This is a genomic window from Agromyces arachidis (genome assembly GCF_052805135.1).
The window spans coordinates 111,390-161,530 of the sequence record NZ_JBRBDK010000007.1 but is presented as its reverse complement, the minus strand read 5'-3'; the positions used below and the strand labels follow the sequence as shown (position 1 = coordinate 161,530).

Below are 50,141 nucleotides of genomic sequence, written 5' to 3'. Positions count from 1 at the left end.
ACCCGCTCGTCTCGATCGCGCCTACTTCGGCTGCATGCGGATCGCGCCGTCGAGGCGGATCGTCTCGCCGTTCAGCATGGGGTTGGCGACGATCGAGCGCACCAGCGCCGCGTACTCGGCCGGGTGCCCGAGCCGGGACGGGTGCGGCACCTGCTGCTCGAGCGACGTGCGTACGTCGTCGGGCATCCCGGCCATCATCGGCGTCTCGAAGATGCCCGGGGCGATCGTGACGACCCGGATGAGCAGCTTGGACAGGTCGCGCGCGACCGGCAGCGTCATCCCCGCGACCCCGGCCTTCGCCGCCGCGTAGGCCGCCTGGCCGACCTGCCCGTCGAAGGCGGCCACGGAGGCCGTGTTCACGATCACGCCGCGCTCGAGCGTCGCCGGGCCGCCCGGGACGCCCGATGCGACGGGCTCGTTGCCGGCGATGGCCGCCGCCGCGAGGCGCAGCACGTTGAACGTGCCGACCAGGTTGACCCGGATGGTGCGCTCGAACGCGTCGAGCGGCGCCGGGCCGTCGCGACCCACCGTGCGGTTCGCGGTGACGATGCCGGCGCAGTTGACGGCGACACGGAGCGGCGCGAGCGCGGATGCCGCGGCGACCGCCTCGGCGACCTGCGCCTCGTCGGCGACGTCGGCCGCGACGAACCGGGCGTGCTCGCCGAGCTCGGCCGCAGCCTGCTCGCCGCGCGGGCCGGGCAGGTCGACGATGACCACGTGCGCGCCGCCGTCGATGAGGGCCTGCGCCGTCGCACGCCCGAGTCCGGACGCGCCGCCGGTGACGATCGCGGATGCTCCGCTGAGTTCCATGTCGTTCCTTCCTTCCGTGCCGCGCGAAGACGCGGCACGCCGTGGTGGTCGGCGAGGCGACGCGGTGGCGCGTCGTCTCGCGTGAGTCGGCCGGTCAGACCCGTTCGATGATCGTCGCGTTGGCCATGCCGCCGCCCTCGCACATCGTCTGGAGCCCGTAGCGTCCGCCCGTCGCCTCGAGGTGGTTCACGAGGGTCGTGAGCAGGCGCGTGCCGCTGGAGCCGAGCGCGTGCCCGAGCGCGATCGCGCCGCCGCGCGGGTTGAGCTTCGCGGCGTCGGCCCCGGTCTCGGCGAGCCAGGCGAGCGGAACGGAGGCGAACGCCTCGTTCACCTCGTAGGCGTCGATGTCGTCGTGGCCGAGGCCTGCGCGCTCGAGCACCTTCGCGGTGGCGGGGATGACGCCCGTCAGCATCGTGATCGGGTCGCTGCCCACCACGGAGAACGCCCGGAAGCGCGCCCGCGGCTCGAGGCCGAGCTGTTCGGCGGCCTCGGCGCTCATGATCAGCGCGGCCGAGGCGCCGTCGGTCAGCGGCGAGGAGTTGCCGGCGGTGATCCGCCAGTCGAGGTCCGGGAAGCGCTCGGCCAGCCGGTCGGTCCGGAATGCCGGGTCCAGCCCGGCCAGCGACTCGACCGTGGTCGCCGGCCGCACCGTCTCGTCGGCGAGCGAGTCGACGCCCGGCACCGGTACCACCTCGGTCGCGAAGGCGCCCGACTCCCCGGCCTCGGCGGCGAAGCGGTGCGAGCGGGCCGCGAACTCGTCGAGCCGCTCGCGCGAGAGGTCCCAGCGGTCGGCGATCAGCTCCGCCGACACGCCCTGGTTCACCAGGCCGTCCGGGTACCGGGCGTGCACGCGCGACCCGTACGGGTCGGCGCCCGCGGCGCTCGAGCCGAGCGGCACCCGGCTCATCGACTCGACCCCGCAGGCGATCACGACGTCGGCCTGGCCGGCCATCACGGCCTGAGCCGCGAAGGTCGCCGCCTGCTGGCTCGACCCGCACTGCCGGTCGATCGTCGTGCCGGGCACGGTCTCGGGGAAGCCCGCCGCGAGCACGGCGTTGCGGACCGCGTTGTACGACTGCTCGCCGACCTGGCTGACGCAACCGCCGATCACGTCGTCGACGAGACCGGGATCGAGGTCGTTCCGGTCGACGAGCGCGGTGAGCACCCCCGCGAGCAGGTCGACCGGGTGGATCGCGCTCAGCATGCCTCCGGGCTTGCCGCGCCCAACGGGAGTTCGGATGACGTCGACGATGACGGCTTCACGGGTCATGCCGACCAGCCTAGTTTCCGGGGCCGGGACGCCGCCGCCGCGGCGTCCGCTCAGCCGACCTCGGCGACCTCGGGCACGGCTGCCGCGACGACCTGCTCCACGCGCACCGGCTGGCGCTCGGGGAGCACCACCGGGTGGGTGCCGGCCATCGCCTCGATGACCCGGACCACCTGGCAGGAGTAGCCGTACTCGTTGTCGTACCAGACGTAGAGCACGACGTCGGTGCCGTCGGCGATGGTCGCCAGCCCGTCGACGATGCCCGCCCGGTGCGAGCCGACGAAGTCGGTGGAGACGACCTCGGCCGACTCGATGTAGTCGACCTGCTGGCGCAGCGGCGAGGTCAGCGACACCTGGCGGAGGAAGGCGTTCAGCGTCGCCTTGTCGGTCGGGCGCTCGAGCTGCAGGTTCAGGATGGCGAGGCTCACGTCGGGGGTGGGAACGCGGATCGCGGACCCGGTGAGCTTGCCCTCGAGCGCCGGCAGCGCCTTCGAGACGGCCTTGGCGGCGCCCGTCTCGGTGATCACCATGTTGAGCACGGCGGAGCGACCGCGACGGTCGCCCTTGTGGAAGTTGTCGATGAGGTTCTGGTCGTTCGTGAACGAGTGCACCGTCTCGACGTGGCCGCGCACGATGCCGTAGGCCTCGTCGACGGCCGCGAGCACGGGCGTGATCGCGTTCGTGGTGCACGAGGCCGCTGAGAGGATGCGGTCGTCGTCGCCGATGACGTCGTGGTTGATGCCGTGCACGATGTTCTTGATGGCGCCCTTGCCCGGTGCCGTGAGCAGCACGCGGGCGACGCCGGTCGACTCGAGGTGGCGGCTGAGGCCCGCCTCGTCGCGCCAGCGACCGGTGTTGTCGACGACGATCGCGTCGGAGATGCCGTAGGCGGTGTAGTCGATCGTGCCGGGGTCGTCGGAGTAGATCACCTGGATGAGCGTGCCGTTCGCGAGGATGGTGTTCGCCTCCTCGTCGACCGTGATCGTGCCCTGGAAGGGGCCGTGCACCGAGTCGCGGCGCAGCAGGCTCGCCCGCTTCTGCAGGTCGTTCTCGGCGCCCTTGCGCACCACGATCGCGCGCAGGCGCAGGTTCTGCCCGCCGCCGGCGTGGGCGATGAGGATGCGGGCGAGCAGGCGGCCGATGCGCCCGAAGCCGTAGAGCACCACGTCGGTGCCGGATGCCGCGGGCTCGCCGGCGTCGACGAGCACCGGCGCGAGCTCGGCGCGGAGGAAGTCGACGAGGTCGGTGCCGGGCGCGGCCGCGTGGAACCGCGAAACCAGGCGCGCGACGTCGATCGATGCGGGTCCGGGGCCGATCTCGGCGAGTGCCTCGAGCACCCGCATGGTGTCGTCGAGGTCGAGCTCGACGTCGCCCGCCTGCCGGGCGAACCGGTGCGCCTTCAGCAGCTCGACGGCGGACCGGTTGATGAGGCGACGGCCGTGGATCGAGGTCACGACCCCGTGGCGGCGGTAGAGCCCGCCGATGAGCGGGATCATCCGCTCGGCCAGCTCCTCTCGGGAGATCCATTCCTCGCGGCGGGCGTCGAACTCGTGGCTCACGGTTGTCCTCTCGGCCGCGAGGCTGGGGCGTCGTCGGCCATCGTGCGGGCCGAACGCCTTGGTGGCAGCGTCGACCACGGGGTTTCCGAAGGGGATGCCTCGATGATAGCGGCCGGCCGACGGCGGGCCGGTGTACGCGGCGGCGGACCGCCCTGTGCGCGGGCGCCGTCGCGGCGACCGCCGAGCGGAGGCCGTGGTCAGGCGGCGACGTCGTCCACGAAGGCGATGTCGTACTCGGCGATGCGCTGCGGAACGCCGTCGAAGGCGGCGGCGCGCGCGGTGGAGGCGAGGTACGCCTGTTCCAGGGCGCGAAAGGCCTCGACATCTCCCGGGGCGCTCACCGCCCAGACGAAACGGTTCTGCTCTCGGATGCCGTAGGCGAACTCGATCGCGAAGCCGAGCTCGGCGCGCACCCGCGGCATCCACTCGTTCCACCAGGAGAGGAAGGCATCGTACTCCCCGTCGACGAGGAGGTACCGGCGGAGCTGGATGGTCGTCACCCGAGCCATTCTGCCCGCTCGGATCGGCGTGTGACGACGCGACGGGACTGGGCCGCGACCGTGCTGCGCGCCATCTGCACCGTCCCACTCGTGATGCTCGTATACGATTTCGCATATTAAATCGCACATGCCGTCGTGTAGCATCGCGACCAGGAGCTCGACGACGAAGTGGAGAGACATGCTCGACGCAGCACGCATCGCGGAGATCGCCGACGAACTCGCCGCCGCCGACCGCGACCGCACCACCGTCCCGCTGCTGACCGCCCGGACCCCGGGCATGACGGTCGAGGACGCCTACGCGGTGCAGCGCGTGTGGACCGAGCGCGCGGTCGAGCGCGGAAGACGGGTCGTCGGACGCAAGATCGGGCTGACCTCCAAGGTGATGCAGGTCGCCACGGGCATCAGCGAGCCCGACTACGGCGTCATCCTCGACGACATGGTGCACGAGTCCGGCGCCGTGATCGAGCATTCGCGCTTCTCGAACGTGCGCGTCGAGGTCGAGCTCGCGTTCGTCCTCGCGAAACCGCTGCGAGGTCCCGGCACCACCATCTTCGACGTGCTCGACGCGACCGCCTACGTCGTGCCCGCGCTCGAGATCCTCAACTCGCACATCGAGCTGCAGGGCCGCACCATCGTCGACACGATCTCCGACAACGCGGCGATGGGCGCGATGGTCGTCGGCGGCACGCCGGTCAGGGTCGACGCAGTCGACCTGCGTTGGGTTTCCGCGCTGCTCTACCGGAACGAGACGATCGAGGAGTCGGGCGTCGCCGGCGCCGTGCTCGGCCACCCGGCGATGGGCGTCGCCTGGCTCGCCGACAAGCTCGCGCAGCACGGCCAGTCGCTCGAGGCCGGCGAGATCGTGCTCGCCGGATCGTTCACGCGGCCGATGTGGGTCGAACGCGGCGATACCGTCCACGCCGAGTACGGACCCCTGGGGGCGATCACGTGCCGATTCGCATGAACCTCCCCGAGACGTTCGCCGCCCGCCTCGCCCGCGCCGACCGCCCGCTGGTGGGGCTCTGGGCCTGCTCGGGCAGTCCGGTCATGGCCGAGATCCTCGCCGGCAGCGGCGTGGACTGGGTGCTCGTCGACGCCGAGCACTCGCCCAACGGGCTCGAGTCGATCCTCGCGCAGCTCTACGCCGTGTCCGCCTACCCGGTCGCACCGGTCGTGCGGGTGCCCATCGGCGACACCGTCGTGATCAAGCAGGTGCTCGACCTGGGTGCGCAGAACCTGCTCGTGCCCATGGTCGACACCGCCGAGCACGCGGAGGAACTCGTCCGCGCCATCCGCTACCCGGCGTCCGGTGTACGGGGCGTCGGCGCCTCGCTCGCCCGCTCGTCGCGCTGGAACCGCGTTCCGGGCTACCTGGCGGACGCCTCGTCCACCATCAGCCTCACCGTGCAGGTCGAGTCGGCGGCCGCCGTCGCCGCGGTCGACGAGATCGTCGCCGTCGACGGGGTCGACGCGATCTTCGTGGGACCGGCCGATCTTGCCGCGTCGATGGGGCGGCTCGGCCAGCCGTCGCACCCGGAGGTGGTCGAGGCCGTGCTCACCGCCCTGCGGTCCGCCCGGGCTGCGGGCAAGCCCGCCGGGGTCAACGCGTTCGTTCCGGAGGAGGCCGAGCGGTACCTCGAGGCGGGCGCCGCGTTCGTCGCCGTCGGCGCCGACGTGTCGATCACCGCCCGGGCGTCGGAGGCGCTCGCAGACCGCTTCATCGGCGGACGGGCCGGAGGATCCGAGGCCGGCGACGCGCCGCGCCCCTCGTACTGAGCGGTTGTCGCACGCCGGCTCGATCGTATACGATTTCAGATACACAGAGACGAGGACGTTCATGACGATCGCCATCCCCACCCCCGGCAAGGTCATCGCCGTGCACCTCAACTACCCCTCGCGCGCCGCGCAGCGCGGCCGCACGCCGGCCGTGCCGAGCTACTTCCTCAAGCCGTCGAGCTCCCTCGCGGCATCCGGCGACGGACTCGAGCGACCGGCCGGAACCGAGCTGCTCGCCTTCGAGGGCGAGATCGCCCTCGTCATCGGCGAGCCGGCGCGCCGGGTCTCCCCCGCCGACGGCTGGCGGCACGTGGCCTCCGTCACCGCCGCGAACGACTTCGGCGTCTACGACCTGCGGGCCGCCGACAAGGGCTCGAACGTGCGCTCCAAGGGCGGCGACGGCTTCACCCCCATCGGCCCCGCGCTCATCCCCGCCGCCGACGTCGCACCCGACGGCCTGCGCGTGCGCACCTGGGTCAACGGCGAACTCGTGCAGGAGGACACGAGCGACACCCTGCTCTTCCCGTTCGGCCGGCTCGTCGCCGACCTGTCGCAACTCATGACCCTCGAGACCGGCGACGTCATCCTGACGGGCACGCCCGCGGGCTCGTCGGTGGTCGTGCCCGGCGACGTCGTCGAGGTCGAGGTCGATGCCCCGGACGCCGCGGGCTCGCCCACCTCGGGCCGGCTGGTCACCGGCATCACTGCGGGCACGACGCCGTTCGGCGACTTCGGCGCGAAGCCGGCCGTCGACGACCACCAGCGCATCGAGGCCTGGGGCTCGGAGGCCGAGCACGCCGCCGCCGTCGCCGCGGGGCGCGCGACACCGCTCGAGGCCGGCAACCGGGCCGAGCCCGCGGATGGCGCCGGCGCCGGGTTCGAGCTCACCGACGAACTCCGCGACCGGCTCTCGACCGTCGCCGTGGCGACCCTGTCGGTCGCGCTCCGCAAGCGCGGCTACCACGACGTGTTCATCGAGGGCGTGTTCGCGAACCACCCGAGCGACCGCATCGTCGGCCGGGCGCGCACGCTGCGGTTCATCCCCGCGCGGCCCGACCTGTTCGCCGCGCACGGCGGCGGGTACAACGCCCAGAAGCGCGCGTTCGACACGGTCGGCGCGGGCGAGGTGCTCGTCGTCGACGCCCGCGGCGAGCGCGGGACCGGCACCGTCGGCGACGTGCTGGCCCTGCGCGCGAAGGTGCGCGGCGCCGCCGGCATCGTGACCGACGGCGGCGTGCGCGACTTCGACGCGGTCGCCGGGATCGGCATCCCGGTGTTCTCACAGGGCCCGCACCCGAGCGTGCTCGGCCGCCGGCACGTGCCGTGGGAGACCGACGTGACGATCGCCTGCGGCGGCGCCGCGGTGCAGCCGGGCGACGTGATCGTCGGCGACGGCGACGGCGTGATCGTGATCCCGCCGCACCTCGTCGCCGAGGTCGCCGCCGAGGCCGCCGAGCAGGATGCCGCCGACGCGTGGGTCGCGGAGCGGGTCGCCGAGGGCGAACCCGTCGACGGCCTGTTCCCGATGGACGCGGAGTGGCGCGCGCGGTACGAGCGCGCGCGGACCGAGGGCGGCCCACGATGAGCGCCGAGAGCAAGGCCCAGCGCGCCTACCGGTTCGTCCGCGAGCGCATCGACGACGGCCGGTACGTGCCCGGCTACCGCCTGGTGCTCGGCCAGATCGCGCGCGAACTCGACGTGTCCGTCGTGCCGGTCCGGGAGGCGATCCGCCTGCTGGAGGCGGAGGGCCTCGTGACGTACGAGCGGAACGTCGGCGCCCAGGTCGCGCTGGTGAAAGAGACCGAGTACCTGCACACCATGCAGACCCTCGCCCTCGTCGAGGGGTACGCCACCGGAATGTCGGCGCCGAGCGCATCGCCGGACCAGCTGCGCCGGGCGCGCGAGGTGAACGAGCGGATGCGACGCACCCTCGACGACTTCGACCCGCACCGGTTCACCGAGCTCAACCGCGAGTTCCACTCGATCCTGTTCGAGACCTGCCCCAACCCGCACGTGCTCGACCTCGTGCACCGCGGGTGGAATCGCATGAAGGTGCTCCGCGACTCCTCGTTCAGCTTCGTGCCCGGCCGGGCCCGCGAGTCCGTCGAGGAGCACGAGCGCATCGTCGAGCTCATCGAGCAGGGCGCCGACCCGCTCGACGTCGAGCTCGCCGCCCGCCGTCACCGCACGGCGACGCTCGACGCGGTGCTCGCCTACCAGTCCGAGCACAAGACCCCGGCGACGGATGCCGCATCCGCGCCGGCCACGACCCCACCCGCACCCGAGCCCGGCGCCGGCGCCCCGGCATCCGCTTCGACCCTGGAGGCCACCGCATGACCCACCACGTCCCCGAGGGGCTGCCCGAGCGCATCCGCCACTACATCGACGGCGAGTTCGTCGACTCCGTCGGCGGCGAGACCTTCGACGTGCTCGACCCCGTGTCCAACGAGGTGTACGTCCAAGCAGCGGCGGGCCGGCAGGCCGACATCGACCTCGCCGTCGCCGCCGCGCGGCGCGCCTTCACCGAAGGCCCGTGGCCGCGGATGCTGCCGCGCGAGCGCTCGCGCGTGCTGCACCGCATCGCCGACCTCGTCGAGTCGCGCGACGCGCGCCTGGCCGAGCTCGAGACGTTCGACACGGGCCTGCCGATCACGCAGGCGCTCGGCCAGGCGCGCCGCGCGGCCGAGAACTTCCGCTTCTTCGCCGACCTGATCGTCGCGCAGGCCGACGACACCTACAAGGTGCCCGGGCGCCAGGTGAACTACGTCAACCGCAAGCCGATCGGCGTCGCCGGCCTCATCACGCCGTGGAACACGCCGTTCATGCTCGAGTCGTGGAAGCTCGCGCCCGCGATCGCCACCGGCAACACCGTCGTGCTGAAGCCCGCCGAGTTCACGCCGCTGTCCGCGTCGCTGTGGGCCGAGATCTTCGAGGAGGCCGGGCTGCCGCAGGGCGTCTTCAACCTCGTGAACGGGCTCGGCGAGGAGGCGGGCGACGCGCTCGTGAAGCATCCCGACGTGCCGCTCATCTCGTTCACGGGCGAGAGCCGCACCGGGCAGATCATCTTCGGCAACGCCGCGCCCTTCCTGAAGGGCCTGTCGATGGAGCTCGGCGGCAAGAGCCCGGCCGTGGTCTTCGCCGACGCCGACCTCGACGCGGCGGTCGACGCGACCATCTTCGGCGTGTTCTCGCTGAACGGCGAGCGCTGCACGGCCGGCAGCCGCATCCTCGTCGAGCGGTCGGTGTACGACGCGTTCGTCGAGAAGTACGCGGCGCAGGCCAAGCGCGTCGTCGTCGGCGACCCGCACGACCCGAAGACCGAGGTCGGCGCGCTCGTGCACCCCGAGCACTATGACAAGGTGATGTCCTACGTCGAGATCGGCAAGGGCGAGGGTCGCCTCGTCGCCGGCGGCGGCCGGCCCGAGGGCTTCCCGACCGGCAACTACGTCGCCCCGACGGTCTTCGCGGACGTCGCGAAGGACGCCCGGATCTTCCAGGAGGAGATCTTCGGGCCGGTCGTCGCGATCACGCCGTTCGACACCGACGAGGAGGCGCTCGAACTCGCCAACGGCGTGAAGTACGGCCTCGCCGCCTACATCTGGACCAACGACCTCAAGCGCGCGCACAACTTCTCGCAGGCGGTCGAGGCCGGCATGGTGTGGCTCAACTCCAACAACGTCCGCGACCTGCGCACGCCCTTCGGCGGCGTGAAGGCCTCGGGCCTCGGCCACGAGGGCGGCTACCGCTCGATCGACTTCTACACCGACCAGCAGGCGGTGCACATCACCCTCGGGCCCGTGCACAACCCGACGTTCGGCAAGCAGGAGCACCACGAGGAGACCGACCTCGACGACCCGGATCCCCGCTGACGACATCCCGCCGACCGCGACATCCCGCCGACCCATCTCACGCAAGGACGCTGACATGACCCACCGCACCCAGCCATCGCACCGTGATGGCATGACCCGCACCTCCTCGGGCTTCTTCGTCTCACAGGAGGCGCCGATCCGCTCCGAGAACCCGATCCCGACCCCGTCGGCGCCCGCGCCCGACATCCTGCGCTGCGCCTACATGGAACTGGTCGTCACCGACCTCGAGGCCAGCCGCGACTTCTACGTCGACGTGCTCGGCCTGACGGTGACCGAGGAGGACGATGAGACCGTCTACCTACGGTCGCTCGAGGAATTCATCCACCACAACCTCGTGCTGCGGAAGGGTCCGGTGGCAGCGGTCGCCGCGTTCTCGTACCGCGTTCGCACGCCCGAGGACCTCGACCGGGCCGTGGCCTTCTACTCCGAGCTCGGATGCCGCGTCGAGCGGCGCGCCGAGGGCTGGACGAAGGGCATCGGCGAGTCGGTGCGCGTCGAGGACCCGCTCGGCTTCCCGTACGAGTTCTTCCACGAGGTCGAGCACGTCGAACGCCTCGCCTGGCGCTACGACCTCTACACCCCGGGCGCACTCGTCAGGCTCGACCACTTCAACCAGGTGACCCCGGACGTGCCCCGCGCGGTCGCCTTCATGCAGGACCTCGGCTTCCGCGTGACCGAGGACATCCAGGACGACGAGGGCACCGTCTACGCGGCATGGATGCGGCGGAAGCCGACCGTGCACGACACCGCCATGACCGGCGGCGACGGCCCGCGCATGCACCACGTCGCCTTCTCCACGCACGAGAAGCACAACATCCTCGCCATCTGCGACAAGCTCGGCGCGCTGCGGATGTCGGACCGCATCGAGCGCGGCCCCGGCCGGCACGGTGTCTCGAACGCGTTCTACCTCTACCTGCGCGACCCCGACGGGCACCGCGTCGAGATCTACACGCAGGACTACTACACGGGCGACCCCGACAACCCGGTCGTCACGTGGGACGTGCACGACAACCAGCGCCGCGACTGGTGGGGCAACCCCGTGGTTCCCTCGTGGTACACCGAGGCGTCGCTCGTGCTCGACCTCGACGGGAACCCGAAGGAGGTCGTGGCCCGCACGGACGCCAGCGAGATGGCGGTGACCATCGGCGCCGACGGCTTCTCGTACACGCGCCAGGACGACGGCGCGGACTCGCTGCCGGAGTGGAAGCAGGGCGAGTACAAGCTCGGCAACCAGCTCTGAGCCGGTCGTGCCCCGGCGTCCCGGGGGATCCCCGGGATCGGAGCGCCGCCGTTGCCGACGCCCGAGGATAGCGCATCGCGACTCGCGCCGAAATGGCTAGACAATCTAGATTCATCTGTGGTCTCGTAGTTCATGTGATCGCGGACAAGGGAACGACCGCACCGCTGCGGGCGATCACGCATGGGGGGATGACCCCGGGGGGCCGCGGCCCCCCGGGTCTCCACAGCGCCGTCGGCTACAGTGAGCAGCAATGGACATTCCGGACGGCGTGATCGGCATCGCCGGGGGCCGCGAACTCATCGACTTCGAGCTGCTGCTCGAGCGGATGGTCGCCCGCTTCCCGCAGTTCACGCGCGCCGAGATCCATGCGGTCGCGATGATCGAACACGATGCGATCACGGGCGGCGAACTCTACGCCGTCCCCGCCGAACTCGAGGCGGGCCTGATCGAGGCCCTCGAGTCGGAAGACGGGCCCGCCGAAGCGCCCACGACTGCGGCCTGACCTCGGACCGCCCGCCGATCGCCGACGCGAACGGGCATGACGCCGTTCACCCGGCGACTCGTCCCCCACCGCGCCGCATCCGTGCCGCGCCATCGCCACAGAAAGGCACCACCATGAACATCCTGCTGATCATCGTCGCCATCATCGCCGTCATCCTGCTCTTCACCGGCGGCCTCGTGGAGTCGCTCCAGTTCCTGCTCTGGGTCGGCATCGTCCTGCTCGTGCTCGCCGTCATCGTCTGGCTCGTCAGGATGCTCACCGGCAACAAGAGCGTCTGAACCGTCTGAATCATCCGCAGCGGGCCGTCGCGACGACGCGGCGGCCCGTTCGCGTGCCCGGGCGGGGGCCGGCCCGCTCAGTCGGCCTGCGCCGGCTCCGGAGCGTCCTCGCCGAGCTCGGCGTGGTGTCCGTCGGGCTCGGCGAGTTCGACCGCGCCGATCATGCCGTCGAGGAACCGCGCGACCGCCACGAGTTCGTGCGGCTGGAGGGAATCGGCCACGTCGATCATCGCCCGGTGCATGCGTCCGAGCGTCTGGCGCACCTCGGCGTCGCTGCCGGTCGTGCTGACCACGACGAGCGACCTGCGGTCGGTCGGGTGCGGCCGCCGCGTCAGGTGGCCGCTGCGCTCCAGGCGGTCGATGAGCACGGTCGTCGACGCCGTGGAGATGCCGAGCCGCTTGGCCAGCATGCCGGGCGTCAGCACCTCGCCCTCGCGCTCGGCGCGCAGCACGTACCGGAGGGCGAGGAGGTCGGTCTCGCCCATGCCCATCGAATCGCGCGTGCGTCGCCGCATCTCCTGGTCGGCCGAACGGTAGCGGCGCAGCAGGTTCAGGACGTCGACACTGCCGATCCGCGTGGCATCCGGCTCGTACCAGTAACCGCTCGAGTCGAAGCCGGGGGAAGAACGTGACACCCTGACACCCTAGCCAGAGGATGCCTCAGTCGAGGAATGCCGTGGCCGCGTCCTTGAACACGCGCGCGGTGAGCGTCGACACGTGGTCGCGTCCCGGAACGGTCACCAGGTCGCTCCCCCAGTCCAGTGCGAGCTGCTGCACGCCCACCGGAACGGGATCCTCCTCCCCCGCGACGAACAGCACCGGGATGTTCCCCGGGATCGCCAACGGCGCGCCCGCGACGCCCTCCGTGCACGCGAGCAACGCCTCGCGGTCCGCGCCCGCGCGCACCGCGGGACCCAGCACCTGGGCGATCACGCGGTTCCGCGGGGGCACGTCGTCGACCAGGTACGCGCGGACCTCGTCGAGGTCCCACGTCGCGAACAGCTCGGTCGGCCCGGCTCCTCCGACCACGGCGCGACGGACCCGCTCGGGCGCGAGCTCGCACAGCGCGGAGACCACGCGGTTCCCCATCGAGTAGGCGACGACGTCGACCCGCTCGGCGCCGGCGGAATCGAGGACGGACACGAGGTCGGCGCCGAGCCGATCGGGGGCGTACGCGTCGGCGTCGGTCGGCTTGTCGCTCTCGCCGTGGCCGCGGAGGTCGGTCGTGATCACCGTCCGGCCGGCGTCGCGCAGCGCGCTCACCCAGCCTGTCCCCTCCCAGGTGACGACCGAGTCGGACGCGAAGCCGTGCACGAGGAGGACCGGCGGCCGCTCGGCATCGGCGCGCACCTCGCCGTGCACGCGGTACGCGACCAGCACGCCGTCCGGCGCCTCGGCGTGCAGTGCGGGCGCCGAGGCGCGGGCCGGGCTCATGCGCCGGCCCGGCCGTCGGCCGCGTCGGACGCCGCGCCGGAGCCGACGATCGCGGCACCCGCGTGGCCGAGTTCGGCGAGCGCGGCCTCGGAGGACTCCGGGGCCACGCCGGCGATGAGGTCCTGGAGCACGCGCACGTGCTGGCCGTGCTCGAGCGCATCGAGCGCGGAGGCGCGCACGCAGTAGTCCGTGGCGATCCCGACGACGTCGACGTCGGTGATGCCGTGCTCGGCGAGGACCTCGGTGATCGACGCCCCCGCGTCATCCGTGCCCTCGAAGATCGAGTACGCGGGCACCCCCTGCCCCTTGCGGATGTGCACGTCGACCTCCGAGGTGTCGAGCGCCGGATGGTACTCGGCACCCGGCGTGCCGGCCACGCAGTGGCTCGGCCAGGTGGTCACGTAGTCGGGGTCGGCGCCCGTGGCGAAGTGCCCTCCGTTGTCGGAGTCGGCGTCGTGCCAGTCGCGCGACGCCACGACGAGCGCGTAGTCGTCGCGGTGGCCGGCGAGGTGCTCCGTGATGCCCGCGGCGACCGCGGCACCGCCTTCGACGCCGAGCGCACCGCCCTCGGTGAAGTCGTTCTGCACGTCGATGATGAACAGGGCCCGACTCATGACCGGCTCCTTCGCTCCTCGGGTCTGGTGGCGAATCCGCCGACTCCATTCTGTCGCGTGGGCCGGGGCCGTGCCCGGGCCGTCCGTCACATGGATCCGGCGGTTCGCGGTCGTTCGTCCCGGCGCAGGCCCGCCAGGCGGTCAGTCGTCCGCGAGCTCATCCCCGCACCGGTAGAACCCGGTCGCGAGCGTGTCGATCGCCTGCTTGGCCGCCTCGGTGACGTCGCCGAGCGCGTAGATCGCGAAGGTCAGCGTCGTGCCGTCCTGGGCGCGGATGACGCCGGCGAGCGTGTACCCGGTGGTGATCCAGCCGGTCTTGGCGAGCACCGCGCCGTGCGCGACCGCGTTGTCGCCCGCGAACCGGTCGGCGTACGAGAGCGAGCCCCGTTCCCCGGCGACCGGCAGCCCGTCGAGGATCACGCCGAGGTTCGCCTCGCGCGCGTCGACCTTCGCGAAGAGCCTCGTCAGGTACGCCGGCGGAACGGCGTTGTCGGGCGACAGCCCGGACCCGTCGACGACGCGGATGCCGCCGCGCGCGATCCCGTACGTCGCGAGCGCCTGCCGCAGCGCCGGGTCGATCGCGGCGAAGTCGTCGCCGGTCCCGACCTCGATCGCCACGAGCCGCGCGAGCATCTCGGCGACGGTGTTGTCGGAGACGACGAGGGACTTGTCGATGAGCTGCGCGACGGACGGCGACCACACCCGCCCCAGCTCGGCCGCGCCGGCGGGCGCCGTGCCGCGCTCGATCACGGCGACGCCGCCGAGCTCCGCCGCGAACGCGTCGCCGGCACGGCCCACCGGATCGGCGCCCCGGGCGGACACGTTCGCGTAGGGGTCCGCGCGGTCGCCGTCGACCATGAGCGCGGTGATGTTGGGCATGAACCCGAGCCCGAGCTCCGCGGGGTCCCAGCTCGGGTGCCAGGTCTCCCCGCCGAAGAGCGACGCGTCGAGCACGAGCTTCGTCAGCGGCGGGTTGGACGGATCGGCCGCCCACGCTTCGCGGACCTGGCGCGCGAGCTCGTCGAGGTGGGCGGCACCGGGGTACACCGTCTCGCTGCCGCTCGGCGTGCGCGAGAGCGTGACGTCGCCACCCCCGACGAGCACGACCGACCCGGGCTCGGCGCCGCGCACCACCCGGGTCGCGAACCGGTCGTCGGGAGCGAACACGGCGAGCGCCGCCGCGGCGGTGAGGGCCTTCATGACGCTGGCGGTGCGCGACGCGGTGAGCCCGCCGCGATCGAAGAGGACCTCGCCCGTCCCGGCGTTCATGACCTGCGCCTGCAGGTTCGCGAGCCTCGGGTCCGCGGCGAGCCCCGCGACCGAGCAGGTCCGCACCCGCGCGACGGGCTCGGGGGTCGGCGTCGGGGTGGGCGTCGGCGTCGCGGACGGGGTCGGGGTGGGCGAGGCCGACGGCGAGGCCGTGGGCGTCGCGGCGCCTCCCCACGTCGTCGCGGCGAGGACGACCGTCGTCCCGAGCAGGCCGATCGCGGCGACGGCGGCGACGGCGGTCAGCACGCGGTGCCGGGCGACGATCGCGCGGAGGCTCCGCCCGCGGCCGGCCGGCGCCGCCGGCTCGCCGTCGGACGGTTCCCGGCGCATCGCCGGGCCCGCGGCATCCGTGTCGTCGCTCATCCCGGGCATTGTACGGAGGCCGACCGGACGGTGGCCGAGCACCTCCGGCCCGCGGTGCGCGACTCAGGGAGCGTCGCCGGACGCCTCCGCGGGCCGGGATGGTCCGCACACGTCGGCGATGGCGCGGGCGACCACGCCGGTCAACGTGCGGAGCGACGCGATCGACACCCACTCGAGGTCGGCGTGCGCTCCCCCGCCCGCCGGACCGACGAGCACCACCGGGATGCCCGCCTCGGCGATGAGCCCCGCATCGGTCCACCAGGGATCGCCTCGCACGACGGCCGGCGCGCCGGTGGCCGCTTCGACCGCGCCCAGCACGGCGCGGGCGATGAGCGAGTCGGGTTCGGCCTGCATCGCGGGACGCGCGACGAGCCGCTCGACCCGCGTCGGGCGGCTCGTCGCCAGCGCGCGCTCGAGATCGGCCCCGGGATCGGGGTCGCCGGGCAGGGTACGACGTTCGACCACGAGCACGCACCGATCGGCCACGGTCGCCGCATCGGAGCCGCCCTCGATCGTGGCCACGCGCACGCTCCCCGACCCGAGCAGCGGATGGCCCGGCCGCGCCCGGAGCTCCGCGCCGAGGGCTCGGAGCGCGACGAGCCCGTCGAGCGCCCGATCGATCGCGTCCACCCCGAGCTCCGGCTGGGAGCCGTGCGCGGCGACGCCGTCGTACTCGACCCGGTACCAGGCGAAGCCGCGGTGCGCGAGGGTCACGCCCAGGTCGGTCGGCTCGAGCACGATCGCGCCGTCGGGACGCCCGACCGCGTCGGAGCGCACCTCGCCCTCGATCGCCGCGAGCAGGTCCTCCGTGCCGCGCGAACCGTACTCCTCGTCGGCGGCGAAGGCGAGCAGGAGATCGCCGGCGACCTCATCGGCCGCGGCCGCGGCGATCATCGCCGCCGCGAGTCCGCCGGCCATGTCGTACGCCCCACGGCCGACGATGCGGTCGGCGGCCGTCTCCGCTCCCACGGCGTCGACACCGGCATCGCCCGCGCCGCCGACCGTGTCGAGGTGGCCGGCGAGGAGGAGCGTGCGCCCGCGCCCGCTTCCGCGTCGCCGGGCGAGGACGCTCGGACGCCCGGGGTCTTCCCCGACCAGCCGGACCTCGAAGCCGCGGTCGCCGAGCCAGACCGCGACGAACCGCGCGAGCTCCCGCTCGCCCGCCCCGCCCGCGAGCAGGGACGGGTTGGTCGCGTCGATCGCGACCAGCCGCCGCGTCAGTTCCGCGACCTCGTCGTCGGCCTCCGATCCGGCCATCGCTCCGCCGGGCAGCGCTCAGTCCTCGCCCGGGTAGCGCAGCCCGATCTCGGCCCGGATGCGGTCGAGCGTGCCCATGATCGCGACCGACTCCTCCGTCGGGAGGATGTCGCCGCCATCCAGGCGCCCCTCGGCGACGAGCTGCTCGAGCGCGGCGGCCTGGTAGTGCATGCCGCGGCCGTTCACGTCGGAGGAGTACTCCTCCAGCACGGTGTCGTCGTGCGCCACGACGCGGAAGCTCGTCGGCGAGTACCAGACGCCGTCGATCTCGATCCGAGCCTCGGTGCCCAGGACGAGCGCCCGGTTCGGCCCTCGGGCGTCGCTCGCCGAGAAGGTCGAGGCGATGCGTCCGTCGGCGTAGCCGAACTGCACGGCGACCTGCGCGTCGGCACCCGTCGGCCGGAGGATCGCGGTGGACTGGATCACCGTGGGCTCCCCGAAGAGGTCCCAGGCGAACGACACCGGGTAGATGCCGAGGTCGAGGAGGGCCCCACCGCCGAGCTCGAGGGCGTTGAGACGGTGCGACGGATCGTCGGAGAGCTTCTGCGTGTGGTCGGCGATCATCGAACGGGGCTCGCCGATCGCACCGGACGCGATGACCTCGCGGATGCGTACCATGTGCGGGAGGTACCGGGTCCACATCGCCTCGAGCACCAGCACGCCTCGAGCCCGCGCCGCGTCGGCCACCAGGCGCGCCTCGGGCTCGTTGAGCGTGAACGGCTTCTCGACGAGCACGTGCTTGCCCGCCTCGATCGCCGCGAGCGCCGTGGCGGCGTGCCACGGATGGGGCGTCGCCACGTAGACCACGTCGACCTCCGGGTCGGCCAGGAGGGCGTCGTATCCGCCGTGGGCGGTGCCGATGCCGAACTCGTCCGCGAAGCGCTGCGCCGACTCGGCCGTTCGCGAGCCGACCGCCCGCACGTCGAAGCCGTTCGCGAGCAGGTCCGAGGTGAAGAGGCGGGCGATGCCGCCCGTTGCGAGGATGCCCCAGCGCAGTCGTGCCGTCATGCGCGCCAGCCTAGCGGCGCCCGGTCGCGCGAGATCCCGCGGCTCCGGTGCGGCCCGCTCCGGGTCCACGAGGTGTTCCGGAGAACGCCTTCCGTTCGACACGCCCGGCCGATGCGGCGCGGTGCACGAGGCGGACACTAGCGTTCGCCCATGACTCTCCCTTCGCACCGGAGCCGCATGGCCGGCTCCATCGGCAATGTCGCCGGGGTGCCCCACGATGCCACGCACTCCGCCCGCACGTCTCGACCCGGACCGTCGGGACGCTCACGCGCTCCCGAGGCCGCTTCCCCGGGCGCGCGCCGCCGCCGGATGGCGGTGGCCGCCGCAACGCTGCTGGCCGCCGCCTGCGCCGTCGTCGGCCCGCTCGCCGCCCCGCCCGAGGCCGCCCACGCCACCGTCACGATCGCATCCCCGGCGAAGGCGGGGAAGGGGAACGGGAACGGGAACGGCGGCGGCCCGGCCGCGGAACGCGAGTACGCCGCCCTCGGCGATTCGTTCGCCGCGGGCGTCGGTGCGGGCAGCTACCTCGAGACCCGCTGCTACACGAGCACGAAGAGCTACCCCAAGCTGCTCGACGCCGACCTCGATACGAAGCTCGTCGCCTTCCCGGCCTGCTCGGGCAAGGACACCGTCGACGTCCTCGCGCGCCAGATCGCGGCGGTTCCGGCCACGACCCAGCTCGTCACCGTCACCGTCGGCGGCAACGACGTGGGCTTCGGCGACGTGATGCAGGACTGCTTCGTCCTCCCGAACCTCGCCTGCCCGTCGCGCATCGAGACGGGCTCGCGGATCGCGGCCTCTCCCGAGTTCACCGCGAGCATCGTCGCGGTGGTCGACGGGATCCGGGCGCAGGCACCGGGCGCCCGGGTGGTCGTCACCGGCTACCCCCAGCTGTTCTGGGAGAACAGCTCCGGACTGAACCCGAAGTACATCTGGGCCGACGAGGTCAACGACCAAACCGTCGTGCTGAACGACGTGATCGAGGCGGCGGCGACCTCGGCAGGAGCGGTCTTCGTCGATGTCGAGGACGACTTCGCCGGGCACGGCATCGGAAGCACGGCTCCGTGGATCAACGACTGGAAGTGGGTCACCACCCAGCCCGTGAACGCCTTCCACCCCAACGCCGCAGGCCACTCGGCCTACGCCGCCGCCATCCGTGGAGTGCAGCTCCCGTAGTCGCACCGGACGCGCAACGGGCCCGGACGACCGTCCGGGCCCGTTGCCGTGGTGCTGCTGCGGGCGACCAGACGATCGCGCACCGCGCCTCGGGGAGCGAGCGACCCGTCGACCGGGTCGCTCACCTGCCGGCCGGGACCTCGATCGTCGGCACGACGCGCTCCGAAGCTCCGGCCTCGAGCACGGTCGTCCACGCACCCGCTCCCCCGCGAAGCACGGCGACCGCGGCGGCCGTGAACGCGATGACCCCCAGCAGCAGCGACGTGTAGGTGACCCATGCCGCCGACAGGAAGTTCGGGAGCACGAACTCGGCCACCGTCCAGGCGAGCAGGGCGATGGCGACCCAGCGGGGCGCGACGGCGGAGCGGAGCAGTGCCGCGGCGACGAAGACCACGCCCAGCACGGTGCCGGCGAGCCCCGCGAGGAGGTACGGGATGAAGTCGCCGCCCTGCGTCGTCGCGAACGCGGCCTGTGCGGCGTCGACGTCGCCCGACTCGACGGCGTATCGCGCCATCCCGAGCGTGACGAGGCTCGCCCCGCCGTACGCGGTGTGGCCGAACGCGCCGAGGCCGCTGAACACTCCCCCGATCGTGGCGAGCACGGGCGAGCGATGACTCGCGGCGTGGGCGAGCCCGACGAGGCCGATCGCCCAGAACACCTGCGACCACAGGAAGAGCTGGAGCCCGATCGCGACGGGCGTCGAACCGCCGAGGAGCTCGACGTACTCGGCCGGGTCGTCGGGGAACTCCGGTCGAAGCAGGATCCCCACGACGGCGGTGGCGATCGCGGCGACGAGCGATCCGGCGACGAGCACCCGGCGGACGGACGGCAGTGCGCGGGACGTGGACATGAGCGGACTCCCCTCGATTCGGCCGCGGCGGTTCCGCGGCGACGGCACGACGCTACGAGCGGCGCGGCGTCGGACGCATCCGTCGCGGGTTCCGGCCCACGTCACCGGAAGTCGACCCGGTGATCACCGGAGGGTGATTCCCCCGGCGGCGTGCGGAGCGCTAGCCTGCGGACGTGGACCGCCGCACACGCTGGCATCTCGCCCAGGACGTCGCCGTCGCCGCGATCATCGCGGCGCTCGGGCTCGCCGAGGTCTGGGTGCCGTTCGAATCCGTCCAGGGCTCCGGCTCGCCGGTGCTGAGCACGGCGGCCATCCTCGTGGTCGGCGTGCTCCTCGCGTTGCGCCGGGTCGCGCCGCTCGTGCTCGTCGGCGTCCCGCTCACGTGGGTCGCGTGCTTCATCGCGACCGCCGGCGACACCCAGGTGCTGTTCTTCGGGGGATTCCTCCCCCTCGTCCTCGCCCTCTACACGGGCGCGCGGCACGGCCGGATCCCCGTCTCGGCGGCGGTCTGCGGTTCGGTGTTCGCGTCCGTGATCCTGGCCGACCTCTTCGTGCCCGAGCTGCAGGGCCCGAGCGAGTTGTTCTTCCACTGGGGCGTGCTCGTCACGGTCTTCCTCGTCGGTCTCGGCATGCGGGTCTCCGAACGACGGGCGGTGGATGCCGCGGTGCGTGCGGCCGCCGCCGAGAACGAGGCCCGGGAAGCGGCCATGCGGGCCGCCTCCGAGGAGCGGGCTCGCATCGCCCGCGAACTGCACGACATCCTCGGGCACTCGGTGAGCGTCATGGTGGTGCAGGCCGGAGCCGCGGCCGAGGTCGTCGACGTCGACCCGGCGGCCGCCCGCCGGGCGCTCGAGGCGATCCGGGCGACGGGCAGCGAAGCGCTCGCGGACATGCGCCGCGTCGTCGCGCTGCTCCGCGACGACGGGCTCGAAGCGCTGTCGCCGCAGCCCGGCATCGCCGGCATCCCCGAATTGATCGAGCAGGCGCGAGCGAACGGGCTCGACGTCGAGTTCCGGTCGGACGACACGAGCGACCTGTCCGCCGGCCGCCAGCTCGCCGTGTACCGGGTCGTGCAGGAGTCGCTGACGAACGTGCGCCGCCACGCCGGAGCGGCCGCCGCATCGGTCGCGATCGACCGCGCGACCGACCGCGTCGACATCACGGTGACCGACGACGGCGGCGCCGCGGTCCCGGCCGGCGCCGCGGGACACGGCCTGCTCGGCATGCGCGAGCGGGTCGCGCTGTACGGGGGCACGCTCGAGGCGGGGCCCGGGCCGACCGGATGGCGCGTTCACGCCAGCCTCCCGACGGGAGCGGGATCGTGACCGATGCGGTGCCGACCAGGGTGCTGCTCGTCGACGACCAGGAGCTGGTCCGCGTCGGATTCCGCCTCATCCTCGAACGCGCCGGGCTCGACGTGGTCGGCGAGGCGGGCGACGGTGCCGCCGCGGTCGCCGCGGCCGCCGAGCTCGCCCCCGACGTCGTCCTCATGGACATCCGGATGCCGATCATGGACGGCATCGAGGCGACCCGACGCGTCCTCGAGGCCGACGCCTCCCGGCGGGTGCTCGCCCTCACCACCTTCGACCTCGACGAGATCGTGTTCGCCGCCGTCCGTGCCGGGGCATCCGGATTCCTCCTGAAGGACGTACCGCCCGCCGACCTCGTGCACGCGGTGCGCGTGGTCGCGCGCGGCGAGGCCATGCTCGCCCCGGCGCCGACGGCGCGCCTGCTCGAACGGTTCGCCGACGCCCCCTCCCCCGATGCCGCGCTCCCCCGCGACCTCACCGATCGCGAGGTGGAGATCATCCGCCTCGTCGCCCGCGGCCGATCGAATGCCGAGATCGGGGCGACGCTCTTCCTCAGCGAGTCGACCGTGAAGACCTACGTGTCGCGCCTGCTCGCCAAGCTCGGCGCGCACGACCGCGTGCAGATCGCGATCCTCGCCTACGAATCCGGACTCGTGCGGCCGGGCGAACGGCAGGACTGACGACCGGCACCGTCGACGCCTCGGCCGCACCCACGCCCGAGGTCTGGGCGATGACACCCCTACTGGGAAGTGCGGGACCCGCGCCCCGCCCGCTAGTTTTCGGCCATGTCGGATCATTCACCGCGCCGGAGCCGGATCGCACGCTCGTTCACCGCGACGGTCGTCGCCCTCATCGCCGTCGTCGCCGGCGCCGCATCCCCCGCGCTCGCCGGCCAGCCGGCGCCGATCAACCGGTACGTCGCGCTCGGCGACTCCTACGCCGCGGGGCAGGGCGCGGGCATCCCGCTCGACGACTGCCTCAGGTCCGACGCCGCCTACCCGGTGCTGCTCGACGCGGTGCCGAGGACCAACCTGCTGCGCCAGGCCGCGTGCAGCGGCGCGACGATCGCGGACGTGATGTCGACCCAGTTGCCGCAGGTCAACCGCGGCACGACCCTCGTCACGGTGACCGCCGGCGGGAACGACCTCGGCGCCGGTGCCGTGTTCGCGGCATGCGCCCCAGACCCGTCGTCGCTCGCCTGCGCGACGGCCGTCGGCAAGGCGGAGCAGCTGCTCACGTCCGGCGTCATCGAGCAGGACCTCACGACCTTGCTGCTTGCCATCGCCGAACGCGCTCCAAACGCCCGCATCGTCGTGACCGACTACCCGGTCCCGTTCGTGAGCGGTCTGAGCGCCCTGACGGACACGGTGAACAGCGCGACGGTCGCTCTCGATGCGCAGATCGCCGCCGCGGCGTCCTCTGCGGCCCTGGCCGGAGCGAACGTCGAGTACGCGAGCATGACGTTCGCGTACCTCGGCCATCAGGTCGGCAACCCGGAACCGTGGCTCGGCGCCGACCAGTTCGAGCCGCTGACCTTCCTCCATCCGACGGCGGCCGGCCAGGCCGTCTACCGCGACGCCATCCTCGTGACGCTCGGCTGAGGCGGGCGCGGGCGCGGGCCCGATACCGGTGACATGCGGAAGGCCCGGACGTCGTCCGGGCCTTCCGAGTGGAGCCGCCTGTGGGAATCGAACCCACGACCTATTCATTACGAGTGAATCGCTCTGCCGACTGAGCTAAGGCGGCGTGGCATCCGTTGCATCGGCAGCGGACGGCACGAGAGACCATGTTAGCGGATCATCGGAGGCCTCATGACCACCAGCCTCGCCGCGCGGTGACGGTCGAGCCCGCCCGTCAGCACTCCGGATCGGACTTCGGCACGCTGCCCTCGAGGAAGAAGGATTCCACGGTCGAGTCGATGCACGCGTTGGACTTCCGGTACGCCGTGTGGCCCTCGCCGTCGTAGCTGACGAGGACGCCACTGTCGAGTTGCTCGGCGAGTTCGACCGCCCACTCGTATGGCGTCGCCGGATCGCCCGTGGTGCCGATGACGAGGATCGGCGCTGCGCCTTCGGCGCGGATCGCGGCGCGCTCGGAGTCGCTCGCGTAGGGCCACACCGAGCATCCGATGTCGCCGAAGCCGAAGTAGGGCCCGATGATCGGGGCCGCCTCGGCCAACTCGGCCGCGGCCGCCCGCATCGCGGCCGGGTCGGCGTCGTACGCGTAATCGAGGCAGTTCACCGCGCGGAACGCCTCGGTCGAGTTGTCGAGGTAGGTGCCGTCGGCTTCGCGGCCGTAGTACAGGTCGGCGAACGAGAGCGCGATGTCGGCGTCGCCGAGCATGACCGCCTCGAACATGTCGCTGAGGTATGGCCACGAATCCGGGCTGTACAGCGGGAAGATGATGGCGGTGACGAGGGAATCGGCGCCGAGGAGGCGCCCGTCGCTCGCACGGATCGGGCTGGCTTCGACCGAGGCGAGCAGCCTACCGACCTCGTCGGCCGCCGCGTCGACGGAACCGGAGAACGGGCAGTCCGCTCCGGTCAGGCAGTCGGCGAGGTAGGCGCGCAGCGCCTGCTCGAAGCCGATCGCCTGCGCGCGGGTGACCTCGTCGTTGCCGGCGGACGGGTCGATCGCGCCGTCGAGCACGAGCCGGCCCACGCGATCGGGGTACAGCCCGGCGTACGTCGCACCGAGGAAGGTGCCGTACGAGTACCCGAGGTAGTTGAGCTCGTCGTCGCCGAGCACCGCCCGCAGGAGGTCGAGGTCTCGCGCCGCGCTGACGGTGTCGACGTTGCCGAGCAGCTCGCCCGTGCCCTCGGCGCAGGCCGCCCCGAACTCCTGCCCCGCAGCGCTCACCTCGGCGATCCAGGCGTCGCTGCCCCGCTCGGCCTCTGCGATCCCGAACAGGAAGTCGTCCATCTTCGCGGGGTCGAAGCAGCTGACCGGCGTGGATCGCCCCACGCCGCGCGGATCGAACCCGATGATGTCGAAGGACTCCTGCAGCCGCGGACCGACCGCGTAGTCGATCGACTCGGCGATGAAGTCGTAGCCCGAGCCGCCGGGCCCGCCGGGGTTCACGAGCAGGGAACCGATCGGGTCGCCGCTGCGCGCGGTCTGGCGGACGAGCGCGAGCTCGATCTCGCCGGCCGGGGGGTCGCTCCAATCGAGCGGCGCCTTCGCCGTCGTGCACTGGTACTCCCCGCATCGCTCCCATTCGAGCACCTGGGAGTAGAACGGCTCGAGCTCGGCGGCGACGGACTCCCCCGTAGGCTCCGAGCGATCCGGCTCGGACGGCGGGAAGCCGGGGATCGTGCACCCGGTGAGCGCGAGCAGGCTCACGGCGGCGAGGGCCCCGATCATCGGCCGCGCGCGCCTCATCGCCGCACCGCTCCGGCCGGCTCGGGGCGACGGATCGCCGCGACGAGCATGGCCTCGAGGGCGAGCGCGGGCTGGACGTTGGCGTCGATGCGGATGCGGGCCTCCTGGATGGCGTCGAGCGTGGCGAGGGTGCGGGCGGGGGTGGCGGATGCCGCGGCGCGCGCGATCTCGTCGGCGATCTCGACGTTGACGAGCTCGAGCCCGGCGCCCAGCTGCGTGACGAGGATGTCGCGGAACAGGGAGGCGAGGTCGACGAGGATGCGGTCGATGCCGTCGCGCAGGCTCCGGGTCGCGCGGCGCTTCTGGTCCTCCTCGAGCGCGCGCAGCTGCGAGCGCAGCGCGGCGGGGACGGCCTGCCCGGGGGCGATGCCGAGCGATCGCAGGGTGTGCTCGCGCTCCTCGGCGTCGCGCAGCTCGGCGATGGCCTTCGCGTCGTCGCCGGCGATCTCGAGCAGTCGCGCCGCGGTCATGACGGCGCCGGGCGCGGAACGGACCTGGAGCGCCAGTCGCAGCGTCTCGGCCCGGCGCTCGCGCGCCTCGGTGCTCGTGGCCAGGCGGAGGGCCATGCCGATATGGCTCTGCGCCTCGCGTGCGGCCCGCTCGGCGAGGGCCGGTTCGACGCCGTCGCGGCGGACCAGGAGGTCGGCGACGTCGGCCACGCTCGGCACCTGGAGGCGCACGGAGCGGACGCGGGAGCGGATGGTCGGGATGAGGTCGGCCTCGCTCGGCGCGCACAGGATCCAGACGGTGCGCTCGGGCGGCTCCTCCAGCTCCTTCAACAGCACGTTGGAGGTCTGCTCGGTCATGCGGTCGGCGTCCTCCACCACGATGACCCGGTGGTAGCCGACCGACGGCGCGTAGTGCGATCGCTCGACGATCTTGCGGACGTCGGCGACCTTGATGATGACGCCCTCGGTCGTGAGCACGTGCAGGTCGGGATGGCTGCGAGCCTCGACCTGGATGCGCGTGGCGCGGTCGCCGTCGGGGTCGCCCGAGAGGAGCGCCTCGGCGAACGCGTAGGCGAGGTTGGATCGGCCCGAGCCCGGCGGCCCGGTGATGAGCCACGAGTGGGTCATGTCGGCCGAGTCGCGCGCGTGGCGCGACGCGAGCGCGGCCGCGCGAAGCAGCTGGATCGCGGCATCCTGCCCGGTCAGGTCACTCCACACGGTCACGAGCCCAACGCTACCCCTGCCCGCCGACCAGGACCGCCCTCACAGCAGCGGCTCCACGCTGGCGCGGACGATCGACGCGATCTCGTCGACGCCGAGCTCGGCGTCGACCACCACGATCCGGTCCGGCTCCCGGTCGGCGAGCTCGAGGTAGGCGGCACGGACCCGGTCGTGGAACTCGACCGTCTCGGCCTCGAGTCGGTCGTATCGGGTCCGTGCGCCCTGCAGTCGCGCCATCGAGACCTCGGAGGGCAGGTCGAGCAGCACCGTGAGGTCGGGAAGCAGCCCCTCGGTCGCCCACTCCGAGAGCGAGCGCACCTGGGCGGGGTCGAGCACCCGACCGGCGCCCTGGTAGGCGACCGACGAGTCGAGGTAGCGGTCCTGCACGACGACCTCGCCCCGCTGGAGCGCGGGACGGACGACCGTGGCGACGTGGTGCGCGCGATCGGCGGCGTAGAGCAGCGCCTCGGCGCGCGGAGCGATCTCGACGCGATGGTGCAGGACGATCTCGCGCACCTCGACGCCGAGGTCGGTGCCGCCCGGCTCGCGAGTGCGCACCACGGTGCGGCCGCGCTCGACGAGCCAGCGCTCCAGCAGCTCGGCCTGCGTGCTCTTGCCGGAGCCGTCGCCGCCCTCGAGCGTGATGAAGAGCCCTCGCGTCACGAGGAGGTCTTCTTGGCGCGGGATGCCGCCGGGCGCTTCGCGGCCGACTTCGCGGTGGTGCGCTTCGCCTTCGATGGAGCCGGTCCCTTGTCGCGCTTGATCTGCAGCAGCTCGACGGCGCGCTCGAAGGTGATGTCCTCGACCGATTCGGCACGCGGAATCGTCGCGTTCGTCGTGCCGTCGGTGACGTACGGTCCGAACCGGCCGTCCTTCACCTTGATCGGCTTGCCGCTCACGGGGTCCTCCGCGAACTCCTTGAGGGCGCTCGACGCGCGCCGGGCTCCGTACTTCGGCTGCGCCAGCAGTTCGAGCGCGCCGGGCAGGTCGATCTCGAAGATGGCGTCCTCGCTCGGAAGGGTCCGCGTCTCGGCGCCCTTCTTCAGGTAGGGACCGTACCGGCCGTTCTGCGCCGTGATCTCGTCGCCGGACTCCGGGTCCGCGCCCACCACGCGCGGCAGGTCGAGGAGCTTCAACGCGGTGGCGAGGTCGACCTCCTCGATCTGCATGCTCTTGAACAGCGAGGCCGTGCGAGGCTTCGGCGCGGCGGCCTTCTTCGCCCCGCGCTTCGGCTTCTCCTCGACCACCTCGCCGGTCGCCGGGTCGACGGATGCCGCAGGCGCCTCGGGCTCGGGCTCGACCTCGGTGACGTACGGTCCGAACCGGCCGTCCTTCACCACGACCTGCTTGCCGTTGTCGGGGTTCACGCCGAGCACGCGGTCGCCCTGGACGGGCGCGTCGATGAGCTCCTGCGCCTTCTCGGCGGTCAGCTCGTCGGGGGCGAGGTCGTCGGGAAGGTTCACCCGCCGCGGAGCGGCATCCGTCGCGTCGTCCGCAGCGGCCGTCTCGAGGTACGGGCCGTACTTGCCGATCCGGAGCGTGATGTGGGGTGCGATCTCGACGGAGTTGATCTCGCGGGCGTCGATGTCGCCGAGGTTGTCGACGACCTGGCGGAGGCCGCGGTGGCGGTCGCTGCCGAAGTAGAACTCGTTCAGCCAGTCGACGCGGTCGGCCTCGCCGGACGCGATGCGGTCGAGGTCGTCCTCCATCTCGGCGGTGAAGTCGTACTCGACCAGGTCGCCGAAGTGCTCCTCGAGCAGTCGGACCACCGAGAAGGCGACCCAGCTCGGGACGAGGGCCTGTCCGCGCTGCGTGACGTAGCCCCGGTCGAGGATGGTCGAGATGATCGACGCGAACGTCGACGGCCGGCCGATCCCGAGCTCCTCGAGTCGCTTGACGAGGCTCGCCTCGGTGTAGCGGGGCGGCGGGCTGGTCTCGTGGCCCTTGGCCTCGAGCTCGGCCAGCCCCACGACCTGCCCTTCCTTCAGCGGCGGGAGCTTGGCCTCGCCGGGGGTCTCCTCGGCGTTGCGCTCCTCGTCGCGGCTCTCCTCGTAGGCGGCGAGGAACCCGCGGAAGGTGATCACCGTGCCGCTCGCCGTGAACTCGGCGGTCGTGCCGCCGATCGCCGCGGTCGGGTCGGCGGGAGCCGCGGCATCCGCCCGGGTCGGCCCGACCTCGATCGTCACGGTCGCGGTCTGGCCCTTGGCGTCGGCCATCTGCGAGGCGACCGTGCGCTTCCAGATGAGGTCGTAGAGCTTGAACTCGCTGCCTCGCAGCGCGCTCTGCAGCTCGGACGGCGTGCGGAAGACCTCGCCCGAGGGGCGGATGGCCTCGTGCGCCTCCTGCGCGTTCTTCGACTTGCCGGCGTAGGCGCGCGGCTTCTCCGGGACGCTGTCGGCCCCGTAGAGCTTGGTGGCCTGGGTGCGCGCCGCGGTGATCGCCTGCTGCGAGAGCGACACCGAGTCGGTGCGCATATAGGTGATGTAGCCGTTCTCGTAGAGCGACTGGGCGACCCGCATGGTGTCGCGCGCCGAGAGGCGCAGCTTGCGCGCGGCCTCCTGCTGCAGCGTCGACGTCGTGAACGGCGCCGCGGGCCGTCGCGAGTACGGCTTGGATTCGACCTTGGCGACGCGGCGCTCGACGCGGTCGTCGCGGAGCGCCTCGGCGAGCGCGTGCGCGGTCGGCTCGTCGAGCACCACCGCCTTGCCCTTCAGGCGGCCGGCGTCGTCGAAGTCGCGACCGGTGGCGACCCGCTCGCCGGCGAGGCGCACGAGCTTCGCCTCGAACCCGGCGTCGTCGCTCGTGAACCGGCCGACGAGGTCCCAGTAGCCGGCGGCGACGAAGGCGAGGCGCTCGCGCTCCCGGTCGACGACGAGGCGCGTCGCCGCCGACTGGACCCGCCCTGCGGACAGGCCCGGCCCCACCTTGCGCCACAGCACGGGCGAGACCTCGTAGCCGTAGAGCCGGTCGAGGATGCGGCGCGTCTCCTGCGCGTCGACGAGCGAGGTGTCGAGTTCGCGGGTGTGGTCCTTGGCCTTCTGGATCGCGTCCTTCGTGATCTCATGGAAGACCATGCGGCGCACGGGCACCTTGGGCTTCAGCTCCTGGAGCAGGTGCCACGCGATGGCCTCGCCCTCGCGATCCTCATCGGTCGCGAGCAGGAGTTCGTCGGCATCCTTCAACGCCCGCTTCAGCTCGGCGACCGTCTTCTTCTTCGAATCGGACACGACGTAGTACGGCTCGAAGCCGTTCTCGACGTCGACGGAGAACTTGCCGAGCGAGCCCTTCTTGAGCTCGGGCGGGAGGTTCTTGGGCTCGACGAGGTCGCGGATGTGACCGACGGAGGACAGGACCTCGTAGCCCTCGCCCAGGTACTGGGCGATGGACTTCATCTTCGTCGGCGACTCCACGATCACGAGCTTCTTCGCGCCTGCCACCGGACTCCTCTTGCTTGAAAATCGAGAACGAGATGCGCACGATGTCGCCGCGCCCCCGAGCGGTGTGCACTTGGCCGGCGGCATCGCGCCGACAGGCACACCATACACATTCCGGCCGTGAGCGCACCCACCGCCTCCACCGCCGGGGACGGGACGCAAGACCCTTGCGTGCGTGGAGGACAGGAGGACAATGGCGGCATGGACACGTCATCCGGCACCTACACCGCGAAGCTGATCGACGGGCCCCTCGAGGGGAGGACGGTGTCGACCGGCTTCCTCGATTCCGGCGACCCGCAGCCCCGCCTCGAGCTCCACGCCGACGCCGGCAAGCGGTACGTGTACTCGCGCGGCGCCGGACTGGAGTTCGACGCACCCGGCGACGACCGGCCCACCGCCGTGGAGTACCGCTTCATCGAGACCGTCTTCGACTGATCCCCGCGGGTCGGGGCGGCGCGCTCGTCACCTGCCGCCCCGGCTCCGGTTCAATCGGCGGCGTCGAGGTCAGCGTGCGACGGTGAAGTTGAAGATCGAGTCGTCGAAGTGGTTGTAGCCCTCGTAGTCGATGAGGTCGTACAGGTCGGCGCGATGCTGCATCTCGGGCAGCAGGCGCGTGAGCGCACCGGCATCCGCCAGCTCGTCGAGGCCCCGTCCGGCGGCCCCCATCGCGATGCGCAGGAGCGACACCGGCCAGATGACGAGGTTCATGCCGACGTCGGCGAGCTGCTGCGCGGTGAACAGCTCGCTCTTGCCGAACTCGGTCATGTTCGCCAGCAGCGGCACGTCGACCGCCGCGCGCATCGCCGCGAACTCCTCGAGCGATCGCATCGCCTCGGGGAAGATCGCGTCGGCGCCCGCGTCGACGAGCGCCTTCGCGCGGTCGACCGCCGCGTCGAGGCCGTCGACCGCCGCGATGTCGGTGCGCGCCATGATCAGGAGGTTCGGGTCGCGACGGGCGTCGACCGCGGCGCGGATGCGCTGGAGCGCCGTGTGCTCGTCGACGACCTGCTTGCCGTCGAGGTGGCCGCACCGCTTGGGGTTGACCTGGTCCTCGATGTGCAGGCCCGCGAGGCCGGCGTCCTCCATCTCCTGCACGGTGCGGGCGACGTTCATGGGCTCGCCGAAGCCGGTGTCGGCGTCGACGATCGCGGGCAGCTCCGTCATCCGCGCGATCTGCTTCGCGCGCCCGGCGACCTCGGTCAGGGTCGTCAGGCCGATGTCGGGCAGGCCGAGGTCGGCCGAGAGCACGGCGCCCGAGATGTACACGCCCTCGAAGCCCTTGCGCTCGATGAGGCGGGCCGAGAGCGGGTTGAACGCGCCGGGGAAGCGGAGCAGCTCGCCGCTCGCGAGGCGCTCGCGGAATGCGGCGCGCTTGTCGGCCGGCGTGGTCTGTGCGTAGAGCATGGGTCCTCCTGGACGATGCGGCGGGCCGGTCGGCCCGGACGGGTTCCTACGTCTCGCTCGCCGAGGTGGCGAGCGCGTTCGCGAGGCTGAGGTGCAGGTGCACGTGGGTGGCGTGGACGGCGAGTTCGGCATCGCCGGCGAGGATCGCCTCGACGATGAGCCGATGCTCCTCGGCGGCCGCGCGCAGGCGGTCGGGGTTGTGGCGTGCGAGCCGGCGGATGCGGGCGGAGTGGAGCTGCACGCTCCGCAGCGCGGCGGCGAGGAAGGGGTTCTCGACCGCGGCCTCGATCGCGTCGTCGAGCTCGTCGACGATCGCGAAGTACCCGGCGAGCCCCGCCTCGCCCTGCGCGAGCAGCGCCGGCGCCTCGGTGAGGCGCTCGAGCAGGCGGCGGAACGGCTCGTCCTCGCGGCGCCGTGCCGCGAGGCCGGCGGCCTTCGCCTCGAGCGCCTCGCGCAACTCGTACAGCGCGACGATGTCGTCGTGCGAGACGGCGGTGACGACGGTGCCCCGCCCGCTCGACTCCACCAGGCCGTCGGCGACGAGTCGGCGCAGCGCCTCGCGCACGGGCGTCCGGCTCACGCCGAGCCGGGTGGACTGCTCCACCTCCTGGAGCACCGTGCCGGGCGACAGCGCTCCGTCGAGGATCTCCGACCGGAGGGAGCGGTAGGCCCGTTCACCGGCTCGCATGCCTGCCCTCCTCGCTCACTCGTCGGCTTGTTGTATACACGGATGCGACGGAGCCGTGACGCCCCGCCGTCGAGCGACGTGTTCTGGGGCCATCTGAGCACCCCTTCACCATCCAGTGTATACACAGCGGTCAGCGGGACGAACGGCCCCACGGCGCCGCGCGGCCGGGCCTAGCCTCGGCCCATGGACACGACGACGCCGTCGATGACCGCCCCGCCGACGATCACGAAGGACCTCTCGGCGCTTCGCACGCGACCCAACCTGGTCGACTACGACGCGACGCGCGCCGGCTTCGACTGGGACGACGCTCGGCGGGCACTCGCCGGGCTGCCCGGCGGAGGCGTCAACATCGCCTACGAGGCCGTCGGCCGCCACGCCGCCGGGCCGCACGCCGGGCGCGAGGCCCTGCGGTTCGTACGCGCCGACGGCTCGACCCGGTCGTACAGCTTCGCCGACCTCGCCGAACGCGCCGATCGGTTCGCCGCCGTGCTGCGCGGACTCGGCGTGCGCCACGGCGAGCGCGTGTACTCGCTGCTGGGCCGGACGCCCGAGCTCTACGCCGCGGTGCTCGGCACGCTCATGCACGGCGCCGTGTTCTGCCCGCTCTTCTCGGCATTCGGCCCCGAGCCCGTGCAGCAGCGACTGCGCATCGGGAGCGGGCGCGTGCTCGTGACCACTCGCACGCTCTACCGCCGCAAGGTCGCCCAGCTCCGCGACGAGCTCCCCGACCTCGCTCACGTGCTGCTCATCGACGGCGACGCCGGCGACGACGAGCCCGGCACCCTCGACCTCGCGGACCTGCTCGCCGCCGCCGCGCCGTACGGCGAGACGGCGCCGACCGGGCCGGAGGACATGGCCCTGCTCCACTTCACCAGCGGCACCACGGGCCGTCCGAAGGGCGCCGTCCACGTCCACGATGCGGTGACCGCGCACTACGCGACCGGGCGGTTCGCGCTCGACCTGCACCCCGACGACGTGTACTGGTGCACCGCCGACCCCGGCTGGGTCACCGGGATGTCGTACGGCATCATCGCCCCCCTGGTGCACGGGGTGACCAGCATCGTCGACGAGGAGGAGATGGACGCGGAACGCTGGTACCGCATCCTCGAGGAGCAGCGGGTCACCGTCTGGTACACGGCGCCGACCGCGCTGCGGATGCTCATGAAGGCCGGCGCGGAGCGCGCCGCCGCCCACGACCTCTCCGCACTCCGGTTCGTGGCGAGCGTCGGCGAGCCGCTCAATCCCGAAGTGGTCGTCTGGGGACAGGAGGCGCTCGGCCTGCCGGTGCACGACAACTGGTGGCAGACGGAGACCGGCGGCATCATGATCTCGAACTACCCGGCGATGGACATCCGCCCCGGCTCGATGGGGCGCCCGCTCCCCGGGATCGAGGCCGCCATCGTCGCCCGCGACGACCAGGGCGACCCCGTCGTGCGCGACGGCGAGGCGGTGCTCGTCACCGACCCGGATGCCACGGGCGAGCTGGCGCTCCGCCCCGGGTGGCCCTCGATGTTCCGTGGCTACCTCGACGAGGAGGAGCGCTACCTGAAGTGCTTCGCGGGCGGGTGGTACCTCACCGGCGACCTCGCGCGGCGCGACGCCGACGGGTACTTCTGGTTCGTCGGCCGCCGCGACGACGTCATCAAGTCCTCCGGCCACCTGATCGGGCCGTTCGAGGTGGAGAGCACCCTCCTCGAGCACGACGCGGTCGCCGAGGCCGCCGTGATCGGCGTGCCCGACCCCGTGGCCGGCGAGGTCGTCAAGGCGTTCGTCGAGCTGAAGCCCGGCCACGAGCCATCCGACGCCCTGCGCCGGGAGCTGATCGGCTTCGCGCGGAAGCGACTCGGCGCCGCCGTCGCCCCGCGCCTGCTCGACTTCACCGCCGCGCTGCCCAAGACCCGGAGCGGCAAGATCCTGCGGCGGTTGCTGAAGGCGCGCGAGCTCGGCCTGCCGGAAGGCGACACGTCGACGCTGGAGGTCGGCCGATGACCCCGGAGGAGCGCGCTCACGTGATCGAGGCCGACCCGGAGCGCGCCGTCGGCCTGCTGCGGGACATGCTGCGCGTGCGCCGGCTCGAGGAGCGCTGCGTCGAGCAGTACAGCGCGACGCGGATCCGCGGCTTCCTGCACGTCTACATCGGCGAGGAGGCCGTCGCGGCCGGGGTGATGTCGGCGCTCGGCCCGGAGGACGCCGTCGTCGCGACCTACCGCGAGCACGGCCATGCGCTCCTCCGCGGCGTCCCGGCGACCGCCATCATGGCGGAGATGTACGGCCGCGCCGAGGGGTGCTGCCGCGGACGCGGCGGGTCGATGCACCTGTTCGACGCCGCGACGCGCTTCTACGGCGGCAACGCGATCGTCGCCGGGGGGCTCCCCCTCGCCGTGGGCCTGGCGCTCGCCGACGCGATGGCCGGCCGCGATCGGGTGACGGTGTGCTTCTTCGGCGAGGGCGCCGTCGCCGAAGGCGAGTTCCACGAGAGCCTGAACCTCGCGGCGCTGTGGGACCTGCCCGTCCTCTTCTGCTGCGAGAACAACCTCTACGCCATGGGCACGGCGCTCGAGCGGTCGGAGTCGCAGACCGACATGGCGCTCAAGGCGTCCTCGTACGCGATCGCGTCGTGGGCGGTCGACGGCATGGACGCGCTCGCGGTCGAGGAGTCGGCGCGGCGCGCAGTGGACGCGGTCCGCTTGGGCGGCGGGCCGCATTTCCTCGAGTTCCGCACGTACCGGTTCCGGGCGCACTCGATGTTCGACCCGGAACGCTACCGCGACCGTTCGGAGGTGGAGCGCTGGGTGGAGCGCGACCCGATCACGATGCTGCGGTCCGCCCTCGAGGCGGCCGGCCGCCTCGACGCGGAACGATGGACCGAGCTGGAACGCGAGGCCGACGAGGAGGTGGACGCCGCGGTCGCGTTCGCCGAGGCGGGCACGCTCGAACCCGTCGAGGAGCTCGATCGCTTCGTCTACAGCGAGTCGGTCGCGCCGGACCGAGCCGGCGAACGGGTGCCGCGATGAGGACGACCTACCGGGAGGCGATGCGCGAGGCCATGCGCGACGCACTGCGCCGCGACGAACGCGTGTTCCTCATGGGAGAGGACGTCGGGCGCTACGGCGGCGGCTTCGCCGTGAGCCTCGGCCTGCTGGAGGAGTTCGGGCCGGGGCGGATCCGGGACACGCCGCTCTCGGAGGCGGGCTTCGTCGGGGCGGGCATCGGAGCCGCGCTCGGCGGCATGCGACCGATCGTCGAGGTCATGACCGTCAACTTCAGCCTGCTCGCGCTCGACCAGATCGTGAACAACGCCGCGACCCTGCTCCACATGTCCGGCGGGCAGTTCAACGTGCCGCTGGTCATCCGCATGACCACCGGCGGCGGTCGCCAGCTCGCCGCGCAGCACTCGCACAGCCTCGAGGGCTGGCTGGCCCACATCCCGGGCCTCCGGATCCTCGCCCCGGCCACGCTGGAGGACGCGCGGGGCATGCTGTGGACGGCGCTCGAGGATCCGGACCCGGTGCTGGTCTTCGAGCACGGCTCGCTCTACAACGTCGAGGGCGAGCTCGCGGATGACGCGGGCCCGGTGGACATCGACCGTGCGGCGGTGCGACGGCCGGGGGCCGACGTGTCGATCATCACCTACGGCGGCACCCTGCCGACGGCGCTCGAGGCGGCCGAGTCGCTCGCCGCCGACGGGATCGACGCGGAGGTGCTCGACCTGCGCACGCTCCGACCGCTCGACGACGAGGCGATCCTCGCCACGGTCGCGAGGACCCACCGAGCGGTCGTGGTCGACGAGGGCTGGCGCAGTGGCAGCCTCTCGGCCGAGGTCAGCGCGCGGATCACCGAGTCGGCCTTCTACGACCTCGACGCGCCCGTCGGGCGAGTCTGCAGCGCGGAGGCGCCGATCCCGTACGCCAAGCACCTCGAGCAGGCCGCGCTGCCGTCCGTCGAACGCGTGGTCGATGCGGCCCGCGAGGCGGTGGGGACCCGTGCCTGACCTGCTCATGCCGTCGCTCGGGGCCGACATGGAGCACGGCAAGGTCGTCGAGTGGCTCGTGCGGCCGGGCGACTACGTGCGCCGCGGCGAGCTCATCGCCGCCGTCGACACCGAGAAGACCGTCATGGAGATCGAGTCGTTCGAGGACGGCGTGCTCGCCGAGTACCTCGTCGAGCTCGGCGAGACCGTGCCGGTGGGCACCCCCATCGCCCGGGTGACGGGCACGCCCGCCGACGTGCCGGCCGAGTCGCCGCCGGATGGCGCGCACCCGCCGTCCTCGCCGGCGGTGACTCCCCGGCCGCCCGCCGAACCGGGTGAGCGCGTGACTCCGCCGGTCCGCCACCTCGCACAGCAGCTCGGCGTCGACGTGCACCGGGTGACGGGAACGGGGCGACAGGGCGCCGTGACTCGCCGGGACGTGGAGGCGGCGGCGCGGTCCGGTCCCGATGCACCGTCGGGTGCCACGGCCGGACGCGTGCGCTCCTCCCCGCGGGCCCGCCGCCTGGCCGCGGACCTCGGGATCGACCTGGCCGACGTGCCCGGCACCGGCGACGGCGGTGCCGTGACCGAGGCGGACGTGCGCCTCGCCGCCGGCCGGGGCGGCTCGCGATCCGACCTCCCGGCACCGGGCGGCGAGTCGGCGGTGCCCGCTCCGCCCGAGGCGAGCCGTTCCGAGCGCGGGGATCGCGGGCGGGCGGCCGAACGGGTCGCCGGCCTCCGGCGCGCGATCGGGTCCCTCATGGCCCGCTCCAAGCGGGAGGTGCCGCACTACTACCTGAGCACGACGATCGACCTGACCCGAGCGCTCGACTGGATGCGGGAGGCGAACGCCGACCGGCCCATCTCGGACCGCCTCGTTCCGGCCGCGCTGCTGCTCGCCGCCACGGCGCGGGCGGCACGCGAGGTGCCGGACGTGAACGGGTTCTTCGTCGACGGCGCCTTCCGGCCGAGCGAGGCCGTGCATCTCGGCGTCGCGGTCGCCCTCCGGGGCGGTGGTCTCGTGGCGCCGGCCATCCGCGACGCGGACTCGATGCCGCTGGACCGGCTCATGCCGGCGCTGCGCGACTTGGTGGCGCGGGCGCGCTCGGGCCGGTTGCAGCGCGCGGAGATGACCGACCCCACGATCACGGTGACGAACCTCGGCGACCTCGGCGTGGAGGCGGTGTTCGGCGTCATCTACGCGCCGCAGGTGGCGCTGGTCGGCTTCGGCCGGGTCACGGAGCAGCCGTGGGCGAGGGACGGCATGCTCGGCGTGCATCCGGTCGTCACGGCGACGCTCTCGGCCGACCATCGCGTCAGCGACGGCCTCCGCGGCGGACGCTTCCTGACCCGCATCGACGAACTGCTGCAGGAGCCGGAGGGACTGTGAACGAGACCGACGCCCGCGCGGCCGTGCTGGCCGCCCTCAACGAGGTCGCGCCCGAGATCGAGACCGACGACCTCGACGGATCGGAGCGCCTCCGGCAGGATCTCGAGCTGGACTCGCTGGACTTCCTCCGGCTCCTCGAGACCCTGTCCCAGACGACCGGGGTCGCCGCGTCCGAGGACGACTACCCGGGTCTGACCACGGTCGGCGCCCTCGTCGACTACGTCGCGGCCCGCGACTGACCCCGCCCCCGATCGCGCCTCACCCCGTCGGGTCGGGCGGACCGGCACGCGCATCGGCCGTGGCCGGGGCGAACGGGGCGTCGACCGCGACGCGCACGAGCACCGTCGGGCCCGCGACCTCGCAGGCGACGATCCGGGCGGCGTTGCGCTCCGCCGCGCGCGCGGCCATCGCGCAGGGGGCTTCGGCCACCGCGCCCGACAGGGCATCGGCGGCGGCGAGCGAGGCGGCATCCGCGGCGTTCGCCGCGTACTGGGACGCCACGACGCCGGCGAGGACGCTCGCGAATCCCGCGGCGAGCGCGACGCAGGCCCCGGCGATCGCGACCGCGAGGACCGTCGCCGCGCCGGACTCGTCCGCCAGCCGGTCGCGGATCCCGAGCGCGACGGTCCGTCGCCGCGACCCGGTGCCGCTCACAGCCCGCCGCGCATCGCGCACGACGTGGCCCGCAGCTCGATCGCGGCGAGCACGCCGCCCGCGTCCCCCGTGAGGGTCGCGCACACGAACCGCTCGTCCGTGCGGGCGGACATCCGCACGCCCGGCGCGTTGCGTCCGGCGATCGCGGCCGCCTCCGCCACGGGGTCGCCGCGGCCGAGCGAGCGCGCCGCGTCGGCGGCGGCATCCGCGAGGCGCACCTGCACGGCGGCGACGTGCACCGACGAGATCGACAGTGCCAGCACGAGTGCGATCGCGGGCAGCGCGACGGCGAACTCCGCCGTCACGCTGCCCCGCTCGCCGTCATCCGACCGTGAGCGCATTCCGCACGAGGTCGGTGAGGATGCCGCGCACCTCGTCGCCCCGGAGGATGACGACGAGGAGTCCGGCGAAGCCGACGGCGGCCATGGTCGCGACGGCGTACTCGGCCGTGGCCGCCCCGCGCTCTCCGGCCAGTCGGCGGAGGAGGCGGCGGAGCGCCGGTGGCATGGTCGGTCTCGGATCCGGCTCGCCGGCGCGGGTCCGGCGGCTGTCGGCCTGGGGGACGCGGTGTCGGTCCGGGTGCATGGGGTTCCTCTCTTCGGGCCGCGGGAGCGGCGGGGGCGGCACGAGTCGGGTGCGCGTCATCCCGGACTCCCGAGGGTGCCGGTGACGACGGAGATCAGCAGGGGTGCGACCCCGAGCAGCACGAACGCGGGCAGCACGCAGCAACCGAGCGGGATCATGAGCCGGACCCCGAGCGCCGCGGCCCGGATCGCCCCCTCGGCCCGAGCCGCACCCCGCGCGCGTGCCGCCTCGGCCCGGAGGAGCTCCGCGACCGGCGCGCCCGCGCGCTCCGCGAGGGCGACGACCGGCGCCGCGGCACGAGTGTCACCGAGCTCCGGCAGGTGCGACCGGAGCGCCGCCCGGACGATCTCATCGGCGCGGGCGATCGAGGCGCCGCTCGCGAGCGCGACGGCGAGGAGGTCGAGCTCGATGCCCGGCGACGGTCGCGCGACCGCGGCACGGTCGATGAGCGCCCGATTCCAGCGCGCTCCCGCCCAGAGCAGGGCGGAACCCGCCGCCAGGCAGGCGATGCCGAACGGATTGCCGAACAGGACGCCGAAGGTGTCGAAACCGAGGGTCGCGCCGAAGACGAGCGCGATCGCGGGGAGGGCGGCGACGAGCCGGCTGCTGGCCCGGGGTCCGGCGAACGCGGCACGGGCATCGCGCCGCAGCTGCGCCTCGTCGCGCAGGGAGCCGGCCAGCGCGGCCAGGCATGTCGACAGCGGCGAGCCCGACGCCTGGGCGACGGCCCAGGCGGCGGCGAGCACCGACCATGCCGGCGAGGCCGCCGGCGCCGACCGCCGCGCCCGCTCGATCGCCTCGGACACGTCGTCGCCGGCGGCGGCCGCCCGGCCGGCCGCGTCGAGCACGACCGCGTCGGCGACGTCGTGGACAGGCCGCCTCGGTGCGCGAGCCTCCGGAGCCGGCTCGACGATGACGAGGTTGCGCCACGCCGCGGCCGGAGCGAGGCCGGCTCCGAGCAGCGTCGCGAGCCGCTCGGACGCCCCGGCGACCCGGTCGATCGGGGCGCCGGGGTCGCCCCGGCGGGCCAGCACGCGGTCGACGACGACGCGCACGCCCCGCGCGGCGCGTCCGCCGGTCGACCCGGCCGGGGCCGGGATCAGCACGGCTCGACCTCCAGGGCGCCGCCGCGGAGCCGCAGCCGGGCCACGCCGGCGACGCGCCGTCGCCCGTCGACGCGCTCGAGGTGCACCACGAGGTCGAAGGCGCTCGCCGCTTGGCGGGCGACCGCGTCGGCCGCCATGCCGGCCGCGGCACCGAGCGCCTCGAGGCGGGCCGGGACGTCGTCGAGCGAGTTGGCGTGCAGTGTCCCCGCGCCGCCGTCATGACCGGTGTTCAGCGCCGCGAGCAGCTCGCGGAGCTCGGGCCCGCGGCACTCGCCCACCACGAGGCGGTCGGGGCGGCATCCGCAGCGCCTCGCGCAGGAGCAGGTCGAGGCCGATCCGGCCGCTGCCCTCGAGGTTCGCCTGACGCGCCTCGAGCGCCACGACGTGCGGATGGTCGAGCCGCAGCTCGGCCACGTCCTCGAGGAGCACGATGCGCTCGCCCTCCGGCGCCTCGGCGAGCAGCGCGCCGAGCAGGGTCGTCTTCCCGGTTCCCGCGCCGCCCGTCACCAGCAGGTTGCGGCGCTCGGAGACGGCGCTGCGCAGCTGCGACTCCTGGTCGGGCCCCATCATGCCGGTGCGGGCCAGCGCCGCGATCGAGAACCCCGCGGCCCGCGGGATGCGGACCGAGATGAGCGTGCCGCTCGAGGAGACCGGCGGGAGGACGGCGTGCACGCGGATGCCGCGCCCGAGCCGCACGTCGACCGCCGGCGTGGCCTCGTCGACGTGGCGCCCGCCCGCGGCGATGAGGCGTACGGCGAGCGCGCGGACCTCGGCCTCCGAGGCCGACCAGGTCGATTCGCGCCGCGCGCCGGCGCCCCGGTCGACCCAGAGCCCCCGCTCGCCGTTGACGAACAGGTCGGTGACGGGGCCGTCGGACGCGTAGGCGGCGAGCGGGCCGAGGCCCTGGAGCTCCTCGTCGGCGAGCGCCGCGTCATCCCGCCGGGGCCATTCCGGCTCGCCGGGGGCGGGGGCCCGCGAGGCGTCCCGGCTCGACCCGCGGTCGGCCGGCACGGCCGGGACGACCGCGCCGTGCGGATCGCGCGCAGGCGCGCCCTCCCAGGACGGGGCGGCGACGAAGGGATGCGGCATGCCGCCGAAGCTACGGCGACGCGACGTGCGTCCGGCCCGGCGAACGCCGCCGTGGACGAGACGAGCCCTCCTCGCATCGTTGTGGAGGAGGGCTCGCCGCGGGCATCGGAGACACCCGTTAAAGAGAAGGGGGCGGCACCCATTGGGGGGAACAGGTGCCGCCTCGGCAGACAGGGATTGGGGGGAATCACCTGTGCTGCAGGCCAGGAAACGAGGTCCGGGCGTATTCAGTGTAGGGGCTCGGGATCCATACGCAAGTACTTTCTGTCCTCATTTGTGGGGACATACAGAAAAACGTGCGATCTCGTCGATCCCGATCGTCGGATACCGACGAAGTCGGCGGCGGATCCGCGTAAAGAACACTGAATCCGCAGCGCGCTCCGAAACGGCCGTTCGACCGCGGCGCCGACCCGGTCAATCCTAGGGCCTGAGCGGCGTCACCGGGCGTCACCGGCGGTCACGACGCCGCGCCGACGGGCGGTATGGTGCTGTGTGGGGCAGGCGACCCACCTTGAAGATCCATCGCGAAGGAGCGATCGCACAGTATGAACGCGCAGATCGATCACGCGCTCGAGGAGATCCGGCGCTTCCGCCCGAGCCCCGAGTTCGCCGCCCAGGCCGTCGCCGACGAGAGCCTCTACGAAGCCGCACGAGCCGACCGGCTCGGCTTCTGGGCCGACCAGGCCCGCACGCTTCTCCAGTGGGAGAAGCCCTTCACCCGCACGCTCGACTGGTCGAACCCGCCGTTCGCGAAGTGGTTCGACGACGGCGAGCTCAACGTGGCCGTGAACTGCCTCGACCGCCACGTCGAGGCCGGCCTCGGCGACCGGGTCGCGCTCCTCTGGGAGGGCGAGCCCGGCGACTCGCGTGCCATCACGTACGCCGAGCTGACCGACGAGGTCAAGCGCGCGGCGAACGCCCTCACCGACCTCGGGGTCCGCGAGGGCGACCGCGTCGCCATCTACCTGCCGATGATCCCCGAGGCCGTCGTCTCGATGCTGGCCGTGGCCCGCCTCGGCGCGATCCACTCCGTCGTCTTCGGCGGCTTCAGCGCCGACAGCCTCGCATCGCGCATCGACGACGCCGAGGCATCCGTCGTCATCACGGCCGACGGCGGCTACCGCAAGGGCCGGGTCTTCCCACTGAAGCCCGTCGTCGACGAGGCGCTCGGCAAGACCGAGGGCGGCAGCGTCCGGAAGGTGCTGGTCGTCCGGCGCGGCGAGAACGAGGTCGACTGGAACGACGACCGCGACCTGTGGTGGCACGAGGCCGTCGCGAACGCGTCGAACGAGCACGAGCCGAAGGCCTTCGGTGCCGAGCACCCGCTGTTCATCCTGTACACGTCCGGCACCACCGGGAAGCCGAAGGGCATCCTGCACACCTCGGGCGGCTACCTCACGCAGGCCGCGTTCACGCACCGCAACGTGTTCGACCTGCACCCCGAGCGCGACGTGTACTGGTGCACCGCCGACGTCGGCTGGATCACCGGCCACTCGTACGTCGTCTACGGGCCGCTCGCCAACGGCGCGACGCAGGTCATCTACGAGGGCACTCCCGACACGCCGCACCCCGGCCGCTGGTGGGAGATCGTCGAGAAGTACGGCGTCACGATCCTGTACACGGCGCCGACCGCCATCCGCTCGTTCATGAAGCTCGGCCGGCAGATCCCCCACGAGTTCAACCTGCGCACGCTGCGCCTGCTCGGCTCGGTCGGCGAGCCCATCAACCCCGAGGCGTGGATCTGGTACCGCCACGTCATCGGCGGCGGCTCGATCCCCGTGGTCGACACGTGGTGGCAGACCGAGACCGGCGCGATCATGATCTCGGCACTGCCCGGCATCACCGACCTGAAGCCCGGCGCGGCGCAGGTGCCGATCCCCGGCGTCGAGATCAGCATCCTCGACGACGACGGCACCGCGGTCGAGGGCGAGGGCGGCGGCCTGCTCGTCGTCACCGAACCGTGGCCGTCGATGCTGCGCGGCATATGGGGCGACCCGGAGCGGTTCAAGGAGACGTACTGGGAGAAGTTCGGCGACAGGTACTTCGCCGGCGACGGGGCCCGACGCGACGAGGACGGCGACTTCTGGCTGCTCGGCCGCGTCGACGACGTGATGAACGTCTCCGGTCACCGCCTGTCGACCGCCGAGATCGAGTCGTCGCTCGTCGCTCACCCGTGGACCGCCGAGGCCGCCGTCGTCGGTGCCTCCGACGAGACCACGGGCCAGGCGGTCGTCGCGTTCGTCATCCTCAAGCAGAGCCACGCGGATGCCGCGTCGACGATCGACGACATCAGCGACGTGCTGCGCAAGCACGTCGCCACGCAGATCGGCGCGATCGCCCGGCCGCGCCAGGTGTTCATCGTGAACGAGCTGCCGAAGACCCGCTCGGGCAAGATCATGCGGCGCCTGCTGCGCGATCTCGCCGAGGGCCGCGAGATCGGCGACACCACGACGCTGGCCGACACGTCGATCATGCAGGTGATCAGCGCGCAGGTGCGCTGACCCGGTCGAACGAACGGATGCCGCGGCGGGAGCGCTCCCGCCGCGGCATCCGTCGTCTGCGCCGACTACGCGAACTCGACGACGAGCTCGACCTCGACCGGAGAGTCCAGCGGCAGGACGGCGACGCCGACCGCCGAGCGGGCGTGGCGTCCGGCGTCGCCGAAGACCTCGCCGATGAGCTCCGATGCGCCGTTGACGACCCCGGGCTGGCCGGTGAAGGCGGGGTCTGATGCCACGAACCCGACCAGCTTCACCACGCGCGTGACGCGATCGAGGGAGCCGAGCTCGGCGCGGACGGCAGCCAGGGCGTTGAGCGCGCAGGTCCGCGCGTACCCCTTCGCGTCGGCAGCGGGCACGAGCCCCTCGCCCTCGCCGACCTTGCCCGTGGCCGGCAGCGACCCGGCGACGAACGGCAGCTGGCCCGAGGTGTGCACGTGCGAGCCGGTGACCACCGCCGGGACGTACGCGGCGACGGGAGGCGCGACGTCCGGCAGGATGATGCCGAGCTCTGCGAGGCGGGCCTCGGCGGATGCGGCGGCCATCAGGCGTCGCCCTCGAACTGCTTCGCGGCCTGCGCGGCGGCGGCCTGCCCGGCGGAGGCCGCGGCCGACGACTCCCCGCCGACCGGGCGCTTGAGGTACGCGACGAGCCCGCCCTCCGGGCCCTGCACGACCTGGACGAGCTCCCACCCCTCGGCGCCCCAGTTGTTCAGGATCGCAGCGGTGTTGTGGATCAGCAGCGGCGTGGTGATGTACTCCCAGGCGGGCATGGGGACTCCTCGGTGTCGGAACGAACGGCTATCCTGAGGGTCGAGCCGACGGCGCAGCCGGCCGTCAGGCATGCCGGATTTTGCCAGCCTTCCTCAGATAGGCTCCACTCTATGTCTGCCCAGAAACGAACGATGAGCGATGCCGCCGGGGGAATCCTCGGCTTCGTCGGCATGAGCGCACTGGCTGGCGTGCTGGTCACGGCCGCCGTCACTCCGGCGCTCGCCGTCACGGGCATGGCCGCGAACAACAGCATCACGATGTTCGAGAACCTCCCCGGGTACCTCGAGATCGACGAGCTCGCCGAGAAGTCGACGGTCTACGCGATGGTCGACGGCCGTCCGTCGGCGATGGCGTCGTTCTTCGACGAGAACCGGGAGGAGGTGCCGTGGGACTACATCTCGCAGTACCTCAAGGACGCCGCGATCGCCGGTGAGGACCCACGGTTCTACGACCACGGCGGAGTGGACATCCAGGGCACCGTGCGCGGCGCGCTGAAGACGGTCATCGGCGGTTCGACGCAGGGCGGCTCGTCGATCACGCAGCAGTACGTCAAGAACGTCCTGATCAACAACGGCGTCTCCGAAGCGCAGACCGAGGAGGAGAAGCAGGCCGCCTACGAGGAGGCCACCGAGGTCAGCGCGGAGCGCAAGCTCAAGGAGATCCGGTACGCGATCACGCTCGAGAAGAAGTACTCGAAGGACGAGATCCTGCAGGGCTACCTCAACATCGCGCACTTCGGCGGCCGCGTCTACGGCGTGCAGGCCGCCGCGCAGTACTACTTCGGGACGAACGCGCGCGACCTGACGCTGCCGCAGGCGGCGAGCCTCATCGCGATCGTGAACAACCCCGAGAAGTTCCGCCTCGACTACCCCGAGAGCGAGGAGAACGGCGCGGCCACGGTCGACGCCGACGGCAACGCGGTCCCCTACGCGGCCAACAAGCAGCGGCGCGACTACATCATCGGCGAGATGCTCGATGAGAAGAAGATCACGCAGGAGGAGCACGACGCGGCGATCGCCGAGCCGGTGACCCCCGCGATCACCGAGCCGAGCACCGGCTGCGTCTCGGCCAAGGGCCATGCCTTCTTCTGCGACTACGTCTCGTGGGAGATCAAGAACAAGTTCGACAACCCCGATACGCCGGATGTCAACGAGGGCCGCGAGATGCTCCAGAAGGGCGGCCTCGACATCTACACCACCCTCGACCTCGGCCTGCAGAACGAGGCGATCAACGCGCTGAATGACAACGTGCCGAAGGTGGCCGACGGCGTCGACATCGGCGGCACCGTCGTGAGCGTCGAGGTCGGCACGGGGCGCATCCTCGCGATGGCGCAGAACAAGGACTACTCGGCCGACCAGGCCGTGCTCGAGAGCGGCCGCAACTACACCGCGGTCAACTACAACTCCGACATCGACTACGGCGGGTCGAGCGGCTTCCAGCCGGGATCGACCTACAAGGTGTTCACGCTCGCCGAGTGGCTCAAGGAGGGGCACGCCCTCAACGAGGCCGTCGACGCGCGACGTCGCGACAACTGGGGCCAGTTCAACAACAGCTGCGAGGGCACCATGAGCGGCGACGGCTGGAACCCGAAGAACGACGGCGGCGAGAACGGCGGCTACTGGAGCGCCGTGCAGAACACCGTGAACTCCTACAACTCCGGATTCGTCGCCATGGCGAAGGAGCTCGACCTCTGCGGCATCGCCAAGACCGCCGAGTCGCTCGGCGTGCACCGCGCCGACTACCAGCCCCTCTCGCAGTTCCCGTCGGCGATCCTCGGCACCAACGAGGTCGCGCCGCTCTCGATGGCCACGGCCTTCGCGGGCATCGCCGGGAACGGCGTGTCGTGCTCGCCGATCGCGATCGACCGCATCACCAACGCGAAGGGCGAGGAGGTCGAGCCGCCGAAGTCGGAGTGCACGCAGGCGCTCACGCCCGAGGTCGCCGCCGGCACCGCGTACGCGATGCAGGAGGTCATGAGCGGCGGAACGGGCCAGGCCTCGAACTACAGCACCGACCCCTGGGTGCCGATGATCGGCAAGACGGGTACGACCGACAACGCCGAGGCGACCTGGATGAGCGGCGCGTCGACGAAGGTGGCGACCGTGGTCGGCGTGTTCAACGTCACCGGGCACGTCAACCTGCGCGACACCTACTTCGACTCCGGACAGGCCGCGGGCCTGCGGCACAAGATCTGGCCGCGCGTCATGTCGTACGCCAACGCCAGGTACGGCGGCGACCCGTTCCCCGAGGTCAAGGGCTCCCTGCTGAACGCTCCGCAGGTCGCCGTGCCCGACGTGATCGGGCTGGCACCCGAGGCCGCCCAGCAGGCGCTCGAGGCCGCCGGCTTCGGATGGCGCATGGACGGCGAGGTCGACTCCGGCCAGCCCAAGGGCACGATCGGCGCCCAGTCGCCTTCGGGCACCGCGGGCCGCGGCGCGATCATCTCGCTCCAGGTCAGCCGCGGCAACGTCGCGAGCGTCCCGAACGTGGTGGGCATGTCGGCAGACGAGGCCGAGGCGACGCTGAGCGGCGCCGGATTCCGGGTCGACCGGAAGCAGCAGGACGTGTCCGATCCGTCACAGGACGGCATCGTGCTCTCGCAGGATCCGAGCGGCAACGCCAAGCCCGGCGACAAGGTCACCATCGTGATCGGCCGACTGCAGGGCGGCGGAGGCGGGGTCGTCGAGCCCCCGGGCGGCGGCAACGCACCGGGCGACGGGTGAGCGGCACGCTGACGCCCGCCGCGCGGATCGCACTCGCGATCGGCGCGGCGGGCGCCGCTGCCTTCGCGTGGGGCTCGCTCGTCGAGCGCCGACGCTTCACCCTCCGCCAGGTCCAGGTTCCGGTCCTCCCGGCCGGCGCCGAGCCCATCCGGGTGCTCCACATCTCCGACCTGCACATGGCGCCGTGGCAGCGCGACAAGCAGGAGTGGGTCCGCTCGCTGGCGACGCTGAAGCCCGACCTCGTCGTCGACACCGGCGACAACCTCGGCCACCGTGACGGGATCGAGGGCATCCGTCACGCCCTCGAGCCGTTCCGCGGCGTGCCCGGCGTCTTCGTCAACGGCTCGAACGACTACTTCGGCCCGGTGGTCAAGAACCCCTTCACGTACTTCGGCGGCCCCTCGCGCGCCGCGTCGAAGGCGGAGCGGCTCGACATCGGCCGGCTGCACGGATTCTTCGGCGAGCTCGGCTGGACCGACCTCGACAATGCGGCGGCCTCGCTCGAGGTCCGCGGCACCCACCTCGAGTTCTTCGGCGTCGACGACCCGCACCGGGGCTTCGATCGGCTCGATCGGGTGGCCGCCGCGATCGACGACCTGCGAGCCGAGGACCCGTTCGGCGACGACGCCTGGCCCGACCCGCACGGCGCCCTCGCCCAGCGTGCCGCCGTCACGATCGGCGTCACGCACGCCCCCTACCGCCGCGTGCTGAACTCGTTCGTCACGCACGGTGCGCAGCTGCTGCTCGCCGGCCACACGCACGGCGGCCAGGTGTGCCTGCCCGGCTTCGGTGCGCTCGTCACGAACTGCGACATCCCGCGCGAGCAGGCCAGCGGGCTCAGCGTGTGGCGGCACGGCCTCCGGTCGGCGTACCTGAACGTGTCGGCGGGGCTCGGGACCTCGATCTACGCGCCGGTCCGCTTCGCCTGCCCGCCCGAGGCGACCCTGCTCACGCTCGTCCCCGTGGGCTGAGCCGCGGCGAGCGATCGCGTGGTCGGGAGCACTCGTTTTCTCGGCTATGCTTGTTGAGGCCTTCGGGCCCCCGGGGTGTGGCGCAGCTTGGTAGCGCGCTTCGTTCGGGACGAAGAGGTCGCAGGTTCAAATCCTGTCACCCCGACCGGGTAGGCCCCCTCCACGCGAGGGGGCCTTCGTCGTGTCACGGGGTGCGATCGTCGATGGATGCCGCTGCGGCATCCGCTCGCCCACCGGCGGCGCCGCGGCCGCCGCGGCTCCGCCCGCTCGCCCACCGCAGCGCCTGCTCGAGCGGGCCGCGACCGAGGTACCGACGCCAGAGCCAGGCGAAGAGCATCGAGCCGATGGTCAGCCCGATGAGCAGTGGCCACGAGTCGTCGCTGATGACGCCGTCCTCGCGACGGTACTTGCCGAACGAGATGACGATGAGGTGGGCGGTGTAGATGGTCAGCGGCATCGCTCCCATGGCGCCGACCGGGGAGAGCGCGACGCTCGCGATGCGACGCACCGCGGGACGAGCCAGGCCGGTCAGCGTGACGGTCGCGGCGACGATCATGAGCCCGACGGCGGTGTTGCCGACGGTCTCGAGTGCGGCTCGGATGGGCGCCGCCCACTCGTCGCCGGCCCCCGGCACGGAGGCGTCGGCGCCGGGCAGGACGCGCGAGACCGGCAGGGCGACCGACGCGACGATCGCGCCCGCCAGGGCGGTGCCCGCGACGACGCGGGGCGCGGTGATGTCGAGCCGGGCGAGACCGAGGCCGATGAGCATCACGGGCACCCAGATGATCACGGGGTACGCGCCCACGAGGAACCATTCGACGAGCAGCCCGAGCGGGCCGTCGGCGAGGGCGGCGGTCTCGGGGTCGCGTTCCGCGATGGCCGCGATCGCCGGGGTCATGGCGAGCAGGACCGCGCCGAGCGCGACGGCGACCCGTCCGGGCAGGAACAGCAGCGGCAGCATCACCAGGAAGGCGACGCCGTAGACGTCGAGGATCACGAACACCAGCGGCGCGAAGACCGCGACGACGAGGAGTCCGATCGCGATGAGCAGCAGCGCGCGGATGGCGATCTGGCGGCGCAGCAGCCACCGCACGGCGCGGTCGGCGACGGGCCTCGTGGCACCGGTGAGGAGCCCGAGCCCGATCCCCGCCGTCAGCGCGAACAGCAGTCGTGGGCGCTCGTCGGCGAGCGCGATGAGCTCGGCGGCGTCGACGGATGCCGCGGCCGGAGCGAGGTGGGCGATGAACATGCCGATGAGCGCGATCCCGCGCGCGACGTCGACGCCCTCGACCCGTCCCGGGAGCGCACCGCGGGTACGGGAGGAAGGCTCAGCGATCGTCACGATGGGCTCACTCCGGGATGCACACGGAGTAGAGGCCGCTGCGCAGCTGCACGTCGCACCGGGGCGGAGGTTCCCCGAACCAGATCCGGGGATCGCCGGCGGTGACCTCGACGGCGTCGGTCAGGCCGACCTCGGCGCCCGCGAGCACGCCGACGCTGACGCCCGGGCCCCAGAGGACGGCGAACCGGTCGTACCCGAGCCCGGCGATGTCGCCGGCGGCGGCGCGTTGGCTCGCGAGGGTCTCCCCCGTCGGCCGCGATTCCGTCCCGACGTTCACCGCGCGGCCCACGATCGAGAAGGCCAGGACGATCACCGCGACGATGGTGGCGACGCGCGCGGCCCAGTGCCCGCGACGGTCGGTGCGCGAGAGCAGGATCCGCGCCGCGGGCACGAGCGACGCGGCGAGCACCGGCGCGAACGCGAGCACCGCCGGGGCGGGGTGACGCACCCACGCCGGGGTGTGTCGGGAAACGAACCACCACGCGAGGTAGGTCGCGAGCCCGAGCGCGGCGGCGAGCACCACCGCAGTGAACTCGTCGCGAGGCGCGCCGGGCGGCATCCGCCTGATCGCGACGACGACGAGCGCGGCGCCGGCGACGAGCGCCACCACGCCCACGACGGCCGCGACGACGACCGGGAGGTTCCACGACTCGGCCAGCACCGTGAGCTTCTCGAGCGGCGACACGGCGTACCCGCGCTGCCCGCCGGAGCGGAGGAATCCGACGAACTCGAGGACGTGGTGCGCGTAGCCCGACGGCCCGAGGCTCGCGAACTTGGCGAACTCGAAGACGATGGTCGGCAGGGCTGCGGCGGTGGCCGCGATCAGCACCCGCGGCACGCTGCGGCGCAGCCGCGCCCGCCACGGGAGCGGCGCGTCGAGGAGCACGGCGAGCGCGAACGCGGGGGCTGCGAGGAGGGCGATGAACTTCACCTGGATCGCGAGGCCGAGGAGCAGGCCCGCGAGCCACGGGCGCCGATGGAGGAACGCCAGCGCGGCGGCGAGGAGAGCCGCCGCGGTGACCTCGCCGAGGATGTCGGCCGGCGTCTGGATCGGGGAGGGCATCGCGGCGGCGTCGAACGCGAGCGGCAACGCGACGGCCACGAGCGCGGCCCAGCGGCCGCCGAGGCGATGCCCGATGAGCGCGAGCGCGGCGATCAGCACCGCATAGCCGGCCGTCGCGACCGCGCGGCCCGCGATGACCGGGTCGATGCCCAGCGCGATCAGCCCGGCGATGGGCAGGAGCATCACCGGTCCCGTCGAGATGCGGACGTCGAAGGGCATGGGCACGCTGCCCGAGAGGATGCCGTCGCTGGTGTACCCGAGCCCGTGGGCGAGGTTGATGGGGACCGTGAGGTTGAAGGCCTCGTCCTCCCACAGGCGGACGGTCGCGATGCCGGGGACGAGGACGGCGAGGTTCGCCGCCACGAGCGCGGCGACGGCGAGCCAGAACGCGACGTCGGCGGCGACGCGGCGCGCACCCGGGCCGGCGCCGCCTCCGCCGTCGTGCTCGACCTCGACGCCCGCGTGCGGCGTCGTCATCCGGCCGACCCGGGGCGCAGCGACACCTGCCAGACCTCGCGGGCCGCCTCGCGGGCGAATCGCCGAAGCCGCTTCGGCGGCAGCAGCGGCGGCCGGTCGACCCCCCACATCGTGCCCGTCGGGTTGGAGCCGCGTCGAGGCAGGCTCGCCACCTCGAGGTAGCGAACCCGGAAGCCGCGGCGCGCCTCGGCCAGCGAGAAGTGCACGTGCGGCACCAGGGCCTCGGCGGGCACCAGCTCGAGCAGCTCGCCGAGCCTCGCGGGCTTGTAGACGCGCAGCGGCGTGTTCACGTCGGGCACCCTCCGGCCCGCGGCGAAGGCGACGACCACGCCGACCATCGCG

General features: G+C 72.7%; 47 protein-coding genes, 2 tRNA genes and 1 pseudogene (1 of these 50 only partly in view). 22 read left to right on the top strand and 28 right to left on the bottom strand.

Annotated features, from left to right (window positions below; genetic code table 11):
• Positions 1-21 precede the first annotated feature (21 nt).
• The 4 genes from ACUY4T_RS11275 to ACUY4T_RS11260 all read right to left on the bottom strand — a co-directional run bounded on the left by ACUY4T_RS11275 (position 22) and on the right by ACUY4T_RS11260 (position 4,136).
• A complete protein-coding gene (locus ACUY4T_RS11275) occupies positions 22-810 on the bottom strand; it encodes an SDR family NAD(P)-dependent oxidoreductase (protein WP_446019031.1) in 789 nt (262 codons plus the stop codon).
• A 94-nt stretch (positions 811-904) separates the two neighbouring features.
• Entirely contained in the window at positions 905-2,080 is a 1,176-nt protein-coding gene (locus ACUY4T_RS11270) for a thiolase family protein (RefSeq protein ID WP_446019030.1), read from the bottom strand.
• A gap of 50 nt (positions 2,081-2,130) precedes the next feature.
• On the bottom strand, positions 2,131-3,636 hold the full coding sequence (locus tag ACUY4T_RS11265; RefSeq protein ID WP_446019029.1) for a glyceraldehyde-3-phosphate dehydrogenase: 1,506 nt from the start codon (positions 3,634-3,636) through the stop codon (positions 2,131-2,133).
• Between the two features lie 197 nt (positions 3,637-3,833).
• Positions 3,834-4,136, bottom strand: coding sequence for a hypothetical protein (locus ACUY4T_RS11260; RefSeq protein ID WP_446019028.1), 303 nt, complete (start codon positions 4,134-4,136; stop codon positions 3,834-3,836).
• Positions 4,137-4,314: 178 nt separating this feature from the next.
• Here ACUY4T_RS11260 and hpaH point away from each other — a divergent pair, with 178 nt between their 5' ends.
• The 8 genes from hpaH (at position 4,315) to ACUY4T_RS11220 (ending at position 11,801) form a co-directional block, all read left to right on the top strand.
• Positions 4,315-5,100, top strand: coding sequence for a 2-oxo-hept-4-ene-1,7-dioate hydratase (gene hpaH / locus ACUY4T_RS11255; protein WP_446019027.1), 786 nt, complete (start codon positions 4,315-4,317; stop codon positions 5,098-5,100).
• Entirely contained in the window at positions 5,097-5,912 is an 816-nt protein-coding gene (locus ACUY4T_RS11250; RefSeq protein ID WP_446019026.1) for an aldolase/citrate lyase family protein, read from the top strand. The genes hpaH and ACUY4T_RS11250 overlap by 4 nt, the downstream gene beginning before the upstream one ends.
• Before the next feature lie 61 nt (positions 5,913-5,973).
• Positions 5,974-7,497 carry a fumarylacetoacetate hydrolase family protein gene (locus ACUY4T_RS11245; RefSeq protein WP_446019025.1) on the top strand — a complete coding sequence of 508 codons (1,524 nt, stop codon included), beginning with the start codon at positions 5,974-5,976 and terminating at the stop codon, positions 7,495-7,497.
• Positions 7,494-8,249, top strand: coding sequence for a GntR family transcriptional regulator (locus ACUY4T_RS11240; protein ID WP_446019024.1), 756 nt, complete (start codon positions 7,494-7,496; stop codon positions 8,247-8,249). Before ACUY4T_RS11245 ends, ACUY4T_RS11240 begins: the two co-directional genes overlap by 4 nt.
• The gene (gene hpaE / locus ACUY4T_RS11235) at positions 8,246-9,781 is read left to right on the top strand and encodes a 5-carboxymethyl-2-hydroxymuconate semialdehyde dehydrogenase (protein WP_446019023.1); all 1,536 of its coding nucleotides are present in this window, start codon (positions 8,246-8,248) and stop codon (positions 9,779-9,781) included. Before ACUY4T_RS11240 ends, hpaE begins: the two co-directional genes overlap by 4 nt.
• Positions 9,782-9,872: 91 nt before the next feature.
• The gene (hpaD, locus tag ACUY4T_RS11230) at positions 9,873-11,021 is read left to right on the top strand and encodes a 3,4-dihydroxyphenylacetate 2,3-dioxygenase (RefSeq protein WP_446019022.1); all 1,149 of its coding nucleotides are present in this window, start codon (positions 9,873-9,875) and stop codon (positions 11,019-11,021) included.
• A 250-nt stretch (positions 11,022-11,271) separates the two neighbouring features.
• Complete coding sequence (locus ACUY4T_RS11225; RefSeq protein ID WP_446019021.1) at positions 11,272-11,523, top strand: hypothetical protein; 252 nt, start codon at positions 11,272-11,274, stop codon at positions 11,521-11,523.
• Between the two features lie 113 nt (positions 11,524-11,636).
• Positions 11,637-11,801: a hypothetical protein gene (locus tag ACUY4T_RS11220; RefSeq protein ID WP_446019020.1), complete on the top strand. Its 165-nt coding sequence runs from the start codon at positions 11,637-11,639 to the stop codon at positions 11,799-11,801.
• 77 nt (positions 11,802-11,878) lie between these two features.
• On the opposite strand, the gene ACUY4T_RS11215 is transcribed toward ACUY4T_RS11220, so the two are convergent.
• The 6 genes from ACUY4T_RS11215 to ACUY4T_RS11190 form a co-directional block, all read right to left on the bottom strand.
• Entirely contained in the window at positions 11,879-12,436 is a 558-nt protein-coding gene (locus ACUY4T_RS11215; protein ID WP_446019019.1) for a MarR family winged helix-turn-helix transcriptional regulator, read from the bottom strand.
• A gap of 25 nt (positions 12,437-12,461) precedes the next feature.
• A complete protein-coding gene (locus tag ACUY4T_RS11210; protein ID WP_446019018.1) occupies positions 12,462-13,235 on the bottom strand; it encodes an alpha/beta fold hydrolase in 774 nt (257 codons plus the stop codon).
• On the bottom strand, positions 13,232-13,849 hold the full coding sequence (locus tag ACUY4T_RS11205) for an isochorismatase family protein (protein ID WP_446019017.1): 618 nt from the start codon (positions 13,847-13,849) through the stop codon (positions 13,232-13,234). Before ACUY4T_RS11205 ends, ACUY4T_RS11210 begins: the two co-directional genes overlap by 4 nt.
• 141 nt (positions 13,850-13,990) lie before the next feature.
• A complete protein-coding gene (locus tag ACUY4T_RS11200; protein WP_446019016.1) occupies positions 13,991-15,481 on the bottom strand; it encodes a D-alanyl-D-alanine carboxypeptidase/D-alanyl-D-alanine-endopeptidase in 1,491 nt (496 codons plus the stop codon).
• 63 nt (positions 15,482-15,544) lie between these two features.
• Positions 15,545-16,738 (bottom strand): M20/M25/M40 family metallo-hydrolase, encoded by a 1,194-nt coding sequence (locus ACUY4T_RS11195; protein ID WP_446019015.1) that lies wholly within the window; start codon positions 16,736-16,738, stop codon positions 15,545-15,547.
• A gap of 18 nt (positions 16,739-16,756) precedes the next feature.
• Positions 16,757-17,746, bottom strand: coding sequence for a Gfo/Idh/MocA family protein (locus ACUY4T_RS11190; protein ID WP_446019014.1), 990 nt, complete (start codon positions 17,744-17,746; stop codon positions 16,757-16,759).
• 315 nt (positions 17,747-18,061) lie between these two features.
• On the opposite strand from ACUY4T_RS11190, the gene ACUY4T_RS11185 reads away from it, so the two are divergent.
• Positions 18,062-18,922, top strand: coding sequence for an SGNH/GDSL hydrolase family protein (locus ACUY4T_RS11185; protein WP_446019013.1), 861 nt, complete (start codon positions 18,062-18,064; stop codon positions 18,920-18,922).
• A 121-nt stretch (positions 18,923-19,043) separates the two neighbouring features.
• Here the strand turns inward: ACUY4T_RS11185 and ACUY4T_RS11180 are convergent, their stop codons facing one another.
• Positions 19,044-19,772 (bottom strand): hypothetical protein, encoded by a 729-nt coding sequence (locus ACUY4T_RS11180; protein WP_446019012.1) that lies wholly within the window; start codon positions 19,770-19,772, stop codon positions 19,044-19,046.
• 173 nt (positions 19,773-19,945) lie between these two features.
• Here ACUY4T_RS11180 and ACUY4T_RS11175 point away from each other — a divergent pair, with 173 nt between their 5' ends.
• The 3 genes from ACUY4T_RS11175 to ACUY4T_RS11165 all read left to right on the top strand — a co-directional run bounded on the left by ACUY4T_RS11175 (position 19,946) and on the right by ACUY4T_RS11165 (position 22,683).
• Positions 19,946-21,097 (top strand): sensor histidine kinase, encoded by a 1,152-nt coding sequence (locus tag ACUY4T_RS11175; protein WP_446019011.1) that lies wholly within the window; start codon positions 19,946-19,948, stop codon positions 21,095-21,097.
• Positions 21,055-21,762: a response regulator gene (locus ACUY4T_RS11170; RefSeq protein ID WP_446019010.1), complete on the top strand. Its 708-nt coding sequence runs from the start codon at positions 21,055-21,057 to the stop codon at positions 21,760-21,762. Before ACUY4T_RS11175 ends, ACUY4T_RS11170 begins: the two co-directional genes overlap by 43 nt.
• Positions 21,763-21,867: 105 nt before the next feature.
• Entirely contained in the window at positions 21,868-22,683 is an 816-nt protein-coding gene (locus ACUY4T_RS11165; RefSeq protein WP_446019009.1) for an SGNH/GDSL hydrolase family protein, read from the top strand.
• A gap of 69 nt (positions 22,684-22,752) precedes the next feature.
• Here ACUY4T_RS11165 and ACUY4T_RS11160 read toward each other — a convergent pair.
• The 5 genes from ACUY4T_RS11160 to topA form a co-directional block, all read right to left on the bottom strand.
• Positions 22,753-22,828 (bottom strand) — tRNA-Thr (locus tag ACUY4T_RS11160).
• A gap of 108 nt (positions 22,829-22,936) precedes the next feature.
• The gene (locus ACUY4T_RS11155) at positions 22,937-24,445 is read right to left on the bottom strand and encodes an alpha/beta hydrolase (protein ID WP_446019008.1); all 1,509 of its coding nucleotides are present in this window, start codon (positions 24,443-24,445) and stop codon (positions 22,937-22,939) included.
• A gap of 14 nt (positions 24,446-24,459) precedes the next feature.
• Positions 24,460-25,635, bottom strand: coding sequence for a DNA polymerase III subunit delta' (locus ACUY4T_RS11150; protein WP_446019007.1), 1,176 nt, complete (start codon positions 25,633-25,635; stop codon positions 24,460-24,462).
• Positions 25,636-25,674: 39 nt separating this feature from the next.
• Positions 25,675-26,295 (bottom strand): dTMP kinase, encoded by a 621-nt coding sequence (gene tmk / locus ACUY4T_RS11145; protein WP_446019006.1) that lies wholly within the window; start codon positions 26,293-26,295, stop codon positions 25,675-25,677.
• Positions 26,292-29,069 carry a type I DNA topoisomerase gene (gene topA / locus ACUY4T_RS11140; RefSeq protein ID WP_446019005.1) on the bottom strand — a complete coding sequence of 926 codons (2,778 nt, stop codon included), beginning with the start codon at positions 29,067-29,069 and terminating at the stop codon, positions 26,292-26,294. Before topA ends, tmk begins: the two co-directional genes overlap by 4 nt.
• A gap of 198 nt (positions 29,070-29,267) precedes the next feature.
• On the opposite strand from topA, the gene ACUY4T_RS11135 reads away from it, so the two are divergent.
• Positions 29,268-29,501 carry a hypothetical protein gene (locus ACUY4T_RS11135; RefSeq protein ID WP_446019004.1) on the top strand — a complete coding sequence of 78 codons (234 nt, stop codon included), beginning with the start codon at positions 29,268-29,270 and terminating at the stop codon, positions 29,499-29,501.
• Positions 29,502-29,570: 69 nt separating this feature from the next.
• Here ACUY4T_RS11135 and prpB read toward each other — a convergent pair whose 3' ends face one another.
• Positions 29,571-30,470 (bottom strand): methylisocitrate lyase, encoded by a 900-nt coding sequence (gene prpB / locus ACUY4T_RS11130; RefSeq protein WP_446019003.1) that lies wholly within the window; start codon positions 30,468-30,470, stop codon positions 29,571-29,573.
• Positions 30,471-30,516: 46 nt separating this feature from the next.
• Complete coding sequence (locus ACUY4T_RS11125; RefSeq protein ID WP_446019002.1) at positions 30,517-31,158, bottom strand: GntR family transcriptional regulator; 642 nt, start codon at positions 31,156-31,158, stop codon at positions 30,517-30,519.
• A 183-nt stretch (positions 31,159-31,341) separates the two neighbouring features.
• Here ACUY4T_RS11125 and acsA point away from each other — a divergent pair, with 183 nt between their 5' ends.
• Genes acsA through ACUY4T_RS11100 form a run of 5 tightly spaced genes read left to right on the top strand, consistent with a single transcriptional unit; the run spans position 31,342 to position 36,757 of the window.
• Positions 31,342-33,147 carry an acetate--CoA ligase gene (acsA, locus tag ACUY4T_RS11120; RefSeq protein WP_446019001.1) on the top strand — a complete coding sequence of 602 codons (1,806 nt, stop codon included), beginning with the start codon at positions 31,342-31,344 and terminating at the stop codon, positions 33,145-33,147.
• A complete protein-coding gene (gene pdhA / locus ACUY4T_RS11115) occupies positions 33,144-34,172 on the top strand; it encodes a pyruvate dehydrogenase (acetyl-transferring) E1 component subunit alpha (protein ID WP_446019000.1) in 1,029 nt (342 codons plus the stop codon). The genes acsA and pdhA overlap by 4 nt, the downstream gene beginning before the upstream one ends.
• The gene (locus ACUY4T_RS11110; RefSeq protein ID WP_446018999.1) at positions 34,169-35,149 is read left to right on the top strand and encodes an alpha-ketoacid dehydrogenase subunit beta; all 981 of its coding nucleotides are present in this window, start codon (positions 34,169-34,171) and stop codon (positions 35,147-35,149) included. Before pdhA ends, ACUY4T_RS11110 begins: the two co-directional genes overlap by 4 nt.
• A complete protein-coding gene (locus tag ACUY4T_RS11105) occupies positions 35,142-36,518 on the top strand; it encodes a dihydrolipoamide acetyltransferase family protein (protein WP_446018998.1) in 1,377 nt (458 codons plus the stop codon). The genes ACUY4T_RS11110 and ACUY4T_RS11105 overlap by 8 nt, the downstream gene beginning before the upstream one ends.
• On the top strand, positions 36,515-36,757 hold the full coding sequence (locus tag ACUY4T_RS11100) for an acyl carrier protein (RefSeq protein WP_446018997.1): 243 nt from the start codon (positions 36,515-36,517) through the stop codon (positions 36,755-36,757). Before ACUY4T_RS11105 ends, ACUY4T_RS11100 begins: the two co-directional genes overlap by 4 nt.
• Positions 36,758-36,776: 19 nt before the next feature.
• Here the strand turns inward: ACUY4T_RS11100 and ACUY4T_RS11095 are convergent, their stop codons facing one another.
• The 5 genes and pseudogenes from ACUY4T_RS11095 to ACUY4T_RS11075 form a co-directional block, all read right to left on the bottom strand.
• Positions 36,777-37,172 carry an Rv3654c family TadE-like protein gene (locus ACUY4T_RS11095; RefSeq protein ID WP_446018996.1) on the bottom strand — a complete coding sequence of 132 codons (396 nt, stop codon included), beginning with the start codon at positions 37,170-37,172 and terminating at the stop codon, positions 36,777-36,779.
• The gene (locus ACUY4T_RS11090) at positions 37,169-37,477 is read right to left on the bottom strand and encodes a TadE family type IV pilus minor pilin (RefSeq protein ID WP_446018995.1); all 309 of its coding nucleotides are present in this window, start codon (positions 37,475-37,477) and stop codon (positions 37,169-37,171) included. Before ACUY4T_RS11090 ends, ACUY4T_RS11095 begins: the two co-directional genes overlap by 4 nt.
• 16 nt (positions 37,478-37,493) lie before the next feature.
• On the bottom strand, positions 37,494-37,679 hold the full coding sequence (locus ACUY4T_RS11085; RefSeq protein WP_446018994.1) for a DUF4244 domain-containing protein: 186 nt from the start codon (positions 37,677-37,679) through the stop codon (positions 37,494-37,496).
• Between the two features lie 134 nt (positions 37,680-37,813).
• Positions 37,814-38,863 (bottom strand): type II secretion system F family protein, encoded by a 1,050-nt coding sequence (locus ACUY4T_RS11080; RefSeq protein WP_446018993.1) that lies wholly within the window; start codon positions 38,861-38,863, stop codon positions 37,814-37,816.
• Positions 38,857-39,952: pseudogene (locus tag ACUY4T_RS11075) on the bottom strand (TadA family conjugal transfer-associated ATPase). Before ACUY4T_RS11075 ends, ACUY4T_RS11080 begins: the two are co-directional and overlap by 7 nt.
• 545 nt (positions 39,953-40,497) lie before the next feature.
• On the opposite strand from ACUY4T_RS11075, the gene acs reads away from it, so the two are divergent.
• Positions 40,498-42,453 carry an acetate--CoA ligase gene (gene acs / locus ACUY4T_RS11070; protein WP_446018992.1) on the top strand — a complete coding sequence of 652 codons (1,956 nt, stop codon included), beginning with the start codon at positions 40,498-40,500 and terminating at the stop codon, positions 42,451-42,453.
• A 65-nt stretch (positions 42,454-42,518) separates the two neighbouring features.
• Here the strand turns inward: acs and ACUY4T_RS11065 are convergent, their stop codons facing one another.
• Together ACUY4T_RS11065 and sp36 are read right to left on the bottom strand one after the other, a co-directional pair.
• Positions 42,519-42,995, bottom strand: a complete 477-nt coding sequence (locus ACUY4T_RS11065; RefSeq protein WP_446018991.1) for a RidA family protein — start codon at positions 42,993-42,995, stop codon at positions 42,519-42,521.
• Complete coding sequence (gene sp36, locus ACUY4T_RS11060) at positions 42,995-43,222, bottom strand: Sp36 family protein (protein ID WP_248598033.1); 228 nt, start codon at positions 43,220-43,222, stop codon at positions 42,995-42,997. The genes ACUY4T_RS11065 and sp36 overlap by 1 nt, the downstream gene beginning before the upstream one ends.
• A gap of 132 nt (positions 43,223-43,354) precedes the next feature.
• Between sp36 and ACUY4T_RS11055 the strand changes: the two genes are divergently transcribed.
• The 3 genes from ACUY4T_RS11055 to ACUY4T_RS11045 all read left to right on the top strand — a co-directional run bounded on the left by ACUY4T_RS11055 (position 43,355) and on the right by ACUY4T_RS11045 (position 47,062).
• On the top strand, positions 43,355-45,946 hold the full coding sequence (locus ACUY4T_RS11055) for a transglycosylase domain-containing protein (RefSeq protein WP_446018990.1): 2,592 nt from the start codon (positions 43,355-43,357) through the stop codon (positions 45,944-45,946).
• Positions 45,943-46,917 carry a metallophosphoesterase gene (locus ACUY4T_RS11050; RefSeq protein WP_446018989.1) on the top strand — a complete coding sequence of 325 codons (975 nt, stop codon included), beginning with the start codon at positions 45,943-45,945 and terminating at the stop codon, positions 46,915-46,917. Before ACUY4T_RS11055 ends, ACUY4T_RS11050 begins: the two co-directional genes overlap by 4 nt.
• Positions 46,918-46,988: 71 nt before the next feature.
• A tRNA-Pro gene (locus tag ACUY4T_RS11045) sits at positions 46,989-47,062 on the top strand.
• 39 nt (positions 47,063-47,101) lie between these two features.
• On the opposite strand, the gene ACUY4T_RS11040 is transcribed toward ACUY4T_RS11045, so the two are convergent.
• The 3 genes in view from ACUY4T_RS11040 to ACUY4T_RS11030 are tightly spaced (at most 7 nt apart) and all read right to left on the bottom strand, a layout consistent with a single transcriptional unit that may run on beyond the window.
• On the bottom strand, positions 47,102-48,259 hold the full coding sequence (locus tag ACUY4T_RS11040) for a heparan-alpha-glucosaminide N-acetyltransferase domain-containing protein (protein WP_446018988.1): 1,158 nt from the start codon (positions 48,257-48,259) through the stop codon (positions 47,102-47,104).
• 7 nt (positions 48,260-48,266) lie between these two features.
• Positions 48,267-49,799, bottom strand: a complete 1,533-nt coding sequence (locus ACUY4T_RS11035) for a hypothetical protein (RefSeq protein ID WP_446018987.1) — start codon at positions 49,797-49,799, stop codon at positions 48,267-48,269.
• On the bottom strand, positions 49,796-50,141 hold the 3' end of the coding sequence (locus ACUY4T_RS11030; protein WP_446018986.1) for a glycosyltransferase family 2 protein. Its footprint extends 419 nt past the window's final position; the window shows 346 of its 765 coding nt (coding positions 420-765); its start codon lies beyond the right edge, outside the window; the stop codon is at positions 49,796-49,798. The genes ACUY4T_RS11035 and ACUY4T_RS11030 overlap by 4 nt, the downstream gene beginning before the upstream one ends.

Coding starts and splice junctions, on each gene's coding strand:
- ACUY4T_RS11275 (WP_446019031.1), bottom strand. CDS start 810: ATGGAACTCAGCGGAGCATCCGCGATCGTCACCGGCGGCGCGTCCGGA.
- ACUY4T_RS11270 (WP_446019030.1), bottom strand. CDS start 2,080: ATGACCCGTGAAGCCGTCATCGTCGACGTCATCCGAACTCCCGTTGGG.
- hpaH (WP_446019027.1), top strand. CDS start 4,315: ATGCTCGACGCAGCACGCATCGCGGAGATCGCCGACGAACTCGCCGCC.
- ACUY4T_RS11250 (WP_446019026.1), top strand. CDS start 5,097: ATGAACCTCCCCGAGACGTTCGCCGCCCGCCTCGCCCGCGCCGACCGC.
- ACUY4T_RS11245 (WP_446019025.1), top strand. CDS start 5,974: ATGACGATCGCCATCCCCACCCCCGGCAAGGTCATCGCCGTGCACCTC.
- ACUY4T_RS11240 (WP_446019024.1), top strand. CDS start 7,494: ATGAGCGCCGAGAGCAAGGCCCAGCGCGCCTACCGGTTCGTCCGCGAG.
- hpaE (WP_446019023.1), top strand. CDS start 8,246: ATGACCCACCACGTCCCCGAGGGGCTGCCCGAGCGCATCCGCCACTAC.
- hpaD (WP_446019022.1), top strand. CDS start 9,873: ATGACCCGCACCTCCTCGGGCTTCTTCGTCTCACAGGAGGCGCCGATC.
- ACUY4T_RS11225 (WP_446019021.1), top strand. CDS start 11,272: ATGGACATTCCGGACGGCGTGATCGGCATCGCCGGGGGCCGCGAACTC.
- ACUY4T_RS11220 (WP_446019020.1), top strand. CDS start 11,637: ATGAACATCCTGCTGATCATCGTCGCCATCATCGCCGTCATCCTGCTC.
- ACUY4T_RS11210 (WP_446019018.1), bottom strand. CDS start 13,235: ATGAGCCCGGCCCGCGCCTCGGCGCCCGCACTGCACGCCGAGGCGCCG.
- ACUY4T_RS11205 (WP_446019017.1), bottom strand. CDS start 13,849: ATGAGTCGGGCCCTGTTCATCATCGACGTGCAGAACGACTTCACCGAG.
- ACUY4T_RS11200 (WP_446019016.1), bottom strand. CDS start 15,481: ATGAGCGACGACACGGATGCCGCGGGCCCGGCGATGCGCCGGGAACCG.
- ACUY4T_RS11195 (WP_446019015.1), bottom strand. CDS start 16,738: ATGGCCGGATCGGAGGCCGACGACGAGGTCGCGGAACTGACGCGGCGG.
- ACUY4T_RS11190 (WP_446019014.1), bottom strand. CDS start 17,746: ATGACGGCACGACTGCGCTGGGGCATCCTCGCAACGGGCGGCATCGCC.
- ACUY4T_RS11180 (WP_446019012.1), bottom strand. CDS start 19,772: ATGTCCACGTCCCGCGCACTGCCGTCCGTCCGCCGGGTGCTCGTCGCC.
- ACUY4T_RS11170 (WP_446019010.1), top strand. CDS start 21,055: ATGGCGCGTTCACGCCAGCCTCCCGACGGGAGCGGGATCGTGACCGAT.
- ACUY4T_RS11165 (WP_446019009.1), top strand. CDS start 21,868: ATGTCGGATCATTCACCGCGCCGGAGCCGGATCGCACGCTCGTTCACC.
- ACUY4T_RS11155 (WP_446019008.1), bottom strand. CDS start 24,445: ATGATCGGGGCCCTCGCCGCCGTGAGCCTGCTCGCGCTCACCGGGTGC.
- ACUY4T_RS11135 (WP_446019004.1), top strand. CDS start 29,268: ATGGACACGTCATCCGGCACCTACACCGCGAAGCTGATCGACGGGCCC.
- prpB (WP_446019003.1), bottom strand. CDS start 30,470: ATGCTCTACGCACAGACCACGCCGGCCGACAAGCGCGCCGCATTCCGC.
- ACUY4T_RS11125 (WP_446019002.1), bottom strand. CDS start 31,158: ATGCGAGCCGGTGAACGGGCCTACCGCTCCCTCCGGTCGGAGATCCTC.
- acsA (WP_446019001.1), top strand. CDS start 31,342: ATGGACACGACGACGCCGTCGATGACCGCCCCGCCGACGATCACGAAG.
- pdhA (WP_446019000.1), top strand. CDS start 33,144: ATGACCCCGGAGGAGCGCGCTCACGTGATCGAGGCCGACCCGGAGCGC.
- ACUY4T_RS11110 (WP_446018999.1), top strand. CDS start 34,169: ATGAGGACGACCTACCGGGAGGCGATGCGCGAGGCCATGCGCGACGCA.
- ACUY4T_RS11085 (WP_446018994.1), bottom strand. CDS start 37,679: ATGCCACCGGCGCTCCGCCGCCTCCTCCGCCGACTGGCCGGAGAGCGC.
- acs (WP_446018992.1), top strand. CDS start 40,498: ATGAACGCGCAGATCGATCACGCGCTCGAGGAGATCCGGCGCTTCCGC.
- ACUY4T_RS11065 (WP_446018991.1), bottom strand. CDS start 42,995: ATGGCCGCCGCATCCGCCGAGGCCCGCCTCGCAGAGCTCGGCATCATC.
- sp36 (WP_248598033.1), bottom strand. CDS start 43,222: ATGCCCGCCTGGGAGTACATCACCACGCCGCTGCTGATCCACAACACC.
- ACUY4T_RS11055 (WP_446018990.1), top strand. CDS start 43,355: ATGAGCGATGCCGCCGGGGGAATCCTCGGCTTCGTCGGCATGAGCGCA.
- ACUY4T_RS11035 (WP_446018987.1), bottom strand. CDS start 49,799: ATGACGACGCCGCACGCGGGCGTCGAGGTCGAGCACGACGGCGGAGGC.